Raw genomic sequence first — 57,671 nt, 5'->3', positions numbered from 1 at the left:
CCGCTGGTCATGCTGTGGGACGAAACCACCTGGAAGAAGGATTCTCCTTGGATTGGCGATGTCAATTACGACGAGGTTGATGGCGACATCATCGAGGCCGCCAAACAGCTTGGCGTGCAGGTGCTCTCACCGACGCACAGCATTCCTTACGGCAAGACACCGTCGGATTCTGACTACCACCCGGTCGCCACGCCGGAGCTAATCTCCCGTGCACATGAGGCCGGCATGAAGGTGGTGCCGTGGACGGTGAACGAAAAGGAGACCATGCGCGAGCAGATTGCCGCTGGTGTCGATGGCATCATCACCGACTACCCGACGCGACTGCGCGAGGTCTTGGCCGAGCTGAAAATGCCGCTGCCGGAGTCCGCTCCGGTGGGTGATGCAGCGATGTCGACGAACTAGTAAACCCGGCCAGCACCAGCGGAAACTCGTCTGTATCCCTGTTTTGCCCATGTTTAGCTCTGCGGGCCGAGCATGTTTCGTGTCACACTTGACCTTATGACGCGTTTGAAAGTGCTTGCCGACGTTGACACGGGTATCGATGACAGTCTTGCTCTCGTCTACCTCGCGGGGTTGCATACCGCAGGCGAGATCGAGCTGGTGGGTGTGACCTGCGCAGGTGGTAACACCACTGCGGCATGGTCCGCTCGCAACACCAAGTACATGTTGAATTTCTGCGGTTGTCCGGAGGTTCCGGTTGTCAGCGGTTTCGAGGGGCCCGCTGACCGTGAACTGACCACCACGCCTGAGACTCATGGCCCGTACGGGCTGGGCTACAACCTGGCACCACCGGCCGTCATCTACGAACCGGGGCGCTCAGGAGCGGCGGATCCGCTGGCGCTGTGGCGACGAGTCATCGAGCAGGCACGGTCGACGGGGGAGAAGGTGCACCTGCTGGTCACTGGCCCTATGACCACCTACGTGGCCGCTTTGAAGAAATACCCAGAACTCATGCGGGAGCTCGACGGCGTGACCATTATGGGCGGTGCTGTGGACTACCACGGTAACGTCACCGAGTTTGCGGAATGGAACTTCTGGGTCGACCCCACCGCGGTCACCGAGGTGTTCGGCACCGCAGGTGCTGTGGCCGTCGAGCGCCCGGAGGATGCCGTGCGCAGCATCGCCACCGCCGCAGGCGCGCCGGTGCCGACGCTGGTTCCGCTCAATGTCACCGAGACCATCACCATTAGTGATACTGAGATTGAATCCTGGCGAGATGCCGGTATGAACTCGGAGCTGCTGCGTGTTCTGCGCCGCTCGCTGAAGTTCTACTTTGAGTTCCACCAGGGAGTTGGAGTCGGTTACAAGGCGCAGGTTCATGACCTCTTCGCTGCGATGGTGGCCGTCGGTGCGGTGACCGGGGAAGTGGAGAAGATGCGCCTCGTGGGCGTCGATAGGCGAACTTTTGCAGATGAGCCTGCGCGGCGCGGACAGGTGGTGGAAGATCCTGCCGGTTCGGTGGCGAATGTTGTCCTGGCCGCTGACCGTGAGGTGGCGCTGGCTGAGTTCCAGCGGGTGTTCCCGCGCTAGGTTCCCCGCCCGTGCCCGCCGCGGTGAATCCGCTCGCTGTCGTATGCTGGAGACAATCAATTTCACAGCTGCTGGTTGTGCAGCGTACGTGCCGTAGACGAAAGCGAGTTTATCTCGATGTTCACCCCTGAAGTCACCGGAACCCCGTACCAGCCGGAAGCAACGCGAGTTCTGCTGCTCGGCTCTGGCGAGCTCGGCAAGGAGGTGACCATTGCTTTCCAACGTCTTGGCGTTGAGGTGCACGCTGCCGATCGCTACGAGCATGCACCGGCACACCAGGTCGCTCACCACGCCTACGTCTTGAATATGTCGGATTCCAGTGCACTGCGGGATCTGATTCTCCAGGTCAAGCCCCACTTCATCGTCCCCGAGATCGAGGCCCTGGCAACCGAGGTGCTGGAAGAGGTTGAGGAAGACGAGACGCTGGACGTCACCGTTATTCCAACCGCACGGGCGACTCAGCTGACCATGAACCGAGAGGGTATTCGCCGTCTGGCTGCGGAAGAGGTTGGGCTGCCGACTTCCCGCTATCACTTCGCCTCCAGCTTTGATGAATTCACCGCAGCTGTCGATGAGATTGGCTTCCCGTGTGTGGTCAAGCCGGTCATGAGTTCCTCGGGCAAGGGGCAGTCCACGCTGCGTTCGCCGGAGGATGTCCAGGCCGCGTGGGATTATGCCATGAGTGGCGGCCGCGTCGAGTCCGGCCGCGTCATTGTGGAGGGCTTCGTCGATTTCGACTACGAGATCACGCTGCTGACCGTGCGCTCCGTTGATCCGGAGACCGGCGAGGGGGCAACGTGGTTCTGTGAGCCCATTGGGCACCGTCAGCAGGACGGCGACTACGTTGAGTCATGGCAGCCGGCTGCCATGAGTGAAAACGCCCTGGACAATGCGCGCTCTGTCGCCGCGCGCATCACCAACGCGCTGGGCGGTCGCGGTATCTTCGGCGTCGAGCTGTTTGTCCGCGGCGATGAGGTGTGGTTCTCCGAGGTCAGCCCGCGTCCGCACGACACCGGCATGGTCACCATGGGCACCCAGCGTTTCTCTGAGTTCGAGCTGCACGCGCGTGCAGTGTTGGGTCTGCCTATCGACGTCACGCTGGTGTCCCCGGGAGCCTCCGCTGTGGTCTACGGCGGTGCTGACATCGAGCAGCCGGGTTACACCGGGCTGACGGAGGCCATGGCTATTCCGGAGACTGATATTCGTATCTTTGGTAAGCCGGTCGCTGGCCCGCGTCGCCGCATGGGCGTTGCTGTTTCAACCGCGGATTCTGTCGATGCTGCTCGTGAGCGTGCATCGGAGGCGGCATCAAAGATTAAGGTCGTCGAACTGGGCTAGTTCGACGACCTAGTGTGCGCTGCGGTACGGCCATAACCGGCCCCGCAGCGCACTTTTTTGTTTGCCCGCTATGGTGCGTAAGCTACTTGATCTACTTGGACTTCTGTACCGGTGGCTCGGCCGACCAGGGGAAGACGATCCAGTCATCGGTGTGCTTCCAGACATAGTCCGGTGCAATCTCCGAGCGGGACTTGCCGTAGAGCACAGCGGAGCGTACTTCCGCACCGTGGGTCTTAAGCAGATCGAGCACCAGGTGCAGCGTGCGACCGGAGTCTGCGACATCGTCAACGACCAGCAGACGGCGGTCGGAAATCGACTCGATGTCCAGCAGCGGTTCCAACAAAACCGGATCCGGTAGGGTCTCCGCCACGTCGGTGTAGAACTCGACGTTAATGGCGTCAGAGAGCTTGACGCCCATGGTGTAGCTGAGTGCACCTGCAGGTAGAAGACCACCGCGGGCCACGGCGATAATGATCTCCGGCTCGTAGCCCGAATCGACAATCTGCTGTGCCAGTTCACGGGAGGCGACGCCGAAGCCTTCCCAGGTCAGAACTTCCTTGACGTCCAGGTTGGATGAGTCTGCATGATAAGCCATGTATTAACTCTAATCCGAAGACCGACTGACGTGCACAATCAACTGCCCGGTTAGACCCGACGCGCTAGCTGGCGACAGTCTCCACAACCGCTTCGTGTACAGCTTCGGCCACGTCATCGGCATCTGGCTGCTTTGCGACGACCGTGGAGGCCGCAACCATGTCGGCCCACTCGACCAGCTTCTTGCGCTCGCGGCCTTCGGCTTCGCCCGCTGCACGTTCGGCGGCGTCGAGTGCGTGCCAGCCCTCCCAGGTGGTGACCTGGAGGCCCTTGTTGGCCAGGAACTCGTCGACGTCGTTATGCGTGGGCTTTGCAGGTGCGACCAGGCGGCCTGCCTCCCAGTCGGCGATGAGGTTGCCGACAGTTTCGTTGGCGTCGCCCTTGGTGTTACCGATTAGCCCGACCGGGCCACGGCGAATCCAGCCGGTGGTGTACAGACCCTGGATGTGGTTGCCGTCGACGTCGTCAAGCACGCGTCCGCCGGCATCTGGGATGGTGTGGGTGCCGGTGTCGAACGGTACGCCGGTGACTGCGTCGGAGCGGTAGCCGACTGCACGGTAGACCGCACCGACCGGCCATTCGGTGAACGTGCCGGTGCCACGGACGCCACCCTCGCCGTCGAGTTCAGTGCGTTCGGTGCGGATAGCGCTGACATGCTGTACTCCATCCTCACCGGTCTCGCCGATGATTTCGACCGGGGACTCGAAGAAGTGGATGAAGAGCTTGTGCGGGGCGCCCTTTGGCTCGCGGATGGCGTAGTTTTCCAGAATCGTACAGACCTGATCGGTGATCTTGGACTCGCGACGGGACGTTTCGGAGGCGGCATCGTACTGGATGTCCTCCGGATTCACGACAACCTCAATGGTGTCAGAGTGGTCCAGTTCCTTCAGCTCCAGTGGAGTGAACTTTGCCTGAGCCGGACCGCGACGGCCAAAGACATGGACTTCGCGGGCGGCATTCTTTGCCAGGCCGTCGTAGACGTTGTCGGCGATTTCGGTGACGTGCAGCTCATCGGCAGTCTTGGCGAGAATACGGGCGACGTCGAGGCCCACGTTACCGACGCCGATCACAGCGACCGACTCAGCAGAGAGGTCCCATTCGCGAGCAAACTCCGGGTGGGAGTCGTAGAAACCTACGAACTCACCGGCGCCGTAGTGCTCCGGCAGGTCCGAGCCCGGGATGTTCAGATCACGGTCGCCGGTCGCGCCAGTGGCGAAGATGATGGCGTCGTAGAACTGGCGCAGTTCATCAACGCTGACCTGCTTGCCGACGTCCACGTTGCCCAGTAGTCGAACCTGCGGCTTGTCCAGCACTCGGTGGAGGGACTTAATGATGCCCTTGATTCGCGGGTGGTCTGGCGCAACACCGTAGCGGATGAGGCCGAACGGCACTGGAAGGCGCTCGTAGAGGTCGATGGCGACATCGCGGCCGGACTTCATCAGCGCGTCGGAGGCGTAGATACCGGCCGGACCCGAGCCAACCACGGCTACACGCAGCGGCGTGGTGGAGTTGGCGAGATCGGGCAGTGAGGAAGCGGCCGTGTTCTGGGCTGCAGTCTGGTCGTTGGTCATTGGGTGGAATCCTTTTTCTACGTTTTCTTTGTCGCGATTGCTTATCGTAGACCAATCGGTCTATGCTTGCTGAAACAGAATATAGACAAACTGGTCTACAAAAAGCAAACACAAAACACCGCAAGAATCACTGCTTTGGCTTGAGAGGGTTTTGCTGCGTATTGCTTCTGCTGAACGAGGTCTAAAAGAGCTTGTCGTGCGGACGTCGTGGCAACGGCAGGCTCTGGTTGGGTAAGCGGGGAAGGGCTTGTCATGGAAAAACTCATAGTCTTCGTGCTAATCGGCCTTGGCGCGCAATTAGTCGATGGCACTCTGGGGATGGCTTTCGGTGTCACCGCTACTTCGCTGTTTATTGTCGCTGGTAGTAGTGCTGCCACTGCGTCGGCGGTGGTTCACGTAGCAGAGGTGGGTACGACACTGGCCTCCGGTATTTCACACTGGCGATTCGGCAATGTCGACTGGCGACGCGCGCTGAGTCTTGGCGTGCCGGGTGCTATCGGTGCCTTTATTGGTGCGACCTTTTTGGCGAATCTCGACGGTGATGCTGCGACGCCTGTGACCTCGACAATCTTGCTTTTCCTCGGTCTGTGGGTGATTATCCGCTTCGCCTTTTTGGCCAGTGTTAAGCGCAAGAAGAAGGCCTGGGGGCCGAAGAAGCTCGCTCCGCTGGGGCTCTTTGGTGGCCTGCTTGATTCCACTGGAGGTGGTGGTTGGGGGCCTGTTACCACCTCAACTTTGCTCGGCGCTGAGGCTGACCAGCCGCGCAAGATTATCGGTACTGTCTCTGCGGCGGAATTTCTCGTTGCCTCGGCGGCTGTACTGGGCTTTTTGCCCAAGCTGCGGGAGGAATTCACCCAGCATGCTGCACCGGTAATTGGTTTGTTGTGTGGTGGTGTGATTGCGGCCCCCTTGGCTGCGTACCTGGTGGGGCGCATTAATCCGCGGCTGCTTGGAATTGCGATCGGCGGCGTGTTGGTGGGGCTGAATATTCGCACTCTGTTTTCGTCGCTGGTTTCTGGGGGCGTGCTGGCAACGGTGCTGCTTGTGTGGGCTTTTGTTGTCGTCGCGCTGGTGCTGTGGGCGCGTTCGCACGACACTCTTCCGGGTTTTCGTCAGCGGATCCAGCTTGAGCCGACTTCTCAGTCTTCCTCGGCTGATGTGCCTAGTTCTGGATCTCCATCACCCGCTTCGGTTGATGCCGGGGCCGAGGATGCTTCTGAAGGTGTCAAAGTGGGTGCGAAAAACGGTGTCCGCGTGGGCGAAGCGGGGGTCCGCTAGGTATCCGAGCGTGTCCCGGCTTGCACTAGCCAGACTGGTCGGTCTAATGTTGCCTGCAATGCAACGTAGACCAAACGGTCTATAAAGATTAGAAACTAATTCGGTCAACGAGAACAAAACGAAAGTGATTCGGTAGATTCCCCATGAGCTCTCCTACGAAAACCGCCGAGCGTCCAGCTTCCGCAGCGGCTACCCGACGTAAGAAGCGCGCACCGAAGCCACAGGGGCAGTGGCTTATCGACGGCCGCGAGCCACTTAACGACGACGAGCGCATTAAGAAAGAAGATGCTGGCATCGCCGTTAAGCAGCGTGTTATCGACATCTACTCCAAGCAGGGGTTTGACTCCATCCCCGCGGAGGACCTAGCGCCTCGCTTTAAGTGGATTGGCCTCTACACCCAGCGCAAGCAGGGGCTTAGCGGTGAGCACACCGGCGTGAAGACCAACGCCGAGCTGCAGGACAAGTACTTTATGCTCCGCGTCCGCCTCGACGGTGGCCAGACCACCACCGAGGGCATTCGCACCATCGGCGAGATTTCCCGCGACTTCGCCCGCGACACTGCGGACTTCTCCGACCGCCAGAACGTCCAGCTGCACTGGATTCGCGTCGAAGATATGCCGGAGATCTGGGACCGCCTTGAGCGAGTTGGTCTCGACACCAACTTTGGCTGCGGCGACGTTCCCCGCGTTATTCTAGGCAGCCCGGTTGCCGGTGTTGCGGCCGATGAAATTGTCGACGGCACCAACGCCATCCGCCGCATCAAGGAGGAGTACCTCTCCGGCGACGAGTTCTCCAACCTACCGCGTAAGTTTAAGTCGGCAGTTTCCGGTTCCCCGCGTCTCGATGTCACCCACGAGGTCCAGGACGTTGCCTTCGTCGGTGTCAATCATCCAGAGCACGGCCCCGGTTTCGACGTTTGGGTCGGTGGTGGTCTCTCCACCAACCCGATGCTCGCCCAGCGTCTCGGCGCCTGGATCCCAGAGGACGAGGTTCCCGAGGTATGGGCGGGTGTGTGCCGCATCTTCCGGGACTACGGCTACCGTCGCCTGCGCAATCGTGCGCGTCTGAAGTTCCTCGTTGCCGAATGGGGCGCGGAGAAGTTCCGCCAGGTACTCGAAGACGACTACCTCAACCGCAAGCTTATCGACGGCCCCGCACCCGAACCTTTCGAGGGCGACCGGGACCACATCGGCGTGCACAAGCAGGCCGACGGTCTCAACTACGTCGGTGTTAAGCCCGCTGTTGGCCGTGTTCCGGGCTCTGACCTGGTCAAGCTCGCCGACATCGCCGAGCGCCACGGTGTTTCCCGCGTCCGCACCACCGTGATGAAGGAGCTCATTCTCCTCGACGTCGCCGACGACCAGGTCGACTCCCTGCTCGCAGAACTCGACGAAATTGGCCTGTCTGCCAAGCCTTCTGCTTTCCGACGGGGCATCCTGGCCTGCACCGGCCTAGAGTTCTGCAAGCTCGCACTTGTCACCACGCGCCAGCGCGCAATTGATTTGGTGGGCGACTTGGAGGAACGCCTCGGTGACCTCGACGTCCCAATCACCATTGCGCTCAATGGCTGCCCGAATGCCTGCGCCCGCACGCAGATTGCCGACATCGGACTCAAGGGGCAGATTGTCACCGACGACGAGGGCAACCGTGTCGAGGGTTTCCAGGTTCACCTCGGTGGTTCGCTGGGGCTCGATGCCAACTTCGGCCGCAAGGTTCGCGGACACAAGGTCACCTCGGCAGAACTGGGTGACTACATCGAGCGCGTCGTCAATCACTTCAAGGAGCAGCGCCACGAGGGTGAACAGTTCCGCGAGTGGATTGTCCGCGCTGATGAGGAGGACCTGAAGTGAGTGAATCTCCCAATGGGGTTCGGTCGCAGGGGCCGTCGTCAAGCGAAAAAGACGAGACGCCAGCGCGACTGGGAATCGGTGGCCGAAGCGCACACCCCAATCCGAACCGGGGTGCGGTGATGCATTGCCCTTACTGCGGCGGTGATGATCTGTGGCCCGACCTGGAAACCGATTACGCCTGGCAATGCCGCGAATGCTGCCGGGTATTCACAGTGAAACTGCACGGACATATCGATAGAAAGGTGGCGTCATGAGCACGGGACTGAAAACCGCTGAGGTCATTAAGACTCAGGAGGCGCTCGCGCGTGAAGACGCGCTGGACAACCCGGAAACTGCTCGCCGTCTGATTGAGCTCGCACTGGAGTGGGGTTCCAAGCTGGAGACCGCCACTGCTGGGGAAGTACTGGAATGGGGTGCGGAGCACCTGCACACGCCACTGGCTGTGACCCTGTCGATGCAGGACACAGTGTTGGCGGAACTGGCTGCTCGGCACGCGCCGGAGGCAGATCTGATTTTCCTGGATACCGGTTACCACTTCCCGGAGACCCTCGACGTGGCAGAGCAGGTCGCACAGCGTTACGACAACCGACTGCTGTCGATTGAGCCGAAGCGCACCCGCGCCGAGCAGGACGCCGAAGAGGGCGTTGATCTGTACAAGACCGACCCGACGCGATGCTGCGCATTGCGGAAGGTCGAGCCGCTGTCTGCCGTGAAGCGCCCCTACGAGGGCTGGGTCACAGGTCTGAAGCGCGTCGACGCGCCGACCCGCGCACACACGCCGGTACTGGAGATCGACAAGACTGGTCGCATCAAGCTCAACCCGTTGGCCACCTGGACAGATGAGGATGTTGCCCAGTACATCGAGGACAACGACCTCATTGTGCATCCGCTGACGCAACAGGGGTTCCCGTCGATTGGCTGCGCGACATGCACCGCGCGAGTGGCAGAGGGTGCGGATCCGCGCTCGGGTCGCTGGGCGGGCTCCGAGAAGACTGAGTGCGGATTGCACCTCTAGTTCGAGCGGCTAGCAGACAGCTACTTGCCGCCAGCCACTAGCCGCCCGCCGATAACCGATATCAGCTAAAACAGCGCAGTTACAACAGCCAACACAGCCCAACAGAAAGAACCCCCATGACTAGCTCAACCACCGTTTCCGTACAAAACCGCCTCGACCCGCGGCTTGCCGAGCTCGAAGCCGAGGCCATCGACATTATTCGCCAGACCGCCGGTCAGTTCGACCGTCCGGCACTACTTTTCTCCGGCGGAAAGGATTCCGTCGTCGTGCTCGAGCTGGCCAAGCGCGCCTTCGCACCGGCGGGTATCCCGCTGGAGCTGCTCCACGTCGACACCGGCCACAACTTCCCCGAAGTTATTGAATTCCGCGACAAGATTGCCGCTCAGCCGGGCATCAAGCTGCACGTAGCCAAGGTCCAAGACTGGATCGACAGCGGCGTGCTCACCGAGCGTGCCGACGGCACCCGTAACCCCTTGCAGACAGTGCCGCTGGTGGAGACCATTGCCAACCGTGGTTACGATGCCGTTCTCGGTGGCGCCCGCCGCGATGAGGAGAAGGCCCGCGCCAAGGAGCGCGTGTTCTCCGTCCGAGACTCCTTCGGTGGTTGGGATCCACGCCGTCAGCGCCCTGAGTTGTGGGGTCTCTACAACGGTCGCCACGCCGCCGGAGAGAACGTTCGCGTTTTCCCAATCTCGAACTGGACCGAGGCCGACGTCTGGGCCTACATCGAAGCCCGTGACATCGAACTGCCGCCCATCTACTTTGCCCACGAGCGTGAGGTGTTCAACCGCGGCGGTATGTGGTTGGCGCCGGGCGAGTGGGGTGGCCCCCGCGACGGCGAGACCCTCGAGGTTCGCACTGTCCGCTACCGCACTGTCGGTGACATGAGCTGCACCGGCGCTGTCGAATCGACTGCCACCACTATTGCGGAGGTCATGGAGGAACTTCGCACATCCAAGCTCACCGAGCGCGGCGCTACCCGCGCAGATGACAAGTTGTCCGAATCCTCCATGGAAGACCGCAAGAAGGAAGGTTACTTCTGATGAGCCAGCCAAATTCCCCAGCTACCCTGATTACCGCTGACCGCGCCACTCGCGCTCGTCGCACTCTTCGCCTGTGCACCGCTGGCTCCGTGGACGACGGTAAGTCCACCTTCGTCGGTCGCCTGCTGCACGACACGAAGAACATCCTCGCTGACCAGTACGAGGCCGTCGTCGCCTCCTCACAGGCGCGCGGTCAGGAAAACCCTGACCTGTCGCTGCTGGTCGACGGTCTGCGGGCCGAGCGCGAGCAGGGCATCACCATCGACGTCGCCTACCGCTACTTCGCCACCGACGTCCGCTCGTTCATCCTCGCTGACTGCCCTGGTCACGAGCAGTACACCCGAAACACCATCACTGGTATGTCCACCGCCGAGGCCGTCGTTTTGCTTATCGACGCGCGCAACGGCGTCGTGACGCAGACCAAGCGTCACGCAACGGTGGCCGGTCTGCTGGGTGTTCGCCACGTAATCTTTGCTGTCAACAAGATTGACTTGCTGGACTACAGCGAAGAGGCCTTCCGCAAGATTGAGTCGGATGTGGCAGCACTAGCAGAGCGCCTGGGTCTGCAGAACACCTTCGTTGTTCCAGTGTCGGCTCTGGTCGGCGACAACATTGTCGATTCTTCTGAGCACACTCCGTGGTACGAGGGTCCGACCGTGCTGGAGCTGCTGGAAAACCTCAACATCGGTGCCGACCTGGAAACCGATGCCGAGGCTGACCTGCGCCTGCCCATCGACTATGTCATTCGCGATCACGCCACTGAATACCGTGGTTACGCCGGCCGTATCGCCGCAGGTAGCGTGCGTGTGGGCGATGTTGTCTCCGTAGACGCCAACCGTCAGGCTACGGTCACGAAGATCACCGTGGCAGCTGAGGATGTCACTGAGGCCGTGGCCGGCCAGTCGGTGGCCATCAGCCTGGATGCCGAGTTCGACCTAGCCCGTGGCGACCTCATCAGTGGCACGCGCCCGGAAGACGTGCGCCGTTTCTCCGCCGTGGCCGTCCACCTTGCAGACAAGCCGTTGGCAGTCGGTCGCGTCGTAGAGGTGCGCTACGGTGCCGCGCTGGTGCGTGGTCGTATCGCTTCCGTCGATGCGCTCATCGACATCGAAACCGGTGAGCCCACCGGTGTGGCTGATCAGCTTGCAGTCAACGACGTCGCTGAGATCACCGTCGAGGTCGCACAGCCGCTGCCGGTCGATGTCTACCGCGTCGGTGGTCGTGTCGGTGCGTTCCTGCTCATCGAGCCGGGCACCGGTGACACCCTCACCGCAGGCCTCGTGCGTGGCGCTGCCCAGTAGAGCTGCCAGGTAGAGAAACCAGAAAGCACAGCTAGCGAGCCTGAGGAGACCATCGATGACCGCACTGATTCTGCTTGCGCACGGTTCTCGGCACTCAGAGACCAAACCGGTGCTCGAAGACGTGGTCGCGCTCGTGCGCGAGAAGATGCCGCTCACCCGTCTGGATGCGCCCTCTCAGATTCGCCTCGCCTGGCTGGACCTCGACGAGCCCTCACTGGATACCGTCTGTGCCGAGCTCGCCGCTGCCGGCGAGACTCAGGCACTGGCCGTACCGCTGCTGTTCACCGATGCGTTCCACTCGCGAGTCGACGTTCCCGAGCAGGTTCGACTCTGCGATCGGCATGGTGTTGACATCACAGTGGCTGAAGGACTCGGGCTTGGCGACGGCACGAAGCGCGCCGTCGTAAAGCGAATCATCGAAGCGGCGGAGAATGCATCTTTTTCCTGGCCGGTCGATGCGCTGGTGATGGGGGTCGGCTCCTCTGATGAGGATGCCAATGCGGCGGTGCACCAGTTTGCGGCAAACCTTGGCGGGATGCTGCCGGGACATGTGAGCGCGGCATTCGTGGTCGGTCCTGAGAAAATCAAGGGAGCCGATGCTGTGGCCGCGGCGCAGGAGCGCGCGGCCAAGCGCGGACGCGGACTCGTAGTGGTGCCGCTGTTTACCGCGCCGGGCCTATTGTGGGATCGAGTCATCGATGCAGGCGCTGCCGACGGTGCTGGTCAGGTGGCTTTTGGTGAGCCATTGGCCGAGCTGTTGGCGCCGATTGTGTGCTGCCGCTGGGACTCGCGCGCCGCGTACACGGACGTGAAGGTAGTGGCGTAGCCGACGCTTTTTATCCGTCCTAGTTACTCGCCGTTACTCGCCCTTGGAGTGGGTGACCATCTCATCCCACTCGACGTACTTCTTGCGTTCGCGACCCTCGGCCTCGCCGGCGGTGCGTTCGGCAGCATCGAGCTTGTGCCAACCTTCCCAGTCCAGGTAGTCGATACCCTTGGACTCCAGCAGCTCGTTGACAGCGGACAACTCCGGCTTCGACGGGTTGAATTTCTTGCCCTCGGCGGCATCGGCCAGCAGATTGGCTACGGCCTCGTTGGCATCGCCCTTGGTATTACCAATCAGGCCGACCGGTCCGCGGCGAACCCAACCGGTGGTGTAGAGGCCAGTGATGGCCTCGGCTGCTTCATCCTCGGTGTTATCGGATTCGATGACTCGACCACCGACGTTGGAAATGACATTCTTCACGTTGTCGAACGGGATACCCGGCAGCGCATCAGAGCGGTAGCCCACGGCGGAGTAGACAGCGCCGACCTTCCAGTCGGTGGTCTCGCCGGTCGGCCGCAGCCCGCCAGCACCGTCGTATTCCATGCGCTGAGTGCGCAAGCCTGTCACATGCTGCTGGCCGTCGGTACCCTCCTCGCTGAGGATTTCCACTGGCGACTCGAAGAAGTGAATGTAGAGCTTGTGCGGTGCGTTCTTTGGCTCACGGATGGCGTAGTTCTCCAGGATGGTGCAGACCTGGTCAGTGATCTTGGAGTTGCGACGCATAATCTCGGATGCGGAGTCGTAATCAATATCGCGCGGATCGACAACGACCTCGACGTTCGGTGAGTAGTCGAGCTCCTTGAGCTCCAGCGGAGTGAACTTTGCCTGTGCCGGGCCGCGGCGGCCGAAGACGTGGACTTCCTTGGCCTTATTTGTCTTCAGAACCTCGTAGACATTGTCCGGAATCTCTGTGACGTGCAGTTCCTCACCGGTCTTCGCCAGGATTCGAGAGACATCCAGCGCGACGTTGCCGACACCGACGACGGCCACGGACTCCGCCGAAAGGTCCCAGGTGCGCTCAAAGAGTGGATTGCCGTCGTAGAAGCCCACGAATTCGCCTGCGCCGAAGTGCTCCGGCAGGTCCGCTCCCGGCGTTGGCAGTGCGCGGTCGCCGACGGCACCGGTGGCGAAGATGACGGCGTCGTAATGCTCCTTTAATTCGTCGAGTGTGATGTCCTTGCCGAACTCAACGTTGGAAAATAGGCGCAGCTCCGGCTTTTCCATCACGCGGTGCAAGGCCATGATGATGCCCTTGATGCGTGGGTGGTCGGGGGCGACGCCGTAGCGGATTAGACCGAATGGAGCCGGCATCTTTTCAAACAGATCGACTTCCACGTCAGTACTGGATTTCATCAGTGCATCGGAAGCATAAACACCGGCCGGGCCAGAGCCAATTACGGCAACGCGGAGCGGGCGATTCATGAAGTGTGTCCTTCTTTCTCTAATGCTTTACGACGGCCACGAGGCCGCGGCGTAAGTAGCTGCCAGCGGTGACCTCGTGGGGGAAAGGAGTTATTGGTGAGCTATCGGTTTATTCGACATTCCCAATGGTAGCGCCCCCAATCGTAGCGATAACTTACGAAAAATCGAGAGGCGAGCATCACATCATCGGTGAGATGCTTTTGAAGGCATACAAAACTAAATGTGACCTTAGTCACGTCTAATGTGGGAATTTGGGCTAGTTCACTAGAAAAACCGCATAAAACCCGCGATTATGCGGGAAAATTGTTGGAATCTGCGGGGAAAAGTGTGGCTACCAGGGGTAACCAAAGAGGTTTGAGTCCGCCGTGAGATGTAAGGTGACTCACAATAAGATGAAAATAATGATTTGGGACTCAGCGGGATTAGATTCAGCAGGATTAGAAGCTCAGCATGATCTTGAGCCTCCGGCAGTCCAACGGCTCGAGCCAAGTCAACGTTTAAATAAGTCAACGATTAAGCGCAGTGCGAGAAAGGAACGTCGGTGAGCGATAAGAACGCCCAAGCGTCCACCAACAACTCCGCAGTCCTGATTACTTCAGTGGACCGCGCAGACAATCTGCAAGATGTCATTACGGCATTGTCTGAGGCACTGGGTGGGGCACGTTGCCTCCACACTGTCGGTGGGGCGCACGGCGCCACCGTGGATCAGGTTGTTGTGGATCCGGAATTCGCGCTTGACACCATCGTCAGTGCTGTTGAGGCTGACCGCGCTGCTAACGAGGGGGCGGCTGTTCTGACCGGCTCCGGCAACCTCGGTTTTGACTTCCGCATTGCCACCGTCGCCGGCGCCGGTGTCATCGTTGTCGCTGGCGGCGAGGGCTGCCACACAGAGGCCGCAAAGGCTCGCGTTCGTTTGGCTCTCAGCAGTGCAGCTCAGCGTCACAGCGAGGTACTCGCAGTTGTCCTTACAGGGGAGGAGGCAGCTGAGGCTGCTAAGACTCTCGAGCTCGACGTTCCCGTTGTTGCCGTTGACGATGCTGAGGGGCTGCGCAAGGTCGTAAGCCGCGAGGTCACCGCAGTGATGACTCCACAGCGTTTCCAGTGGTGGCTATTGCAGCGCGCCAAGGCTGATAAACGCCACATTGTGCTGCCAGAGGGGGACGATGACCGCATTCTTGAAGCCGCTGATTACCTCCTGCGCGAGGACATCTGTGAGCTCACTATCCTCGGCGACCCGGATGCGATGAAGGCACGCGCCGCCGAACTGGGTTTTGACATCGACGCCGCCCATCTCTGGAACCCGCAGACCTCCGAATATGTTGAGCAGTTCGCGGAACAGTTCGCAGAGATGCGCAAGGCCAAGGGGGTCACGCTGGAGCAGGCCCGTGAGACGATGCGGGACATCTCCTACTTCGCGACGATGATGATTCACAATGGGCTTGTCGACGGCATGGTGTCCGGTGCAGCCCACACAACTGCGCACACCATTCGTCCGTCCTTGCAAATCATTAAGACCAAGCCGTCGGCTTCCACGGTGTCGTCACTGTTCCTCATGGTTATGGACAACTCGCTGTGGGGTTTTGCGGACTGTGCGGTGCTGCCGAAGCCTGCTCCGGAACAGCTGGGTGAAATCGCGGTGGTATCCGCCGAGACTGCAGCTTCCTTCGGCATCGATGCCCGCGTCGCCATGCTGAGCTACTCCACTGGAGTATCCGGCACAGGTGAGGATGTGGACCGTGTGAAGGCGGGTCTGGCCAAGGCCAAGGAGCTGGCTCCGGAGCTCGCTGTCGATGGTCCGCTGCAGTTCGATGCTGCTATTGACCCGTCTGTGGCTGCGAAGAAGATGCCGGATTCCTCCGTTGCGGGTAAGGCAACTGTTTTCGTGTTCCCGGATCTGGACGCCGGTAACATCGGTTACAAGATTGCCCAGCGCTGTGGTGGTGCATTGGCAATCGGCCCGATTCTGCAGGGCTTGAACAAGCCGGTCAACGACCTTTCCCGTGGCGCCACGGTGCCGGACATCATCAACACGGTTGCAATTACCGCTATTCAGGCTGGAGGAAACTAATTATTATGTCCCGTCACGTACTTGTTTTGAACTCCGGTTCCTCCTCTATCAAGTTTCAGCTGGTAGATCCGGAGAAGGACTCAACGCAGCCGCCGTATGTCTCCGGTCTGGTGGAGCGCATTGGTGAAGAAGACGGCATTATTAATCTGAAGTTCTCCGGACAGAAGATTGAAATCACTGAGCCGATCGCTGACCACGCCAGTGGTCTTGACCGCGCGTTCGAGCTGATGGATGAGCACGGTGTTGGTCCGGAGTCGGTGGATATTGCGGCCGTCGGTCACCGCGTCGTTCACGGTGGTCGCCTGTTCTCTGGACCGGAGCTGATTACCGACGAAATCGTCGGCATGATCCGCGACCTTATTCCGCTGGCGCCGCTGCACAACCCGGCCAATATCGTAGGCATCGAGGAGTCTCGCAAGCTGCTTTCGGACGTGCCTCACGTCGCCGTCTTCGACACTGGTTTCTTCCACACCATGCCGCCAGCTGCTGCTCTGTACCCGCTCAACGCAGAGGTCGCATCGAAGTTTGATATCCGTCGTTACGGCTTCCACGGCACCTCGCATGAGTTTGTTTCCAAGCAGGTGCCGGACCTTCTGAATAAGCCGGCAGAGGAAATCAACCAGATTACGCTGCACCTGGGTAATGGTGCGTCGTGTGCGGCTATCCGAGGTGGCCAGGCGGTGGATACCTCGATGGGGCTGACCCCGCTGGCTGGTCTGATGATGGGCACTCGTACCGGTGACATTGACCCGGGCGTCATCTTCCACCTCTACCGCAACGGCATGAGCATCGACGAGATCGACAATCTGTGCAACCGCCAGTCCGGTCTGAAGGGTGTCTCTGGTGTCAATGACTTCCGGGTTCTGCAGGAGCGCATGGATGACCACGACCCGGATGCTTGGGCTGCATACCAGATGTATGTCCACCAGCTGCGCCGCTACATTGGTTCTTACATGCTGATTCTCGGCCGCCTCGATGCCATCACCTTCACCGCAGGTGTCGGTGAGAACCATGTCGGTATTCGCCGTGATTCGATGGCTGAGCTTGAGAACTTCGGTATCAAGATTGATGACGAGCTCAACTCCCAGCCGAATGACGGCCCGCGTCTGATTTCGGCGGAGGACTCGAAGGTCAAGGTCTTCGTGGTACCGACCAATGAGGAACTGGCCATTGCTCGCTACGCAATGAGCTTCGTGGAGTAGGTTTTGAGGCAGGGGCACTGACGAGTAGGCAGGGGCTCCTGTAACCCTCCGTAATCGACGGCTGCTAGATGCCCCATCTGTTGAATCGGCAGCTGTAACTCAACAAAAATGAGCTCGCTCCCACTGCCTTCCAAACTGGAAGAACCTAGTGGGGCGAGCTCATTTTTCACCGCCGGGGCGACTGCGCCTATGCCTCAACAGGCTCAGTCACCCGGTCATCGTTTCAACGCATCAGCGCAGCTAACTACCAGATGTAGACGCCGTCGCCGACCTGCAGGGTATCGAAGTACTTCACAGCATCATCGTGGTTCAGGTGGATGCAGCCGTGGGACATCTGATTAACAGAGCCCTCGTGGAAAGCTTCGCCGTCGTTGGTGAAGTACACCGAGAACGGCATCGGACCGTTGTAAGGACGGGACCACTCATCGCGGACCTTGCGGGTAACGCTCAGGTGGCCGCGGGTGGTTTCGTAACCCGGCATACCGGAGGACATTGGCACCGGACCGTAGGTGATGTTGCCATTTTCCTGCAGCCAGGTCTTCTGGTTAGCCAGGTCAACGCATGCGCGGGCGCTCGGCGGGCACGGGTTGTTTGGCTCTGGGCGTGGTTCAGGGCGTGGCTTCTGCTCTGGCTGTGGAGCAGGGGCAGGCGCCGGCTCAGGCTGCGACGGCTCGTCCTGGCCCCCCAGCAAACCGAAAATCTCGTTGACGACGCGGGTGGCTTCGGCCTTCTGTGCAGCTGGCAACGGCAGGCTGTCGATGGCGTTCAGCAGCTGAGTTTTGACCTTGTCCGCCACCTGCTTGTTGTTTTCAGCGAACTTGAAGTTTTCATTAATCAGAGCGACGACCGAATCCGGCAGCTTCACCGAAGAGGAATCCAGTACCTCAGAGAGCTCAGGGGCAAGGTCGCCCGAATTCAGAGTCGAGATCTCCGGCAGCTTGAGGTCCCGAACACTCTGGCTAAGCGACTGCAGGTCTGGAGAAACCGGCAGGGCAACGGCAGTGCCGGCCCCAATACCAAAGGCGGTGGTGAGGGCTGCAGCGCTGATAATTACGCGCTTAGCGCTGCGGAGAGAGGATTTCGAAGAGGCAAACATAGAGGATATCTTAAACCACGAAAGGCAATTCTCTCTTTATTCACCAATTCTGGGGTGGCGCTCAGGCCCACAACAGCATGTTTGACCAGGTTCGGTAAGGAGCTGTTAGAGAGCTAACGCCAAGTCCGTGGCCGAATGAGATTTGCGATATCCACCAAGTTGTAGCGGTGTCGCGGAAACTGCGAAGAGCGTGCCAGCATCCGTAAGTCTTTTTCCAATCCTTCACGCAGGCCGGCCACGGTAAAGGGCGCATCGAAAAGACCATTGGAGCTAGCTGCATGGTCGAGGTTCGAGCTGCGCAACCAGTTCAGCGCGGACGCCATCACGGCGATGCGCAGCTGTGGCATGCGCGGTTCATTCGTCGGCAGCTCCACCAGACGACGCGCAGCACGGCGAATTCTCGATTCAGTTAACTCGGAGGGCATCCCTGAGGTGAGCATCAGAATCGTCGTCAAACGTGCCATGCGATGGTGACGGGAGTTACCGGGTACGCGGTCAAGCTGGGAGATAGCCATTTCGTGTTGGCGCTCAGAGGCCAGCTGACGAGCTAGCCCGAAGGCGGAGGATACCGTCGTCGGGTTGGCCGCCCACACGACGGCGTAGAGACGCAGGGTGTTGAAACGAATCGTCTGAGGCGACAGGGACTCGCTGGCCCAGGCGGGGGAGAAGATCTCGGGCGTATCGGCAGCGACATTATCCAGCGCGCTGCTCAAGTTCGCGGCGGCGCGGGCGACAGCGGGCTCGAGGAGAGATGCGTTGGCGATGCCCAAGCGCTGTTGAATCAACTCGAGAGTCGCTGCCAGCGCCAACTTCGGGGCGGGCTCGCCGGGCAGCATCGTCAGCACGTGGTGGAACGAGGCGAGGGCATCGTTGAATTGGTCGAGAAGCAAATAAGTCACGCCCTCGTACCAGTGGTAACGCCAATCGCGCTGCAAACGTTCAGAGACATCGCGGAGGCTGTCGCGGGCCTCATCAATTAATCCGAGGTCCAGTTTCGCACGCACGATGCCCAGTGGAATTTCCACGGAAGAGCCATACTCGGGTTCGGACAGCGCATTGGTCAGTGTTTCGATAAGTTCGTTGGGCTCTGTAAACGACGAGGCACTCAAGATGCGCGCACCCGGATCTGTCGGGTTAATCAGTGGTACAGGCAGCGCGAAGGTCACTTCTTGCGGAGTGATTTCCACGCCGCGGGTGATGCCGTCGACAAGCTGATCGGTGCGGAACACCAGGTGCTTGGTGCCGTACGTGGAACGCTGCGGCGAGAAATTCGACACCGCCTGCGGGAATTGCACGCCGTCGCGCACCGCCAGAATCTCGCGCAATACGCCGATGAGCTGCACACTCATCTCTTCGGCAGAACCGAAGCGAGCCTCCGGGTTCTCGTGGCAAGCGCGTAGTAGGAAGCGGTAGAGCGAGTAAAAACGGCGGAATAGAGGCTCTTCGACAGGTGAGGGTAGCCCCGGGTCGTAGACGCCGTTGGTCGCCGGCAACTTCAGAATCAGGGAGGCCAGCGTGCGGCCGACTGTGTAGATATCGCTGGCAATCGTCGGTCCCGTCGTGGCAATCTCCGGCGCCTGGAAACCGGGCGTGCCGTAGATATGGCCGTAGGCGCCGATGCCGGTGACCGCGCCAACGTCGATAAGCGTGACGTGGTCTTCGCTGAGCAGCACGTTGTCCGGCTTCAAATCGTTGTAGACAACGCCGCGCGAGTGCAGGTAATCCAGCGCGGGGAGCAGCTCCAGGATGTAGCCAATCGCTAGGTCACAGGGCATGACGCCGTCTGGGTAGCTCCGTCGCTGCTTGCGTAACGACGGGCCGCCGACGTACTCCATCACAATGAAGCCGGTGGCGCTGTTGGCGTCCGTCTCATCGATGAAGTTGATGATCTTCACAATTCCCGGATGCGAGATTTCCGCGAGGAACTCGCGTTCCGCCTGGACTACGGCGAAATCCTTCTCGTTTTTCGCTGCCATCATGCCCTTGAGCACGACCCAACGATCCGAGACATTGTGGTCAATCGCCAGATAGATCCAGCCGAGACCACCGTGGGCAATCGGTCCCACAATCTCGTACTGATCCGCCACGATATCGCCGGCTTTCAGGCTCGGCGCTGGCTTATTCGTCGCTCGAATCTTCTCATCACTCATTACTGCATCGCGCGGATCCTGCGTTGTGATGTACGGCAGGTGTACCATGCCGTCGGCGACAGTGCGTCCGCGGTGTGCATTCGATCGCCTCCGGCGGAAGTCCTCCAACGCTTTCCGGTGCGAGGCCATCGACGGATCTGGCGTCTGGGTGCCGGGTTGGGTCGTCGCGCTTGACGACGAGCCCCCGCGCCCCAACAATTCGGCGATATCGAACTCTTCGTCATCGTCATCATCGTCCGCAAAAGGGTCGAAGGCGACAGCGGCAGTGCCGGGCTCTTGTTCGTCGTCTTCATCGGCGAATGGGTCGAAGGCGACGGCCTGAGTGGCAGCTGCCTCTGCCTCTGCGTGAGCATCCTCCTGGGGCTCCGGCGTGTACTGGGGATGCTGGGCTTGCTCGGAGTACTGGTTTTCGTCGCTCATCGGTTTTCCACCTCGCCTTCTGGAGCAGCTTCCGGTGTGGGGGAGATTCCAAGTATGTCTTCGTCGTCGCCGTACTGCGGCGATGGCTGTGTACCGCTTGGCAGGAAGGGGCCGAACCAAGTGTCGTAGAGGGACTGCCAGGTGCCGTCGCTCGCCATACGCTCCAGGGTCGCGTTGATTTGGCGAACTAGGCCTGGGTTCCCCTTGGATACACCGGCCGCGTAGCTTTCCTCGTTCAAGCCCCGCTGGACAATGGCGGTGGCCGGATCTTGGTCGTTGATACCAGCGAGAATGGTGTCATCGGCAACGACAATCTCTGCCTGGCTGTTTTGAAGTGAAATGAGGCAATCCGACCAGTTACCGACCAACAGCAGCGTATTGTTCGGCGAGAGCCGTCGAATCAAATCCTCGGTAGTGGATCCCCGGGAAACGCAGATGCGACCGTCCTCGACGTCCTCGGGGGAAGCATCGCCACCCGGCGAAGAGACTAGAACTCCAGCTCGTGCTGTCAAATACGGTGCGGAGAACAGCACCCTTTCGCGCCGGGCATCGGTGACCGTCATAGTGCGCAAAACGACATCGACAGTGCCGTCTTCGAGTGCGGCAGTGCGTTCGTTGCTGTCGACGAACCGAAACTCGACAGCATCGGGATTGTCAAAGATGTCCCGGGCAATCTCTTGTGCCAGGGATACTTCAAACCCCGAGAGCTCTCCAGTGCTGAAGTCGCGGAAGCTGAGCAGGTTCAATGATTGGTCAACACCAACGATGATGCGGCCGCGCTGGTAAATCTCCGGGATTCGCTCTTCCGGTGTTTGGTCATCGGGGGCGAGTGTGGACAGATCTGGGGCGTTGGCTTCTGCCGCAGGCTTCCTCGAGGAGGCTTTGTCGTAGAACGCGCCCGGTGGCAGGGGGAAGTCACCGGTGGCCTCCAGGATTGTGCGCGAGTAGGGATCGTCGGCAAGCGAATCGGTCGCGCAGGCACTGACGGTGAGCCCGGCGATGGCGAGTGCACCAAGGACGGCCCTGCGCCGCCAACCGGCGAGACTGTGGAGCGACGGGGAGAACGAAACGATCATAGGTACTCCAGAAGCCGGTGTCGGAAGCCGAAAACAACCAGAACTGCCGCGATGACGGTCAGCGTAACCGTGGCGAGGGACAGTGCCGCGATAGCGCGACGGGATTGGTCGAGGTTCTCACGGGCGGTCAGGCGGGACTCGGCGATGGAATTCTGTAGCGACTCATCGACCTGGTTGAACGCAGTCGCCGACGAGCTGGCATTATCCACATCGGTCGCGATGCGAACCGCACCGGCGTAGTCTCCTGAACTCAAGTGCCCCATCATCAGGTTGTGGCCGGACTCCCAGCTGTAGATACCGTGGATGGCGGCTCTGACATCGTCGTCCGGCGCGTTGGCGTCCACTCTTTCCAGCTCGCCGACCAGGGTGCGCACCGACTGCGAGAAGGACTCCGCATCCGCGGGCTGACGGCGCACTAAGCCGAGGGTTTCGCTGGCGCGTAGCTGCTGGGCATCAATGCGTACTTGGGTTAGGGCATGAACGTCCGGGCGCTGCTCTCCGAAGAGGGAGTTAGACTGCCACGGCTGAGTGGTGGCGATTCCCACACCGACAAGTGCGATGGCCATCAGCATGGTTGCACCAAACAGGCCGACGTTGAATAGTCGACCGGTGCGGCGAGTCAGCCACCACTGTGTGATTAGCAGCATCAAAATTGCCGCTGCCAGGCCTGACATCGGGAAAAGAGGTGGTTTCGATAGTTCGCGCTGCTCCTCATTAGTGGTGGTACTGGTGCGTTCGTAGAGCGATTTTGCAGCTGGCAGAATCTGGACCTGCATCAAGTTTGAGGCAGAGGCGAGGTACGCGACACTGACGGGGTTGCCCTGGCGCGCATTCGCGCGAGCTGTCTCGACCATGCCGGTGTAGACCGGCAACAGTCGCTGTACAGTCGCGACATCCTTCATCTCTGGATCATCGACGTTTTCAATGCCCGTAGCTGCGCGGGTAGCGGACATGGATGCTTGTGCGATGACATCGTCGAAGTTGCTGACCAAGTCCTGGCTGCTGTTGAGCGTGCCGCGGGAAAAAGCGGTGTTGGCCGACGCATCGGCAATCGTCAGCGAGGCATAGAGATTCTGCGAGGCATTGGCCATCGGCTCGCTCAGTTGTGAAATTCGGGTGAGCTGCTGCTGGCGTTGCGAGGTTGTTTGCCACATGGATAGGCCGGCTGCCAGGATAGCGACGATGAGGATGAGGGCGACTATGGTCAATCGGCCCGGTGACGTTATCAAAAATGACGCTGACCGGCGCACATACGTGGCCGACGGGCCGAGTTTGTCGTAGAGGCGCTCACCGAGAAAACGTGTCAATCTCCGGTTGCGCGGGCCAATCTCCAGGGCATCCACGCGCAAGTCTGTATCGCGCGGAGAGTCTGCCAGGGCTGTTGGGGTTGCGGCCGTTGCTGGGGCATTAGCCGAGGACTCTGTAGTGTCCAGAGCAGTTGATGGTGCCGCGCTCTCGGGAGCCGGGGTGGAGGCGGGAGTATCTTTCGATTCCTTTGCCGCCTGAGCCGCAGTGTGTGTGTCTAAGCTTTCGCCGCCGGGAGTGGTGCGACCGCTGAAACGAGTTCGGCGTGGAGCGCGATTCTTGCGGTGGAATGGGTTTCGGCTTTTGTCGTGGGCGCGGGAATGAGGCGCACTTGAAGTGGTTTCACCCATGTGCACGTGTCCTTCCGACGTGACCGAAGTCGCCTGCGACAATCTCTCCGCTCAGAGCAACGTTAGTTCCTTGCAAATCTTAGTCGCTCGGGCTTGTGACGGAAAACACAAGGGTATCTGGCGTAGGGTGGAGACATGCTTCAGGATGGAAATGGTTGGGCAGCCGGCCCCAACGGTACGCGCTGCTGGGGACGCTTCGGAGCTGCAGGGCTGCTGATTGTGAGCCCTCAGCGCACGGTGCTTATGCAGTATCGAGCTGACTGGACATCGTTCCCCCTAACGTGGGGTGTTCCTGGTGGGGCTTGTGATTCTCATGAGACTCCTGAGGCGACCGCGCTGCGTGAAACGGCTGAGGAAACTGGGCTGCTGGAGCATCAGCTTCGCATCCTCGACACGCAGGTCACCACCGGCCCCTTCCCGGCCGATCCGGACCGCCCCGAGCTCGCCGGCGGCTGGAAGTACCACACGGTTTACGCACTAGCTGCCGAAGAGCTGGAGACGCATCCGAACGAAGAGTCTCTAGAGCTGCGCTGGATTCCGCTTGACGACGTCGACAGCCTCGATCTGCTGCCGCCTTTCGTGGAATCGTGGCCCCGGGTGCGCGCGCACCTCGAGAAATTGCTGGAGGCCCTTGACTAGGTGGCTAAGGTCTGAGGTTAACACCGACCATTGAGGCTGCACGCTGAGATTGGCACACCAAAGCCGCTCCCCGGTGTGACTTTTAAGTCGGGAGAGCGGCTTGTCTACTTGTTGCTTACTTGGAGTCGGCAACTGCTGCTGCGCCAGCAGCCAGCGCGGTGACGGTCAGGACGGACGGCCATGCGCCAATCTTCTTGGCCAGCGGGTGTGAGAGGCCGAAAGCGCCGAGGTAGGCGGCCACCAGACCAGTGGCTCCCAGGGCGCCGGTCTTTGCGTTCCAGGTGCGTGCTGCATATGCGCCGGCGGCGCCCAAGATGACGCCACCGAGCGGGCGAATGCCTGTTTCGCGAGCGGTGAGCCAGCCGCCGATGAGGCCGGTGGCCACCAATGGAGCGGTCTTTACGTTTTTTGCCTTCTTCAAAGTAATAGCCATGAGCATCATCGTACCTAGTAAGAAGGGTTTAGCGGCGCGCTTTTAGAACGGCTCCTGGCGGCGCTGGTGCTCCTCAACATAGCTTTCCGAGTGCTCCGCCAGCTTCAGCAGCGAAGGCAGTGCCTTAATTAGCGCACGCACGTCCTTTTGCGACATCGTCCGCACAATTTCGTACACCAGCGCACCCCAGTGGTCGATAAGTTGCTCCAGCAGGGTCTCGCCATCGCTGGAGACATAGAGGTTCTGCGCACGGCGATCCTTTGCATTGTTCTCGCGTTCAATCAGCCCGTTGTCGAGTAGACGGCGGACTGTTGCCGAAACGTTGGACGGGCGCAGGAAACGCAGGCGTGCAATGTCGGATACGCCGCAGCCCGGGTGGGTCGAAATAAAGTGCAGTACTTCCATTTCCGACTGGGAAATGTCCATCCTGGCATTCGGGCGCTCACCGAGGCGGCGAGTCGACGCAAGGAAGTCATACAGGCCGATGGAAATCTTCTGCACGCTTTCGCGCAGGGATTCATCGGACTCAGTTGAGTCATCCGCGGTGGGGAAGCCGCTCGCTGGCTCCGGGGTGGTGGTGCGCTGAGGGGAGCGTGCAGAAGTCATGATCTTCCTTCCCGACGTAATGAATTGATGTTCTGAATAAACACCTTATATCGTCGAAATAACTTTCTGTGGTGAAAATTTGTAGATTGAACAAAAAGTTAGACTCATAAGTGTTGTGCGGGTGCTTTATCGCACATTTCTGCCCCTGATTTTAGGGGCTGGCAGCAAGGACTCCGCTTTACGACGGCCCCAGCGACACCCCCTAGTAGGAACTAGGCCTACGCGCTTTTCCGCCGCGTTTATCTACACTTCGTAATCCACAATCACCGGAGCATGGTCGGATGCGCCTTTGCCCTGACGCTCTTCGATGTCGATGAATCCGGCGGACGCCTTTGCCGCGAGGGCGGGGGAGGCGAGCTGGAAGTCGATGCGCATGCCCTCATCCTTGAAAAAGCGGCCAGCCTTGTAATCCCAGTAGGTCCACTGGTTTGGAGTGAATTGGCGAGTTACTTCCTTCATACCCGCCTGCTCCAGCGCATAGAAAGCTGCGCGTTCAGGTGGTGTGACATGTGTTTTCCCCGCGAAGGCTGCCATTGACCAGACATCGCCGTCGGTCGGGGCGATGTTGAAGTCGCCGCCCATCATGAAGGTGGCCTCCGGGTCGTCGTCAAGCGTGGCGATGATGTGCTGACGGAGCCGCTCCAAAAATTCGAGCTTGTACTCGAAGTGCGGGTCGGTGATGTCGCGGCCGTTCGGGATGTAGAGGCTGTTGATGCGCACGCCACCGCAGGTAGCAGCGATATGGCGGGCCTCCAATGCGGGAGTTGCGTCGGGGTCCTTGTTGAAACCGGGCTGACCGGGGAACCCTGCCTGGATGTCCTCAAGGCCGACGCGGGAGATGATGGCAACGCCATTCCACTGATTCAGGCCGTGGTGGGCGACTTGGTATCCCAGCTCTTCAAAAGCAGCGGTGGGAAATTGGTCGTCCCTGCACTTGGTTTCCTGGACGGCCAGGACATCAATGTCATTCCGGCGCAGCATTTCCACCATTCGGTCGAGGCGGGTTCGAGCCGAATTGACGTTCCAGACACAGATTCGCATATCAACGATTGTAAAAGGGGAACGAAACGGCGGCCTCATGCGTTGAATAAAGCAGTGACAAAATAGGCGGACAAAAGCGGACTAGATGGGCGGAAGCCCGGTAGGAAAGGGAGTTTCGAGGTTGGCTAACTGGGACGATCGCCGTTACGGCGGCGAGTACAGTCCGGCGGATTACCTGAGTAGTAGCGGCAGGAATGCTTATCGGGAGCACGACACATATGCGGCGTACGGTGCGGCAATGCCGTATCAGGAAGTGCCATATCCGGTAGCAAACATTCCGGTCGGCTATGAAAGCGGGTACCCCGCTAGCTACGGGGTGTCTTCCTTCGGTGAGCTCAGCACTAACCCCAAAGTTGCACCGCTGACCGCTCAAATGGCAGTACACCTGGGCTTCGACCCCAATCTGGCCAATGCCCCTGTGGTGCGTCGTGGTGGTGCGCTGCTGGTGGATTCTGTCATCTACACTGCGTTGATTGCCTCTATTGCAGTTCTCGCTAGCATCGCGGGGACATCCGACAGCGGCGTAATGGTGATGCTGATCAGCCTCTTCCTCGGTCCCGGTGGTTTTTACCTCTACCGCGTGGCGGGAGACTCCATCTTCGACGGTTCTCCGGGTAAGCACGCCATGGGCATGAAAATTGAAGGTGCACACGGGATGCCAGTTTCAGCCCGCGATGGTTTTGTGCGCAATGCCTGGATTCTGCCGTCGATGATTCCGGTCGCCGGTTGGTTTGTCTCTGCGGGCCTGGCTGGCTGGATTGCGATGGCTGCCTCACGCGATCCGCTGGGGAGAGGTCGTCATGAACTCTCGGTTCGCACTCGAGTGGTGGAAAAGCCGGAGACGCGCGAGCTGCAGCGCGGACAGCGCCGCATGGACAATCGCATGGGCAGCAAAGAGCAGCAGGGCAACCAGCTGAAGCGGACTAAACGGGTTAAGCGCGGGAAGTAGCGCGATCATCAGGGTGAGCGGGGAAGGGGCGAAACGTGAGCCCCCGGCCCCTAAGCCCCTGTCAGCTCCGCGTAGCGGTGCCGGTGGTGCTCGGTAAAACCGAGCGTCCGGTACAGCGCAATGCCAGCCTCATTCGAGCCCAATACCTGCAGATATGCAGAATCTGCCCCGTGCTGCGCACCCCAGTGCATCATCTGAATTCCCAGTAGGGTGCCAAGTCCTCGGCGGCGCATATCGGCTGCGACTTCCACGGCAGAGAATCCGAGCCACACGCGGCCGTCCTCCGATTCGGTCAGCGTGCCGCGTGTAATAGCTACTGTGCGCATACCCTCAGACGCACTGTCATCAGGGACTTGGAGCCGGCCGAAACACATGCGGCCATCAATTTCATTGCGCAGGAACTGCAGCGCATGCTCGGGCAGCGTAGTGCCGCGGAAGTGGTAGAGCTCCAGCCAATCGTCGTCAGGCTGATCAGCGATGTCCACCTGCACGTCTGCCAGCTCGGCGCTGTTCGTTTCAGTTGCCAATTCAACGGGCGGCAAGTCCCCATCGAGGGAGCGCGTCATAACCACAATGTCCGGCCCGACCGTCCACTCTGACCCAGCGACCAGTGCCTGTGCAGGCTTGGCGATCCGATCCGGAACCGCAATCCGCACCGGCAAATCGTGGGAATCGTAAAACGACTTAATCTTCTCCAGCGGCACCGGCTGAGTGCTGGCTCCGGGCTCGAGCGGCAGCGCGGAGTTGGAACGCTCTGTAATACCATCGCCCGCACGCAGCAGCCAGCCCGACTCCACCACGTGCGCGATACCCGGGAAGGCCTTCGCTGTCGCAGTTTCCACGGCGCGAATGTCCGAATTGCGCACCGGATGATCCGGCAGGGCCTTCACAATCAAAATGTGCTTATCGCTAAAGTCCACCGCTGCCACGGACTCGTCGGCACGCACGCCAGCACGAACCTGTGGACGCACGACGAACGGATCCATGCTGAGCACATGCCCAATGACGTCCGTAGTCTTCTTGCCGCTGGCCAGCGCCTCTTCATCGGTTAGCGCGCGCCGCACAATGACACGACGTCCCACCGCTACCTCACCGACACCCCAACGGGAAATCGGTAGCTTCTGGGCTGCATTTTCGCTTGCCGACGACTCCAATTGCCTATCCGTCACGATTTAATCCTCGTGGCCGAACGGATCCGGATCCACGCCCGGCATCCAGGTCAGGCCGCCCTCGGTCCAACCGGCGCGCTTGATTTCCTTCTTGGCCATGCGCTTCCAACGGCCCGTGAGGCAGTCGGTGTAGAGGAACCCATCCAGGTGGCCGACTTCGTGCTGCATGCAGCGGGCGAAGAAACCGGTGGCCTCGATGCGGACCTCTTCGCCGTTTTCATCCAGGCCGGTGACAACAGCCTTCTCCGCACGGTTGGTGGGGAAGGACAGGCCGGGCACAGAGAGGCAACCTTCGTCATCGGAGCCGTCGTCGTTAGGCATAGTCTTCGGGATTTCACTGGTGGTCAGCACCGGATTGATGACGCAGCCGCGGTGCCAGACATCGTCGTCATCGGGGCAGTTGTAGACGAACAGACGCTTGCCGACACCCACCTGGTTGGCAGCCAGCCCCACACCGTGGGCGCGGTCCATGGTTTCGTACATGTCCTCGATGAGCTCACGCAGCTCGGAGATGTCCTCGGTCACCGGCTGGGTAGGAGTGTGGAGAACGGGGTCTCCGGCAATCACAATGGGACGGATAGTCATGTCGCTGATTCTACTCGGCGTCCATCTTTTCTAAATCGCCTGGTGATGTCTGAGTTGTGTCAGGGAGTTGTAGGTGGGGCGTAGGTGAGGTGGGGGCTGGGCCTTACTATGTATCTTCACTAAGTATCTGCATAGGCAGTGTCGTGCAGAATAGAGGATCAGCGCGAGTGAGAAGGAAAGCGGGGTGCGGAAAGTGGTGAGCAAGAAGCCCATAGGTGGCAGCCACGAACCTGAGGCCGAGCGGCGGCTTGACTCATCCGAACATCTCGGACTCGTGGGTGATACCAGCGGCATTGAACCCGTTTTGGCTCAGAAAATGCTGGATTTTGAGAAGGAATGGCTGAAAGTTGCCCGCCGTGGGCCGCGTATGGCCGGTGCGCGGCAGGAGGCAATTCGGCGTCGCTTTGCCGAGGACTTCGGCAACAACACAATCCGTTACCACCAGGTACTTTCGCGACTTCTCGATTCTCCGGCAGCCGAAGCGGCCGAACCCGTGTTGGTTCATCGGCTGCGCGCCGTGCGGGACAACCACGACGCATAAGGTTCAAGTTTCACTTCACGGTTCGGCGGCAGAACATATAGGATGTGGGATGTGTCTGACCAACTAAACCCTCAGAATTCGCCGCGTCCGGGCCGTCATCGACTCGATGACGACTTCGACGACTTCGATGAGTACAGCGATTACGCGGAGGCTCCCGCCGCTGGCGGCGCCCATGCGTACTCCGAGCCGTCGGATGCTCAACACACAGCGCCAAGATCTGCGGCTCCCGCCGCTGGTGCAGCTGCTGCTGGTGCCACCGCCGCCTCTACCGGTGCCAGCGCTGGGACTGCTAGCAATTCCGCAGCTGCTGATGGTGTTGATGACGGCGACATCGGCGACGGTGCCGGTGATGGCCGCTACATGCGCGTTCTCGCTATCGTGCTGCTCGCTATCGGCGTGTGCCTGGTCGCCTACGGTGCCTATGCACTCAGCACACGTGGCGACGATGCCGAGAACACCGGCCAGAATGACACCTCGGCATCCGCTCCGGTTGACTCTGGTGCGCCTGCTGACTCGGCCAACGGCAGTGATCCGGCAAAGGATGGTGCTGCTGGAGATGGTGACGGCGAGGTTCCGCCGCCGCCACCGGCAAATGAGCCAGGCAAACCGGTTCCTCCCGCTGAGAATCCGCCGGCACAGGATGAGGCCAACGAAGCGCCCCAGATTGACCGCAAGACTGTCAAGGTCAGTGTCCTGAATAACTCTGAGGTCGTGGGCCTCGCCGATGACCTGTCCAAGCAGATGGGCGAGCAGGGCTGGGGCGCCGGCGAGACCGGCAATGCTCCTGAAGAGAAGATGGGTGTGTGGGAGAAGACCACCGTCTACTTCGACCCGAGGAACGAAGAGGAAAAGGCCGCCGCTGAGCAGATCGCGCATGACAACGGTTGGGAAGCCGCACCTCGCGATGACCGCCTCCGGGACGCTCCGGCGGGAATCGTCGTGGTCGCCACTGACCCGGCTCACTAGACTCCCGGCCCACCAGGCTTTGGTCTCTCACTAAGGTTTGCGGCCTAAGCGTCAAAACCTGCCGCCGTGGTGCGAAGCCCCATAGCTTTCCAAGTCCCGCGTAAGCCACACATTTCATGGCTTAGGCGGGGCTTTTGCATATTTTGCAGTCTCAAACAGATCACGGCTGAAAAAGGGGTACTAGTATTCTGCTAGTAGCCAGTGAGGTCTGTGAGGTTTTTATGTTCGCCGTAAAGCGTCGTCGTGTTGCTGTCGCCACCGCGTTGGGTTGTGCTGCAACACTGTTGGTGTCCTGCTCGGGGGTTGAATCCAGCAGCGACAAGGACGGGAACGCAGGCGCGTCGACAAGCACTGCGCCAGTGAGCGTAGATCCGGCTGCACCGAAGCTGACCGAGCGAGTCAGCGCCTATAACTTCATCCGAACAAACGACGACGGATCAATGAAAATGCTGGCAACTGTACAGGTCATGAGCGCCAAGGGATGGATGGGCCTTTCCGACGAAAAAGGTCAGTTCACTACCTTGGATAAGGGCAAGTACACAGTGCAGGCGCGTGGTGCATCTGGCTGCAGTGGCATCGGCAGCCCCGCAACCGAAGGGTTGGGTGTCATCGGCGAAGTGCACGTCGATGACAAACGGAATGCAGATGTCTGGAACGTTCCGTCCAAGGTGGATGAAGACAGTTTCACCACAGTTGCGCTTGTCGATTCCAACGGTGACCTTGCCTCGTGCGCAAAAACCGTCACCTGGACGGAGCCAACTGAGGAAAACGACTCCTAGTGTGAAAAAATAGCGGTATGACTGAGCAATTTTCCGGATCGGCGCAGCCATCTCTGGGAGTGGAATGGGAAGTGGCGTTCGTTGACCGACGAACGCGCGACACCGCCCCCGCTGCCGCCGAGGTGCTCGACATCATCGATGCGGAGCATCCCGGACATGGGCTCCAGCGAGAGTTCCTCGCCAACACCGTGGAGCTCGTCACCGGTGTGCACATGAACGTGCCCGATGCCGTAGCGGAGCTCCAAAGCCAGCTGGACATGGTTCTCGATGCCGCTGACCGCGTTGGGGTGGATGTGTGGTCATCGGGCTCGCATCCGTTCGCCCGCGGTACTGCTCAGCAGGTCAGTGCCAAGGGGCACTACTCCGAAATTATCAACCGCACTCAGTGGTGGGGGAACCAGATGATTATCTGGGGAGTCCACGTCCACGTAGGCATTAAAGACTCCGAACGCGTTTGGCCGATTATTCAGGCTCTGGCAACGAAGCTGCCGCACATGTTGGCGCTGTCTGCCTCCTCACCGGCCTGGAACGGCGAGGACATGGGTTACGCTTCCAACCGAAGCCTGCTCTACCAGCAGCTTCCCACCGCGGGTCAGCCGCCGGCGATTTACACGTGGCCCGAGTGGGAGTCCTACATGCACGACCAGTCCCGCTCCGGCGTCATCAATCACACCGGCTCGATGCACTTGGACATTCGCCCGGCATCAAAGTACGGCACCATTGAGATTCGTGTCGCTGACGCTACCTCTAACCTGCAGGAACTCGCCGCTATCGTGGCATTGACGCACTGTCTGACGGTTTACTACGACCGCATGTGGGAGGCTGGCGAGGAGCTACCGTCGCTGCAGTCCTGGCACATCGCCGAAAACAAGTGGCGCGCCGCCCGCTACGGCATGGACGCGCTGGTCATCGTCAATCGCGATACCGACGAGCGGTGGGTTCGCGACGAACTCCGTGAACTTGTGGTTCAACTCGCCCCGCTTGCCGACGAACTGGGTTGCCGAGCCGAACTGGAATTCGTCAACAACATCGTGGAAATGGGCGCGGCATACGAGCGGCAGCGCACTGTGGCGGATGCGGCCGGGGCGCTGCCGTCCATGGCTACCGAGGACGACGTACGGGCGAACGAAGAGCGCATTGGCCACACCCCGTGGCGTGCCGCCGTGGATCTTGCGGTGCAGGAACTGCGCGCCGGGCATCCGATAGCGCCTGCAGATTTCCACGAGCAAGTAGACGACTAGCCGTCGTTAAGCGGTGTGTTCCTAGACAAAAATAGTGACTAGGCTTATAGCACTTTTGAGGTGCATAAACCTAGTCACTTTGTCATAAACCCAGTCAGTAACTTAAGGCCATTGTCCTCTCGTTATTCTCGGCTGTCATCGCGGGCCAGGCTGTCCTCGTCGACGAGCCTCTCCTTGAACGCCTCGTGGCCAACGCGGTTACTAACAATCGGCGATGTTCCCAGAGCAAACAGGATAATCAGGGTCAATAGAGCCAAGTCACTGCTAGTAGTTGTGTGAGCTGACGCGTGCGTGGCGACGTGTACAAGCGAGCCCGACAGCGTCAAAATTAGCCCCAGTGTTTGTGGCTTGGAGGATGCGTGCATCCGACTGATGGTGTCGCGGAAGCGTATCAATCCCACGGACGCTGCAACGCACAGTAGCATTCCGGTGAGAATGAGTGTGATGGCGATAATGTCTGCCACGAGAATCATTTGGACTCTCCCTTCGCTGTTTTCGGAGCCGTTGTCGGTGTTGCCTTAGGCGCCGCTTTCTGTGCGGTTTTCTTTGTGGCGACCTTTCCGGCCGCTTTCGTCGCACCCTTCCGGGAGCTCTTTGCGGGCTGCTTTCCGTCATCCGGAACACGGAACTTGGCGACCGCCAGCGAAGACAGGAAACCGAGCAGCGCAATGATGAGCATCGGGTAGACCACCGAGGTGTCCAAGCTCCAGGCCATGAACGCAGCGAGCATGCCCTGCAGCATTGCAGTCGTCGACTCCAGCGCCACCAGGCGGTCCAGCGAGTTTGGGCCTGCGATCATGTGTCCGAGGGTAATCATCACCGCAATGAAATAGCCTGCGGCAGCCACTCCGAGCAGAGTGTTAAAAACTTCCGGGTTCATCGGCTACTCCTTTCGCTGCTCTTCTCGCTGCTCTTGTCGCTGCTCACCTGGTTGTCACTTGGCACCGACTTGGTCGGTTGCTCGTTGACATCGCGGTTTTCAAACGCCCGAATAACCCGACGCTCGATTCGAGTCAGCTGGTTGATTTGCTCGGCTACCTTGCTCGTCGACGACGCGTCGAGAATGTGCATGGTCAGCGTCTTTTCCCGCTTGTCGATGTCCACGATGATTCCGCCCGGCTGCAAGTTAATCAGTGCCATTGCAGTCGTGAGCGAAATATCGTCATTGGTGCGCATAGGGACCTTGATAATGGCAGTCGGTGGCGGATCATCTCGTCGGATGGCCAGCCAGGCGACACTGATAGAGGCCTTCACAAAGTCGATTGTCCAAGAACCGAACAGTCGCACCATGCCACCGAAGTTGATATCCAGCGCGCTGTTTGGCGGGATAGGCATGGCGAGGTTCAGCAACGTGGCTACCAGGATTCCCGAGAGCACATTGGCAAATGTCACCTCGCCCCACAGCATGACCCAAATAATCACTGTGAATAAAAAGAGCAGGATTGAAATACGTGGTGGTCGCTTTGCAGCCACCTTGGCGCGCGTTTTACTCATCAGCTTTCACCTGCTCCTTCCAGCGTGCTGGTGGCACGTTCGGTCGCCGAATCCGACTTCCATGGGCTCTTGGTGCGGCCTGGGTTTTCCAGCTGCTCCAGGCCCTTGTCATCGGCCGAGTCGATACCGAGGACCGCTGCGCGGTACTCATCAACATTCGCGACGTTGCTTGCCGCTTCGGTAGCCACATTGGACAGTGGCCCGGCCAGAACGGTAACCCCCACAGAAGCAATCACCAGCAGAGCCGTCGGCATCACCATGCCGAGTGGCATCTTGCCGACGTCGTCACGCTCTGCGATAGCAACCATCTGAGTCCTTTCCCGGAGCGCGGCTGGCTGCGCAAGCACAGTGTCGCCCTCGGGGGCGTCGGAACGGTCGCGCCAGAAGGCCTTCGACCAGACGAGAATCATGGTGTAGAGGGTCAGCAGGCTGGTGATGATAGATCCCGCAACCAGAATCCATGCGGTGGCGGATCCGTTCTGTGCGCCGGCCTCGATGAGCATGACCTTGCCCAGGAAGCCTGAGAACGGTGGGATACCACCGAGGTTGAGCGCGGGCACGAGGTATAGCAACGCCAGCAGCGGCGACGTCTTGGCCAGGCTACCGAGGCTGCGCAGGGAGGACGAGCCCGCCTGGCGCTCGATAAGCCCGACCACCAGGAACAATGCCGTCTGCACCAGAATGTGGTGGACGATGTAGAAAATCGCGCCGCCGAGTCCCAGCGTATTGCCGACGGCAATACCGAAGATCATGTATCCGATGTGGGATACCAGCGTAAAAGACAAGAGACGTTTAATGTCATTTTGGGCCATGGCACCGAGAATGCCCATGAGCATTGTCGCTAGGCCAGCCCACATCAGGACGTCGTCAAGCCTGCCGTCTGGGAAAACGACACTGCGCGTGCGGATGATCGCGTAGACACCCACCTTCGTCAGCAGCCCCGCGAAGACCGCGGTAACCATCGACGGTGCGGTGGGGTAGGAGTCTGGCAACCACGCCGACAGCGGGAACACCGCCGCCTTCACTGCGAAGGCGACGAGCAGCACTGCGAAGATCGCGGTGCGGGTGCCATCGGGGATGTCCTCCATGCGCAGGGAAATGTGTGCGAAGTTCACCGTGCCGACCGCTTGATAAACCAGGCCAATCGCCAGCAGGAACACCATCGAGGACAACATGTTGACCATCACATACGACACGCCTGCGCGAATGCGTGACGACGATGCCCCCAGCGTGAGCAACACGTAGGAGGCTACGAGCAGAACCTCGAAGCCGACGTACATGTTGAACAGATCGCCGGCCAGGAAGGCCATGGAGACGCCCATGTTGAGCAGCATGTACGTCGGAACGAAGACGGAGATCGGCTCATCTTCGTCACCATCGCTAATACCCTGGCCGATGCCGAACCACATCACGGCAAAGAGGACCAGCTGAGAGACGGTGATCATCAACACTGCGAGGTTGTCGGCTACGAGCGTGATGCCGATTGGTGCGTCCCAGCCGCCCACCTGGACCGTGTGGACGCCGTGCGCGTAGATGAGATACACCAAGGCGCTGGCGACTCCCAGCAGGCTGCCGAGCGAGATTAGCGCGATCGCCTGCTGTGCTTTGGGAAAACGTGCCAGCAGCAGAGCAATTGCGGCGGTGGCGGCGGGGACGATGATAGGCAGCGGAATTAGTGCCAGAATTATTTGCTCAGTCGTCATCGTCGTCACCTCCTGGGGAGTTTGATGGCGGGGTCACGGGCTTTTCGAAACTGGCCGGACCGAAGCTATCGCCGGCCTCTGTGGGACGACCGGTGGTGGGATCGTCGGACTTGTCGTGGTCCGGAGCAGCTGATGGGTCGCTGGCCCGACGCATTGCCAGGCTGCGGTCCTCGTGGTCATCTTGCACGTGATCGCCGATGCGGTAGCGGTGCTGGCGATAGAGCAGAGCCAACAGGAATGCGGTCATGCCCATGGAAATAACAATTGCGGTGAGGATAAAGGCCTGGGGCAGTGAGTCTGCCTGAGCATCGCTGACCAGCGATTCCCTATCCCAAATTGGTGGCCGTCCCGGCGAACCAGAGCCAAGCAGGATGAGCAGGTTGATACCGTTGCCCATCAGCAACAGTCCCATGAGCATCCTGGTCAACGAACGATCGAGGAACAGGTACACCCCTGTAGCAATCAGCGTGCCGACAGTTGCTAGCAGAACAAAATTGAGAATCACGGGTGTGTGTCCTTTCCTTCGGTCCTAGCTGGGGCTGTCGGTTCTGAAGCCTCTGAGGTGGCTGTGTTGGCAGAGTCTGCGGGTTTAGTGCCGGCAGGTTTAACGCTTGCGGGATTAGCGCCTGCGGACTTAACACCTGCGGGCTTAGCCGCCGCCAACTTGCTGCGCAGCTGGCGGGACTGGCCGAGTGCGGCTCGATTCACACGACGTGAACGATCACGCTCAGCGCGAAGGTTTATCTGAGCGTCGATGCCACCGCCCAAACTGCGCAGGATGTAGACAATCGTGCTAACCACGATCATGTATACGCCCAGGTCAAAGAGCATCGGGGAGACAACAGTGACATCTCCGAGCAGCGGAATTTCCCGCGAGCCATACGTAGAAGTTAGCGGTGCCCACCCCACAAACAGTGGCCACAACGCGCTGAGTGCCGACACCAGCAAACCGCCGCCGAGAAGTACCTCGGTAGGAATTGGCAGAGTTGCTGCCAGTTCACGATGCCCACCGATGAGATAACGCATGGTCAGTGCCAGCGCAGCCACGAGGCCACCTGCGAAGCCACCACCGACATCGTTGTGGCCGGCGAAGAAGAGGTAGATGGAAACCACCATCATGGCGGGGAAGAGCGCGCGCGATGCCACCAGAACCATGATTGGGTAGCGCAACCGCTCGGCTTCACCGGACTCATCGATGGTGTTCAACCAGCGGGTGTTGCGGCGAGCACGATTCCGCTGTGGCTTAATCTTTGAGCGCATGTGCATCGTGTGCGTGCGGAATACCAGCGAGGTAATCCCCAGCGCCACCATCACCAGCACGGTGATTTCACCGAAGGTATCCCAGGCGCGGATATCGACAAGAAGTACGTTGACCGCATTCTGGCCGTGCCCAATGTCGTGAGCCAGCGGCGGAATGTCGCCGGAGATTGGCTCAGTACGACGGGAGCCCATAGCGTAGGCGGCCAACACTGGGACAGTGACACCGACTGCGATGGCCAGCCATGCACGGTGTCGTATCCACCTCGGATTTGATGCCGGTGCCCGCGGCGAGAGCGTGCGCAGCACCAACACGAAAACAATCATTGAGACCGTCTCAACCAGCAGCTGCGTCAGAGCCAAATCAGGTGCACCGTACATGGCGAAGATAATGGCCAAGCCGTAGCCGGTCACACCTACCAGGATGACACCGGAGAGCCTGTTTTTCTGTTGGGTGGCGGCCAAAGCCGCGATGATCATAATCAACGCGACCGCGCCCTGCGGTGCAGAGTCCCACAGTTCCATCCGGAGCTCATCACGCTCACCGAGCAACAAGGCACCGATGGACAGCACGATGAGGGTCAGCAAAATGACCGCCTCATTCAACGGAAGGGAACCACGCTGGGTCGCAGCAGTGGCACGGAGAGAAAGACGGCGGGCCAAGTCCAGGATGCCGTCGTAAAGCGCATCGGCACTACCGAGAGCCGGCTGTTCAAACTGTAGCTGACGCACCAGTTTGCGCTGCCAGTGCATGATGCCACCTGTGATCAGAATTGTGGCTGTCAGCGCCAGAGGAAGGGTGAAACCGTGCCAGAGAGCCAGGTGCGATTCTGCTTCCGCATTCGGGTAGGCATTGGTGAGGTAGGGCGAGATAGTCGAGTCGAGGACGCGGGGAACCAGGCCGAAAACCAAACCTGCCAGCGCCAACAGCCAAGCCGGGCCAATCTGATCCCACGTCGGGGAATCCATCTCTGCCACGGCAGGGGAAGTGCCACCGCCGCTGGCGTGGGTGCTGGACTTGGTCGCAAACGCGGCGCGCAGCAGGTACAGCGAGTACGCTACGGTCAGAATCGAACCCACGACGAGGCCAATGGTGGTAAACACCGACGGCATCCCATGCAGCGGATCAGCATTGAGCGTGGCCTCCAGCGCAGCTTCCTTGGCGACGAAGCCGAAGAATGGCGGCACACCCATCATCGATGCAGCGGCGAGAATCGAAATCACCAGCAACTGCGGCGACTTTCTACCGAGCCCAGAGAGCTCACGGATATCGCGCGTACCAGTCAGCCTGTCAATTGTGCCCGCGACCATAAACAGCGCGGCCTTGAACATGGCATGGCCGAGCGTCAGTGCCAGGGCTGCCAGCATCGTCGCACGCGTGCCTATCGACGCGACTGTGATGATGAATCCCAACTGGCTGACAGTGCCATACGCCATAATCAGCTTGAGATCCTTCTGGCGCAGGGCCATCCAGCCGGCCATGATCATGGTCAAGAGGCCGAGCGGGATGATGATTGGCTGCCACGCGTTGGTGTCATTGAAGGTCGGCGCGAGCCGGGCAACCAGGAACACACCGGCTTTGACCATCGCTGCCGAATGCAGGAAGGAAGAAACCGGGGTAGGGGCGGCCATTGCACCGGGTAGCCAGAAGTGGAAGGGCGCGATAGCGGACTTCGACAGCGCACCAACGACCAGCAGGATTGCGGCCGTGGATACTGCCGTGGAGTCCAGCTGTGCCGCTGTCAGAGCGCCAGGCGCGGTGAGTTCGGAGAAGTTCCAGAAACCGGTGGTCACTCCCATCAGAACGATACCGACCAGCATGATGAGGCCACCCAGCGTCGTGACCAGGAGCGCCTGGCCTGCTGCGCGACGGGAGGAGGCGCGCTCGGCGTAGTAGCCCACCAGGAGGAAGGACAGAACCGAGGTAATTTCCCAGAAGACGAACATCAGCATGATGCTGTCGCTGATGACCAGGCCGTACATCGCCGCAGCGAAGGCGATCATTTGGGCTGCGAAGGAACCTACGCGGCGACGTTTGCCGAGTGGCGGGTTGATGAAGTAACCGGAGCAGTACACCAGTACGAGAAAGCCGATGGTCAAAACCAGCGTGCCGAAGAGCGATTCAATAGGACCTAATCGCAGGTTTACATCCAAGTGGATAATGGGCATCCACGAAAAATGCGTGACGGCGGGTTGCGTGAGTGCGGAAGTTTCCCCGTTGCCATTGTCTAGAGCTAAGCGAACGAGATGGGTGCCGGTGTAGATGGCACCGCCTGCCAGCGGGAGGCTGAGTACGAGGAACCCGCGGGTTCCGAGCCACTTAATCGTCCATGGTGCAAGCGCTGCCGTAACGAACAGGATGCACAGGAGAGAAGTCACTATTCCATAATGATTGGAACACGCCAGTTCATGCAACCCCGTTTTAGGGACTTAAGCATTTGAAGCGGTGTTAACCGAGTGTGTGAAAACGGTCAATTGTTTCTGGGAAAGTGAAAATTTGGGGGTGAGTTGTGGGGGGGGCGGAAGTTGGGCATTTTTTGGGGCTTGAGCGGCTGACTGCTCAAGCCCCAAATCAGTGCCATTACTGCCCCCAACACCACCCCACCCCAAAGGTCAATACATTGAACTTGGTGATTCATTGAACTGACCACTATTCTTGGCTGCCATGAGTATTAGCGTCCAGAACTTGAGCGTGAGCTACGGCGCGAACACCGCGATTCGGAACATCAGCTTCACCCTCGACTCCCCCGGCATGCACGGCATCATCGGCCCCAACGGCTCAGGCAAATCCACCCTCATGAAGGCGATGCTCCAGATCCTGGACAAACACAACGTCCACGGCACAGGCCCCACCGGCGCCCCTGCCGGCTACCCCGTCACCCTCGACGGCAAGGCCCCCGCCGAGCAGCGCCGCGCAATCGCTTATATCGAGCAGCGCTCTGACCTCGACCGCAACTTCCCCACCAGCGTCTTCGACACCGTCCTGATGGGCACTTACCCGCGCCTGGGTCTTTTCCACCGCCCCGGCAAGGCCGAACGCGAAGCAGCCACCCAGGCTCTCAAGGACGTCGACATGTGGGACTTTCGCCACCGCCACATCAGCGAACTCTCGGGCGGACAGTTCCAGCGCGTCCTCTTTGCCCGCGCCATCGTCCAGGACGCGGAGTACATCTTCCTGGACGAGCCCTTCGTCGGCATCGACGTCCCCAGCGAGAAGACGATCGTGACCCTGCTGCGGCAGATGGCGGACGCGGGCAAGCACGTCGTCGTCGTGCACCACGACATGAACACGGTGCGCGGCTACTACAACGACCTCATCGTCCTCAACGGCGAGCTCGTCGCGGCGGGTCCCACCGAGGAGGTCTTCGTCCCCGACGTGCTGCAGAAGGCCTTCGGCGCGCTCGTCATCCGCGAGCCGTCAGCACCAGCCCACCCCACGCCACGGCAGGCAGCCCTCCAGGAGGAGACAGCATGATCGCGGAGTTCCTCGACTCACTACTCAGCCACGGCTACCTGCAAAAAGCGCTGATCACCTCGGTGATCGTGGGCGTGGCCTGCGGCATCGTCGGCAGCTTCATCGTGCTGCGCGGCATGGCCCTGATCGGCGACGCCATCTCGCACGCCGTACTACCGGGGGTCGCGGCCTCCTACCTGCTCGGCACGAACCTCTTCCTCGGGGCGGTGGTCGCGGGTCTACTCGCCACACTGGCGATCGGGCTGATCAGCGAACGCTCCACTGTGAAGAACGATTCGGCGATCGGCATCGTCTTTTCCACCTTCTTCGCGATCGGCGTGCTGCTCATGGCGAAAGCGCAGACGGCGACGGATCTGACGGAGATCCTCTTCGGCAACGTCCTGACCGTTCAGGACGCCGACCGCAACCTCTCGATCGGTATTGCCGCTGCCGTGCTGATTCTCACGCTGGTCTTTTACAAGGAGCTCAAGCTCAGCACCTTCGACCCCGTCATGGCGCAGTCGGCTGGCGTGCCCGTGCGGGCAATCCACTACGGGCTGATGGTGGTGCTCACGCTGGTGACGGTCATTTCCCTGCAGACGGTGGGCGTGATCCTGGTGGTCTCCCTGCTGATCACTCCGGCGTCGGCGGCGTACCTGCTGACGAACCGGCTGGGAGTGATGATCGGGTTTTCAGTGGCGATCTCGGCGCTCAGCTCCGTAGTGGGGCTGTTCCTGAGCTATAGCTACAACGTGTCCTCCGGCGTGACGATCGTGCTGACCGCCAGCGCGCTGTTCCTGCTGGCTTTCCTCTTCGCGCCAGGCAAGGGACTGATTGCTCGCTCGCTGGGCAATAAGCCACTGGCCGCGCTGTTGGCCCTCCTGGTGGGCGGTGCCCTCGTGTTCGGGGCCGTGACCTTCTCGACGGAGGAGAAGGCAGACGGTGAGCAGCTGAACGTCGTCACCACCTTCACGCTGCTGGCGGACCTGGTGGAGGAGATCGGCGGCGAGGCGGTGGACGTCCATAACCTCGTGCCGACCGGCACGGACCCGCACGACTACGACCCCCTGCCCGCGGACCTGGATGCGACGAGCGACGCCGACCTGCTGTTCTACAACGGGCTGAACCTCGAGGGCGGTGAGCACGGCTGGCTCGCGAAACTGAAAAACACCGCGGGCCTGGACGATTCCCAGATGGTCGAGGCCACCAAGGGCGTGGAACCGAAGTACCTCAAGGACGAAAAGGGCAATCAGGAGATCAACCCGCACGCCTTCCTGGACCCGACCGTCGGCATCGCGATGGCCGAGAACGTGACCGCGGCGCTGGCCGAGGCCCTGCCCGAGCGTGCCGAGCACATCGAGGAGAAGGGGGCGGAGTACAAGGCCATGCTGGAGAGCATCGACGCCGACTACCGCGAGCAGATCGGTGCGCTGCCGAAGGAGGATCGTGTGCTCGTGGCCAGTGAACATGCCTTCCAATACATGGTCGACACCTACGGCATGGAGCAGCTGTATATCTGGCAGATCGACACGGATGAAAACGGCTCCCCCGCGCAGATCGGACACCTCGTGCGCCAGCTGAAGGACAAGCGCCCGAAGCACCTGTTCGTGGAGTCGAACGTGGATACGCGCCCCATGAAGACCGTCTCGAAGGAGGCCGGGATTCCGATCTTCGACGAGCCACTGCACTCCGATGAGCTCGGCAAGCCGGGCACGGTCGCGGGAACCTACGAGGATTTCCTGCGCAGCAACTTGAAGACCATGATCGCGGGGCTGAAGCGCTAAAACGCGAATGCTCGAGGCCCACATGCGTTGGGCTTCCCCGGTCGCATTCCCGTTACCTTGTGAGTGTCCCCGATAATGGGGATAGTCGCTGGTCCCGGTATGGCTTACCTGCCCTGTAGTTTCCATAATCCGGGGGGGGTGTTGCCGCCGGGTGCCAGGACTTTCGATGACAGCTGATAGGGACACGGCCAGTTTTAAACTAGGTCTCTTTGTAACGTGGGTGCTTGCAACGAAGGTCATGACACCAGCGACTGGAACAACGCCATACCCATCTCGTTTTCTAGGAGCTCATCATGTCTCCGGAGCATTCCATCGACATATTCCTTGGGTTAGACGTCGGCAAATCTGAACACCACGCCTGCGCCTTAGACCGTGATGGCAACAAGGTCTTCGACAAACCGTTGCCTCAACTCGAATCCGAACTAGCAGGCGTTTTTCACCAGCTTCAGAAGCTTGGCACCGTGCTCGTGATCGTCGACCAACCCAACACCATCGGCGCACTACCGATTGCTGTAGCCCGGGACTGCGGTTGCGAAGTCGGATACCTGCCAGGTCTTGCGATGCGCAAAGCTGCAGATCTCTATCCGGGACGTGCAAAAACAGACAAACGCGACGCATTCATCATCGCCGACACCGCCCGCACAATGCCCCACACGCTACGTGCCGTCGACCGCAATGATGAGGTACTCTCCGCCCTAAAGATGCTGTCCGGCTTCGATGATGACATCGCCCGCGATTGCACTCGCACTGTCAATCGGCTTCGCAGTGTCCTCACCCAGATCTACCCCAGCCTGGAACGAGTTTTTGCTGGTAGCACCCTGACTCGCACGCCGATCCTGGAATTATTGATCCATTACAAGGGACCGCAGGGGCTAAAAAGAGCCGGATACCAACGAGTGTTGAACTGGATGATCAAGCGCACACGTAAAGACCCCACCCCGCTGGTAGACGACATTTTTACAGCGCTGAAAGCTCAAACAGTCACCGTGCCTGGAAGCGATGCCGCCGAGTTAGTAATTCCTCAACTGGCTGCAAACATCCAGGCCCTCAAAGAGCAACGAAACACCATTGCTGAGCAGGTTGAAGAGATGCTCGCTGATTTCCCTCTTTGTGAGGTCTTGATGAGTATGCCCGGAGTCGGCATCAAGACCGCAGCGCAGATCCTTCTTGCGATCGGTGATGGCTCCGACTTCGCTAGTGCTGGCCACTTAGCTGCTTATGCTGGAATAGCACCCGTGACTAGACGATCCGGTTCGTCGATCAGAGGTGAATTCCCGGCACGGTCAGGCAATAAACGACTGAAAAACGCCTTGTTCTACTCCGCATTCGCAGTTATCCGCAGCCACGAACCGTCACGGCGGTATTACGAACGCAAACGCGCTGAAGGAAAACGCCACAACGCAGCAGTCATCTGCCTGGCACGACGCCGATGCAATGTCATCTACGCGATGCTGAAAAACAAGGAGTTCTTCCGCGAAATCCCGCCACGCCCCGTCGCCGCATAAAGCCCCAAAGACGAAGCCGACCAGCACACGCTGGCCGGCTCCTAGGCACGCCTAAGAAACTACTCCCAAGACTGTGCTCGTCAACATCGGTCTGGCACTTGACAAAAACATAGGGACACCCCCCCCGTTTACTAAACGAGCAGCATCCGCGTCCTACCCATGCAGGCGGTTAGCAGCGCAGACCAAAGCGGAGAGCACGGAAGCCTCCGGAGTCTGGCCGAAGCCCATGGTCCACACATGGTCATTGTTGTGACCTGCATAGACAAAGGTAGCGGTAGCTTCGAAGATTTCGAACTGGTGGAATTCCACGATTTCCACGCGGTAACCTGCATCAGCCAGCAGATTAGTGCAAGCCGACACCGGCCCCATAGCGGTAATCTCCTGGGTGAAGGTGTGGGTGTGGTCGTCCTTGTCGGTCAGTGTTAAGTCAGCGTTGAAATTCCAGCGCCCCAGGGTGCCGCGGGTTGCCTCGAAATTCTTGATCTGAACCGGGCCGCTCGTGGGGGAGTAGGTGTCCTTGAACTTCTGCCAGTTCATGCCACGAGCTTCTTGCCTTAAGCCTCGAGGCAGGCGATGTCCGAATCGAGCCCTAAATGGATCGTCGGAATAAGTTCGCACATTGCCGTCGTCCTGGTGCTCCAACGAAGGGCGCTTGCCCGTGAACGTCGTCGAAGTGGACATGTTCTTCTGGGTGCGAGTGGGAAACATTCTTTTCTGGTCCTTTGCTTAGTTGCTTTTGCTGTGAGTGGCGGACCAACCAAGTGCTTTGAGAAGTTGCGGCCAGAGACCCCGTGTGGAGGGGTCAGTCCTGTCGGCCTCCACCGGGGTTCGTAGCCTTCGCTACTCGAATAAGAATGTTCTGCTGCATGGGTGGAACCTTACTACAGGTAAAAGATGTGACACAAGTCATTCAATCAATATCTTTGGTGGATTCTTTGCTGTCCCCGTTAAATTCCGTTGACAGAGGCCAGGAAAACCGCCTCGCCAATAGCGATGTCGCGAATCTCGTTCGGGTCGACCGATTCATCAGCCGAGTGAATGCGGGCCTGTGGCTCTTCCACACCGTAGAGTGCGATGTCAGCACCTGGTACGGCCTCCAGCAAAGTGGCGCACAGCGGAATCGAGGCTCCCTCGCCCATGCTTGCCGTCTCCTTGCCGTAGGCGGCCGACAGGCTGTCGGCAACCAGCTGCACAACCTTGCCCTCAACATTGGCCCGGAATGGGTTCGCTAGCTCGTCGCGCTCGACCGTCACCTTCACGCCCCACGGAGCATGCGCGCGCAGGTGATTCTCCAGTGCCTCCTGTGCTTCGGCCGGGTCGACGCCGCTTGGGATGCGGAAGTTGATGTGCGCCATAGCAGTCGATGAAATTGCGTTGACAGCATTGGTCGCTGGTGGGCAGTCGATTCCGGTCACAATCACAGACGGGCGAGCCCAGGTCAGGTCAGAGACGGAAGCGTCCTCGTTGCTAATTAGGTCCACGCCGTCGAGTACACCTGCGTCGGCGCGGAAAGTCTCTGGCGCGTAGTCCAGCCCCTCCCAGCGCTGCGAGCAGTCCAGGCCGTCAATAGAGGTAAAGCCATTTTCATCGCGCAGGCTGTCGAGCATACGAATCAACGCCGCCAGTGCATCCGGAGCTGCGCCGCCGAACATGCCCGAGTGCACCGGCTGCTCCAGCGCATCGACGCGAACTTCCACATCGGCGGTGCCGCGCAGGGTGGTCACGAGTGTCGGCTGGCCAACCTCGGCATTGCCGACATCCGCAATGAGGATGACGTCGGCGTCGAAAAGCTCCGGCTGCGTGGCGATGAGGTTGTTCAGGCCCGCCGATCCGCGCTCCTCGGAGCCTTCCACGATGAGCTTGATGTTTGGCATGTCGACGCGGCCCGCAAGCGCGTCGTCACGCAGCGCGCGCAGCGCAGCTAGGTGCATGACCACGTTGCCCTTGCAGTCGGCAGTACCGCGTCCGTACCAGCGACCGTCGCGCTCATCGAGCGTCCACGGATCCGCGGTCCAAGCGGATTCGTCGCCCGCCGGCTGGACGTCGTAATGGGAGTAGAGCAGTACGGTCTTCGCGCTTTCCGACGACCCGGGGACGAAACCCGACAGTGCAATCGAGCCGTCGACGGTGTGGTGCGCCTCCAGTTCGATGCCCAGCTCTGCGTACATGTCGGTAACCGCCTTAACTGCGTCAATGCAGGCCTGCTTGGTTTCTTCGGTGCCGTGTACGGAGGGGAAGGCCACCAGCTCGGTCAGCTGGGTGCGGATGGTCTCGCGTTGGCTGGAGATGTGGTCTCGCAGGGTCTCCGTGAGTTCCTTATTAATAATGCTCATGTGCGACAGTGTAGGCGCACAACCATGATGGCGTTGGAAGTGGCATAAGGAGTGACGCCAGGAGTGACAATGCTTAACCTTGCACTCGATGGGGTTGAGTGCTAGAAAAGTGAATTAGCACTTGCTCTAATTGAGTGCTAATAAAAACAACTTCACACCTTGTGTATGCGTGTGCTGAAACAAGTGTTGAAAAGTCGTTAAAAAGTACAGTGTTGACTCCGGTGATGGAGAGGGCGGCGCTTCCCTCGAATCACATGCCGTCGCGGGCGCCTGGGTCAACTTCCAATGTAAGTGCCACATAAATAGACGGAGGATTCTTCAAACCTCATGGCTAAGATGATTGCATTTGACGAGGAGGCCCGCCGCGGTCTCGAAACGGGTCTGAATACCCTGGCAGACGCTGTCAAGGTTACGCTGGGCCCGAAGGGTCGCAACGTAGTCCTCGAGCGCAAGTGGGGCGCACCGCTAATCACCAATGACGGTGTCTCCATTGCACGTGAAATCGAACTTGAGGATCCTTACGAGAAGATCGGCGCTGAGCTGGTCAAGGAAGTTGCCAAGAAGACCGACGACGTCGCTGGTGACGGTACTACTACCGCTACCGTTCTGGCTCAGGCTCTGGTTTCCGAGGGTCTGCGCAACGTTGCTGCTGGCTCCAACCCGATGGGCATCAAGCGCGGCATCGAGAAGGCTGTCGCGGCTGTTACCGAGAAGCTGCTGGAGTCCGCTAAGGACATCGAGACCAAGGAGCAGATTGCTGCTACCGCTGGTATCTCCGCTGCTGACCCGGCTATCGGTGAGCTGATTGCCACCGCTATGGACAAGGTCGGCAAGGAAGGCGTCATTACCGTGGAAGAGGCCAACACCTTTGGTCTCGACCTGGAGCTGACCGAGGGTATGCGCTTCGACAAGGGCTACATCTCCGGTTACTTCGCCACCGACATGGAGCGCCAGGAGGCCGTTCTGGAGGATCCGTACATCCTCCTGGTTTCCGGCAAGATCTCCAACATCAAGGACCTGCTGCCGCTGCTGGAGAAGGTCATGCAGTCCGGCAAGCCGCTGCTGATTATTGCTGAGGACGTCGAGGGTGAGGCTCTGTCCACCCTGGTCGTCAACAAGATCCGCGGCACCTTCAAGTCTGTCGCTGTGAAGGCTCCGGGCTTCGGCGACCGCCGTAAGGCAATGCTGCAGGACATGGCTATCCTGACCGATGGCCAGGTCATCTCTGAGGAGGTCGGACTGTCGCTCGAGACCGCTGACCTGCCGCTGCTGGGTCGCGCTCGCAAGGTCGTCGTCACCAAGGACGAGACCACCATCGTCGAGGGCGCTGGCGAGCAGTCCGCTATCGAGGGCCGTGTCAACCAGATCCGCGCTGAGATCGAGAACTCCGACTCCGACTACGACAAGGAGAAGCTGCAGGAGCGTCTGGCTAAGCTCGCCGGCGGTGTTGCAGTTATCAAGGCTGGCGCCGCAACTGAGGTCGAGCTCAAGGAGCGCAAGCACCGCATCGAGGATGCCGTCCGCAACGCAAAGGCTGCTGTGGAGGAGGGCATCGTCGCTGGTGGCGGTTCCGCACTGCTGCAGGTTTCGCACGTGCTTGACGACGAGCTGGGTCTGACCGGCGACGAGGCAACCGGTGTCCGCATCGTGCGTGCGGCTCTCGCAGCTCCGCTGCGCCAGATTGCTCTGAACGCTGGCCTTGAGGCCGGCGTCGTCACCGAGAAGGTTGCTTCCCTGCCGCAGGGCGAGGGCCTGAACGCTGCTACCGGCGAGTACATCGACCTGATGGAAGCTGGCATCAACGATCCGGTGAAGGTTACCCGCTCCGCACTGCAGAACGCTGCTTCCATTGCGGCTCTGTTCCTGACCACCGAGGCTGTTGTCGCTGACAAGCCGGAACCGGCTATGCCGGCAATGCCGGGTGGCGACGAGATGGGCGGCATGGGCTTCTAAAAGAGGTCCCAACTGCTTGAGTTAGCCTTAAAAATCGCCGCTGAGGGGTGTCCCTCAGCGGCGATTTTGCTCTGTAACTTGAGAAAGTTTAAGTCCCCGAACCCACCCTCGTCGCATCAGATGCCTCAGCGCTTGGTAGTGAAAAATAACCGATGATCTGTACCCATGTACGCAATGCCGAGGACTGTCTGTTATTAATCCTGCTGCCTCAGTACAGAGGTGAGATCCTTGGAGTCCCTTTAAGGCCAGGGACAGGCCGTCGCGCTCGCCGACAATCTGGATGCAACTACCGACTTATCAAAGTGTGAAATTCTTCTGGTCTCGCTACCGAACCCTGCCACTTTGCTATTCGGCCGGCTTATTCGCGGCCTCGATAAGCTCGGTTGACCAGTTCGCCTGCTGAATACGGGTATCCAAGTCCCGGTATTCCTTCGCCGCCTTGTCGGCTTTCTGGCGCAGCGACCGGATATCCACAGTGGCGACATAGCGAATCTCCGAAGCTGAGTATCGATCCCGCCGACCCGAGCCCTGATCGGCTGCGGAGGTGTAGAACCGCCGCCGTGTTAGCAGGTGGTCGCGCTTCGCAAGTGCGTCGCTAAGCGTTCCGTCCTCGAAGGCAGTAGCGGAATTCGTTGCGTTAATCGAGCGCACCAGCCATTCGAAGCGCGCCATCAGACGCTCGGCTTCGGCAATAAGCGCTTGCGGATCTTCATCAGGCGTATCGCCTTCCTGCACCTGCGCCACCAGCGCGAGACGGCGATTAATCTCAGCCAGCCGGTCGGAAACTTCGGATCGTGCGGCAAGAGCCTCGGATAACAACATGGCATTTATTGTACGCGCAGTGCTTATCGACGGTCGCTGCGTGCAGTCCCACCCCTCAATTTCGGGGAGATTCTTAAACAGTGAGCACAAGCGAATTTCATGGCGAACGCAAAAGCGGCCATTCAGGAAGCAAGAACTGGCCGACTTCGTCGCAGTAGAAAGCGTGCGCGCTTCTTAACTACACGGAGATAACACTGAGATTCAGGCAAGTTTGAGTTACAACACACAAATCTTCAGATTCGCACATCACGATAATGGTTTCGCAGATTCACCTGGTTAATGGTGGAGGGTAAGTGCACGATGATAAGAGCAAGTATTTTCTATTGGAGAGTATCGGAATCTGAGAACTACTGTTAATTCTATTGTGTTTACTTTCGCTATTGTAATTATTACATATGTTGTCTACTTGACTAAGCCTCGGTTAAAAAATTCAAAGACAGCTGACCCCACCATTGAGAATGAACTTCAGAAAAAAGATAATGGTTGGCAATGGCCAGAGGAATAAAACTGTAAAATAGCAGATCGGATGGGGGAAGGCACGAAGGGTCCCCTGAAATGTATTTAGCCGCCGAACCCAAACATCATTACAGAAGTGGGCTCAGTCTTGGGTAGAGAAAAATAACGAACAATTTGTTCCCATGTGCACTGCCTTTAGAACGTTCTGAAAGAATTATTGTTGTCTTAGTGCAGGCGATTTTTAGGATATCTCACGATGCCCCGGAACGGGCTGCTATGATTGCTGACGAACTGCCTGTAGCTGCCGAGATATTTAACACTACTTGGGTTGTTGCAGTTTGAAATTTGTTGACCGCAGTAAGCAATTTAGCCTGTATGACAATTTTCTGCTCGATTCAATCAGTGAATCAATTGACTTGCTGGATACGCGTCTAGAATGCGGTATTCCTTCGCCAATTAGTTGGTCATATTGCCGTAGCGATAAGAGAAGTTCACAGTTGAGACCAGCTGAATTCTAAGGTTGGGTAACGGGTGCACCGGTGTGAATCGTAGTTGGCTAGGCGGTATGCAACCGGTGCATCCAATGATGGATGTACTTCCCAAGTGGGTGGCTAAGAGTAGTACCGTCGAAGACAATAGCGGAACAGGGGACATTTATGGTTCATACTAGCTATTCACAGAGGGACTTCAGGCGCACGGAATCTGAGATGAGAGCCTGCGAATCTCATGAGAAGCGTCGTTCTCCAGAATCGGGCTTTGAAGTTCCGGCTCGATTAGTACCCTTTCCTAGCCGTTCGGAAACCATTAACTTCACTGCGAGAGCTGTGGACAACAAACGGGGTGAAATTTAATGACAATGGAAGAGAATCATAGAAGAATGGTTGGCAATTGGAGACTACAGAACACACAGAGGGTTCTGAATTATTACGATAATTCGATTGCTCTAGTTCGAGTCATAGGCAAAGTACTCCCATTCCCAGTGGCCACTCGACTCATCGGTCGAGATTTTTTGCGTTCTTTTCCAAATATAGCCCTGAGAATTCAAATATTGATGCCAGGGAACGGGATCGTTGGTTTGAGTACGGGTTGCATATGAGACGCCAAATGCTTTCGAACCATCATCCGACTCACTGACATAGACATTTTCTGAATCCATGCCTACGAAATAGAAGGAGGGAACTGCATCGCGATCTTCAGAGCTTAAGCTGTAAACCTCTTCTCCGGTAGTCACATCATAAATATGATTTCCATTTATCCCCGTTTCAATCAACACGTAGTTACCAGATGTGTGCATTTCGGGTTGAAGGGCCGCAGAGTATTCATAGCTAGCTTCAGGTACCTTAGTAATTTCGTTAAAAGTACCCGTACTCGAATCGAAAAGGACGAGAGTAATATCTGATAGTCTATAAGCTACAAGTCCAGCGGGAGTTTCTTTGACATCTGCGGCGCTTTCTTTAAACGTTCTAGTGTAACCGTCCTCCATGGGGTAGTTAAAGTTACTCACAGAAGTATACGATTCAATTTCGTGATAGGTTCCATCAACCAAGTTCACTATTCCATTATGGTAAATATCTTCTTCGCCGTCTTCAATAGGATTGACCCTTGTGTATGGAATTGAGTGGTCGTAAAGAGGTAAAGAGTGTTTGTGGGATGCCTTAGGGGTGAAGGGGAACTTAGGAGTGATGAATTCACCCGTTTCTGCATCTAGAATTGCAATTCCAGTCGGAGAATCAAATGTGAAACTAATTCGATTGTCAGAAATGGTCATTGGTCTGATGATTTTATCGCCCGATATATCTCCGTGTGATGGAAGGCTAAAGCTCTTTTCATCAATGATTGTTTCGGAAATCGCATCGATATAGTCGACATAAAGTGTTGTCGCCGTGCCATTGAGGGCTTGCTCTTCCGTTTTCGAACTGCTAAGCCGAATGAGAGTTGGCTTATTCTCGATAGGCGCATATGCAATGCCAAAGAATTCTCCGCTATGTGAGGGTGTGGGCAAGGAGACATTAAGTGGTGCAATTCCAGGTTCGGTTGCAATCGTAACCTCACTTTGGAGTCCATCCCCGGTTGAAAACTCGCCGTTGGGCATTAGATTAGCGACTCGCAGGCCGTTTTTAGCGATGTCGGAAGCGGCATATTCAATATCCGAGCCTACTAATCTTTCTTTGTCCCACTTGGCACCTGCAAAGATTGAAGCGCTCGTTGAGTCGGTTTGTGACTTCGCAACATTTATTAAGGTAATTGATGTGGCAAGTATTAATGCTAAAAGTATTGTAAGAGCCACTGTTTGGCGTGGGTTATTTTTGAGAGTTGTAGTTGTTCGGTGCCAAAATGCTCCAAATTTACTTGTTGGAAAAGAAGAAGTTGTGGTCTTTTGCGGTGATGGGTAATTATAGTTATAGTGATTTATCTGAGAAGCGTAATTCTTTGTAGGGGGTAGAGTTGATTGTGTGGCAGACAGTCCGGCAGTATTGTTCATTTGCAAATCGCGGTTTGCCAGCCAGCGGAGCGATTCCAGTGTTATGTCGCCCGATTGGTGGTCAGTTAGTCGCTGATCGTAAATGCGTTTTTTTGAGGGGTTAGTTAGTATCTTTTCAGCAATGGCTAGAAGTTCTGAATTTGCCTCGTCTTCAGTATTTATTTCCCATCTCTTTCGATTTAGGTCTACTCTAATCTCGTCAATCGACTTATTATCGTTGATGGAAAGCTGTTCATAAAGGTTTAAATGGCCCATTGCTAATAGTCTCCTTAATGTGATTGCAATATTATTACGTTTTTCAACTCTATTATTGAGCTGTTGGTGGATGTGATTTGAGGATAATCTTAGCATTGCTTGTATCCGGGGGGGGAGAGGTGCCATTTTTCAGCTCACCCGTCTGGGGTGCTTTTAATAATTGGCTTGCCTGGGGGGCGGTACTTTTGGGGGCTAAGCATGAGTTTTCGGGTTATCATGTAGATATGGCTGACAAGAATGAAGAGGAATTCCACATCGTCGATTTGGCGAAGACCGAAGGTTACGTCGTCGATGACTCTGATGAGGACGATCCAGTACTGGTCACTCCAGACGGCGAGCGGGTTGATACCTGGCGCGATGGCTACCCGTACGAGGAGCGCATGACTCGTAAGGAATATGAGTCCATTAAGAGGAAGCTGCAGATTGAGCTTCTGAAGTGGCAGAACTGGACCAAGGAAACTGGTCAGAAGCACATCATCCTCTTCGAAGGCCGTGACGCCGCTGGTAAGGGCGGCACCATTAAGCGCTTCAATGAGCACCTGAATCCGCGTGGTGCTCGTACTGTGGCTCTGGAAAAGCCGTCGCCGCGTGAGTCCACCTCGTGGTACTTCCAGCGCTACATTCAGCACTTTCCGTGCGCTGGCGAGATCGTCTTCTTCGACCGTTCTTGGTACAACCGTTCGGGCGTTGAGCGCGTGATGGGTTTCTGTACTGAGTCTCAGCACGCAGAGTTCCTGCGTGAGGTTCCGATGCTGGAGAACATGATTTTGGGCTCCGGTATTTCGCTGACCAAGCTGTGGTTCTCTGTGACTCAGAAGGAGCAGCGCACTCGCTTCGCGATTCGCCAGGTTGACCCGGTACGTCAGTGGAAGCTCTCTCCGATGGACCTCGCTTCGCTGGATCGTTGGGGTGACTACACCCGTGCGAAGGAAGAGCAATTCCGCTACACGGATACCGATGAGTCCCCATGGATTACCATTAAGTCCAACGACAAGAAGCGTGCCCGCATCAACGCAATGCGTTATGTGCTGAGTAAGTTCGAGTACACGGAGAAGGACCACGAGCTGGTTGGTACTCCGGACCCGAAGATTGTTAAGCGTGGTCGTGACCAGATTGGTGACTAATTCGGTGGTCCGTGACTGACAAAGTTCTTGTCTAGAAGTAACGCCCGCAGGAGCGCTAGGCACTCCTGCGGGCGTTTTCTTATGGCTGGCGGGCGGTGGCGCTGACAGGCGATGACGTGGTCACGGCTTGCGGCTACGAGCAGGCAGCCGGCGTCGGCGTAGGTGCCGTCGATGAAGATTTGGTCGTAGATTCGGTTGGGGGCTGGGGTATTGGGGACATCGATGAGCCACAACGAGGTGAACCGGCGGTCGAGCGTGCGCCGGGAGACGTGCAAGGTGTCGGCGACCTCGGTTAAAGAAGCAGTGCCGGTGACGTAGGCGTGAAACGCTTTGAAATCCCGGGTCTGGGTCTGATCGAGGCGGCGGTGTGTGGTGGAGGTTCCACAGTCAGGGTTCTTACACCGCCACCTGGTTGTCCCTTTGGTTGTGGTGCCGTTTTTCTTCATTTGCCCAGTGCATACGGGGCATCGGGGTCTGTCACTTAACCCTGGGTTGGAGTGGGGCTTGGGTTGAAGCAGGGGCAGGTTGTTGGCTTGTCCGGCACTTATGGCCAGTTTTCGGGGACTTATCGATGTATTCCCCTGACTTATCGATGGTTTTTCGGCACTTATGCGCAAGCTGCGGGCCAGGCCCTCTCACTTGTCGATGCGCTATTCACTTGTGGCCACGCTGCAGCGCATCGATAGGTGAATAGCGTGGCCACAAGTCGTCGGATGCGTCGGCCAGCTAGCATTGCAGCCGCTACCCCTCAATCAACTCCTGTCCCCAGTAAGAATCAGGGGTAGTGCCAGGGGCGATCCAATACACAGCGGAGCCGATGTGACGGTTCCACTCATTGAGCAAATCGCCGCGATCCAAACGGGCCTGGATTGCACTGAATTGGTTGTCCGGGTTCTTCTGGAATGCAACCCAGACCAGGCCAACGTTCGGTCCTTCGAACGGGAAGGCCGGCTCACCGGGCTGGTCTTCGTAGGCATAGGCGCGGCGACGCAGGGCGTCGTCAGGCTGACCATCCTGCTCACGGGAAAGCGCCAAGTGAGACTGGCGGTGGATGAGATACTCGCCCTGGTCATCGACGGCGTCCATGTCCTCTTCATCGAACTCGTCATTGCCGCCGGAAAGAGGAGCGCCGGTGTGGAAGTCACGACCGATAACGATGGAGCGTTCGTCGGTGCTGAGCTCATCCCAATTGTTCAAGTCGAGCGCAATACGGCGAACAACCATCACGCAGGAGTTGTTAATCGCCTTGTCCTTGGAGTCAATCCACACCTGTTCGGACCATTCCTCCGGAGTGGACGGGTTGACGGTGCCGTCGAGCTGACCCAGCGGGTTGCGTGGGGTAGCGCCGTGAGGCTGCGAACCCCAGGCGTAGGAAAAGCCCTTCTGGAACCACTTCACGCGAGCCCACGGAGCCGCCTTCTTTTCCAGTAGACGGGACGCGGCCGAAACGGTGACGAGATCATCACCGCACAACTGCAGAGCGAAGTCAGACTGACCCCACTCAGGGCGGAGCATGTCATGCTGGAATGACGGGATATCGTGCAGACCAGCCGGCTTGCGCTCTGGTTTGCCGAGGACATCGAAGATGCGCTCACCGAAACCTGCGGTAATGGTCAGGTTTGCAGTGGCTGCAACCATTTCCGGTTCCAGATACCCCTCGATGTCCTGGCCTTGGGTGAGGCGGCGGGCAACGTCGGTAAGCGAGGAGAACAGTGCCTTCAGATCTGCTGCGTCGACGCCGTCCTTCAAATCGAATGCGACGAGGCGGAGATGTGCTTGGCCGGGCTGTTCAACGCCTGACTGGACCGGGCCATCGAACGGAATCTTGGCGCCCCTCAGGGAAGTTTCGGAAGCCTGTGTCAATCGAGGTCACTCCTTGAAAGCGGTGGAATGAATAGCTTTTATGACTACGAGCTTAATCGCATTGGCCCCAGCAGGAGAGCACTAAAGCGAAGGCTCGGGGAGGGGCTAAGTGAATGACATATTTGTATATTGCGATATACTTCACATCCACAGCCGCCTCGAAGGTGTTCATAAAGGAAAGTGCTGCATATCGCACGTTTTCCGCGCAAGGTGTGTTTTGAGCCTAGCGCGCATGAGGCCCTCGAGTTATGCAGGGGAATCCCGGTGCAAGTCCGGAACTGTCCCGCAACGGTAAGCATCACTGCCAGAGCTTTGGTTTATCCGACGAGTTGATAACCAATCTTGCAGTGATGACAAGTCCGAATGCCTGCCGGTTGTGCAATTTCATATCCGATGCTGATCACGACTGACGAGGAAATCACGAGATCATGGCAATTCACGCAACCCTCGCGGGCATTCCGCGGATAGGGCGTAATCGTGAGCTCAAAAAAGCTCTGGAAAACTACTGGCGCGACCCGGCGACCGGCGGCCTGTTGGCCGCGACGGCGCGCAACACTGTCAATAGCTACATTGGCGCAGCGTTGAAGGTAGGAATCGACTCGGTTCCGACAATTGGGCGCTCGTTCTACGACTCCATGCTGGATACATCGGCGCTGCTCGGAGTGCTTCCAGCTCGCTTTCAGGATGTCCCGAAAACGGACGGTTCCAACCTGCCGGAATGGATCAACCACTACTTCGCCACCGCTCGCGGTACGAAGACGCAACCGGCATCCGCAATGACCAAGTGGTTCGACACTAATTACCACTACATCGTTCCGGAGCTGTCAGCCGATACTGAATTTACCTCTGACCTCACTGACTGGTTGGATGATTCCTGCAGCTTGAACAATGGCGCCACAACGATGCTGCGCCCTCATTTGATTGGTCCTGTGACCTACTTGAGCCTGTCGCGTACCGACGATGATTCGAACCCACTTGGCCTATTGGAAAAGTTGACCGATGCGTACGCGGAAATCATCGCTCAACTGGGGGATAAGGGCTTTGAGTGGATTCAGCTCGATGAGCCAGTATTGGTCACTGACCTCGATGAAGTGACTCTTGCTAGGACTCGCCAGGCCTACGAGAAGTTGGCCGGCGTGGCGGAGTCTGCGAATACCAAGTTGTGGGTGCAGACCTACTTTGGTGATGGTGATCAGGCGCTGGAAACCCTTTCTGGCACAGGCGTGCAGGCCATTGGTTGCGACCTGGTAGCAGGTAGCTTTGAGTTGCCGCATTGGACCGGCAAGGAACTGCTGGTTGCGGGCATTGTTGATGGGCGTAATGTGTGGCGCACCGACTTGGATGCAGCCCTGGCGACGCTGGAGAAGCTGGCAGTCCGAGGCCCCATCGCGGTGTCGACTAGCTGTTCGCTGCTACACGTCCCGTACTCCCTGGCCTCGGAAAACCCGAGCGAAGAAGATGCCGAGGTGCTGCAGTGGCTGGCCTTCGGGGATGAGAAAATCGGCGAGGTGACCCTCTTGGCGAGAGCGCTTGATGCCAGGTTGAATGACCGCCAACTCGATGCCGCGGATTTGAAGGCGTTGAGGGAGTCCCGGGCAGCACTGGCATCAAGGGCAGAATCGAAGCGGATTGTTAAGCCTGAAGTTCGTGAAGCTTTGGCAGCAATCGAGGAGAGCGACCGGACTCGTTCCTCGTTTGCAGCTCGCCAGGCGGCTCAGGCTGAGGCCCTTAACCTGCCTCCGCTGCCGACCACCACAATCGGTTCCTTCCCGCAGACCAATAGCATTCGTCGTGCACGTGCGCAGTTGCGCGCGGGAGAGCTCACCCCAGTCGACTACGAATCAGCAATGCTCGCTGAAATTCGATGCTCCATTGAGCAGCAGGAAGAATTGGGACTCGATGTGCTCGTTCACGGCGAACCTGAGCGCAATGACATGGTGCAGTACTTCTCGGAGCAGCTGGACGGCTACCTCGCGACCGCCAATGGCTGGGTCCAAAGCTATGGTTCCCGCTGCGTGCGGCCGCCGATTCTCTACGGTGATATCACCAGGCCAGAGCCAATGACGGTGCAGTGGTACAAGGCAGCGGCAAACATGACTGACCTTCCCGTCAAGGGAATGCTCACCGGGCCGGTGACCATGTTGGCATGGTCGTTTGTCCGTGATGACCAGCCCATCGGTGACACTGCGGATAACGTTGCGCTGGTTTTGCGCGATGAGATTGCAGATCTCGTGGCCGCTGGAGCGCAAATCGTGCAGGTCGATGAGCCAGCCATTCGCGAGTTGCTGCCCCTGAATGAAGCGGACCAGCCCGCCTACCTGAAGTGGGCCGTAGGTTCCTTCCGTCTGGCTACCTCTGGTGTGGCTGACGACATTCAGATTCACACGCATATGTGCTACTCGGACTTCAATGAGCTTATCGACACCGTCGATGATCTCAACGCCGATGTCACGTCCATCGAAGCAGCTCGCAACGGTATGCAGGTGCTCGCAGCGCTGAAAGATGAGGGATACGTTCGCGGGATTGGTCCAGGTGTCTGGGACATCCACTCGCCTCGCGTGCCGACGGACGGAGAAGTCAACCAGCTCGTGGAAGATGCGCTTGAAAGCGTTGACCCCAACCTGCTGTGGATTAATCCGGACTGTGGTCTAAAGACCCGAGGTTGGGAAGAGGTTACGGCTTCACTGAAAGTATTGGTAGCCGCAGCTCAGCAGGCTCGGTTGCAGCTAGCAGAGTAAGTCGCGAACTGCATAGCCGCAAAATAAATAGTGGGTTAAGTAGCAAAAAGTGTGTCCGCTCGGC

The 57,671-nt window shown here is 58.7% G+C and carries 46 protein-coding genes, 1 pseudogene and 1 riboswitch (1 of these 48 running past the window's edge); of the genes and pseudogenes, 23 read left to right on the top strand and 24 right to left on the bottom strand.

Annotation, left to right across the window (positions count from 1 at the left end; translation table 11 throughout):
- The 3 genes from HMPREF2751_RS03460 to purT all read left to right on the top strand — a co-directional run.
- On the top strand, positions 1–402 hold the end of the coding sequence (locus HMPREF2751_RS03460) for a glycerophosphodiester phosphodiesterase family protein (RefSeq protein ID WP_070595457.1). The gene continues 855 nt to the left of window position 1, outside the view; only the last 402 of its 1,257 coding nucleotides appear in the window; its start codon lies beyond the left edge, outside the window; its stop codon occupies positions 400–402.
- Between the two features lie 96 nt (positions 403–498).
- Positions 499–1,530 carry a nucleoside hydrolase gene (locus tag HMPREF2751_RS03455; RefSeq protein ID WP_070595502.1) on the top strand — a complete coding sequence of 344 codons (1,032 nt, stop codon included), beginning with the start codon at positions 499–501 and terminating at the stop codon, positions 1,528–1,530.
- Between the two features lie 117 nt (positions 1,531–1,647).
- Positions 1,648–2,868 carry a formate-dependent phosphoribosylglycinamide formyltransferase gene (gene purT / locus HMPREF2751_RS03450; protein WP_049169873.1) on the top strand — a complete coding sequence of 407 codons (1,221 nt, stop codon included), beginning with the start codon at positions 1,648–1,650 and terminating at the stop codon, positions 2,866–2,868.
- Between the two features lie 91 nt (positions 2,869–2,959).
- Here purT and HMPREF2751_RS03445 read toward each other — a convergent pair whose 3' ends face one another.
- Both HMPREF2751_RS03445 and HMPREF2751_RS03440 read right to left on the bottom strand, forming a co-directional pair.
- Positions 2,960–3,463 (bottom strand): phosphoribosyltransferase, encoded by a 504-nt coding sequence (locus tag HMPREF2751_RS03445; protein WP_016421536.1) that lies wholly within the window; start codon positions 3,461–3,463, stop codon positions 2,960–2,962.
- A gap of 64 nt (positions 3,464–3,527) precedes the next feature.
- Positions 3,528–5,033 carry an FAD-dependent oxidoreductase gene (locus tag HMPREF2751_RS03440; RefSeq protein ID WP_049169875.1) on the bottom strand — a complete coding sequence of 502 codons (1,506 nt, stop codon included), beginning with the start codon at positions 5,031–5,033 and terminating at the stop codon, positions 3,528–3,530.
- 252 nt (positions 5,034–5,285) lie between these two features.
- On the opposite strand from HMPREF2751_RS03440, the gene HMPREF2751_RS03435 reads away from it, so the two are divergent.
- The 6 genes from HMPREF2751_RS03435 (at position 5,286) to HMPREF2751_RS03405 (ending at position 12,346) form a co-directional block, all read left to right on the top strand.
- Positions 5,286–6,311 (top strand): sulfite exporter TauE/SafE family protein, encoded by a 1,026-nt coding sequence (locus HMPREF2751_RS03435; protein ID WP_049169877.1) that lies wholly within the window; start codon positions 5,286–5,288, stop codon positions 6,309–6,311.
- 143 nt (positions 6,312–6,454) lie between these two features.
- Entirely contained in the window at positions 6,455–8,161 is a 1,707-nt protein-coding gene (locus tag HMPREF2751_RS03430; protein WP_016421533.1) for a nitrite/sulfite reductase, read from the top strand.
- 250 nt (positions 8,162–8,411) lie between these two features.
- Positions 8,412–9,176 carry a phosphoadenylyl-sulfate reductase gene (locus tag HMPREF2751_RS03420; RefSeq protein WP_048734528.1) on the top strand — a complete coding sequence of 255 codons (765 nt, stop codon included), beginning with the start codon at positions 8,412–8,414 and terminating at the stop codon, positions 9,174–9,176.
- Positions 9,177–9,292: 116 nt separating this feature from the next.
- The gene (gene cysD / locus HMPREF2751_RS03415) at positions 9,293–10,219 is read left to right on the top strand and encodes a sulfate adenylyltransferase subunit CysD (RefSeq protein WP_038626730.1); all 927 of its coding nucleotides are present in this window, start codon (positions 9,293–9,295) and stop codon (positions 10,217–10,219) included.
- Complete coding sequence (locus HMPREF2751_RS03410; protein WP_070595453.1) at positions 10,219–11,520, top strand: sulfate adenylyltransferase subunit 1; 1,302 nt, start codon at positions 10,219–10,221, stop codon at positions 11,518–11,520. The genes cysD and HMPREF2751_RS03410 overlap by 1 nt, the downstream gene beginning before the upstream one ends.
- 55 nt (positions 11,521–11,575) lie before the next feature.
- Complete coding sequence (locus HMPREF2751_RS03405; RefSeq protein WP_049169883.1) at positions 11,576–12,346, top strand: sirohydrochlorin chelatase; 771 nt, start codon at positions 11,576–11,578, stop codon at positions 12,344–12,346.
- 33 nt (positions 12,347–12,379) lie between these two features.
- On the opposite strand, the gene HMPREF2751_RS03400 is transcribed toward HMPREF2751_RS03405, so the two are convergent.
- Complete coding sequence (locus HMPREF2751_RS03400) at positions 12,380–13,768, bottom strand: FAD-dependent oxidoreductase (protein ID WP_049169886.1); 1,389 nt, start codon at positions 13,766–13,768, stop codon at positions 12,380–12,382.
- 541 nt (positions 13,769–14,309) lie between these two features.
- Here HMPREF2751_RS03400 and pta point away from each other — a divergent pair.
- Together pta and HMPREF2751_RS03390 are read left to right on the top strand one after the other, a co-directional pair.
- Entirely contained in the window at positions 14,310–15,836 is a 1,527-nt protein-coding gene (gene pta, locus HMPREF2751_RS03395) for a phosphate acetyltransferase (RefSeq protein WP_070595452.1), read from the top strand.
- Positions 15,837–15,841: 5 nt separating this feature from the next.
- Complete coding sequence (locus HMPREF2751_RS03390; RefSeq protein ID WP_016421525.1) at positions 15,842–17,038, top strand: acetate kinase; 1,197 nt, start codon at positions 15,842–15,844, stop codon at positions 17,036–17,038.
- A gap of 244 nt (positions 17,039–17,282) precedes the next feature.
- Here the strand turns inward: HMPREF2751_RS03390 and HMPREF2751_RS03385 are convergent, their stop codons facing one another.
- The 4 genes from HMPREF2751_RS03385 to HMPREF2751_RS03370 all read right to left on the bottom strand — a co-directional run bounded on the left by HMPREF2751_RS03385 (position 17,283) and on the right by HMPREF2751_RS03370 (position 23,435).
- A complete protein-coding gene (locus HMPREF2751_RS03385; protein WP_016421524.1) occupies positions 17,283–18,134 on the bottom strand; it encodes a L,D-transpeptidase in 852 nt (283 codons plus the stop codon).
- Positions 18,135–18,247: 113 nt separating this feature from the next.
- On the bottom strand, positions 18,248–20,704 hold the full coding sequence (locus HMPREF2751_RS03380; protein WP_016421523.1) for a serine/threonine protein kinase: 2,457 nt from the start codon (positions 20,702–20,704) through the stop codon (positions 18,248–18,250).
- Complete coding sequence (locus HMPREF2751_RS03375; RefSeq protein WP_070595450.1) at positions 20,701–21,780, bottom strand: glutamate ABC transporter substrate-binding protein; 1,080 nt, start codon at positions 21,778–21,780, stop codon at positions 20,701–20,703. Before HMPREF2751_RS03375 ends, HMPREF2751_RS03380 begins: the two co-directional genes overlap by 4 nt.
- Positions 21,777–23,435 carry a hypothetical protein gene (locus tag HMPREF2751_RS03370; protein ID WP_070595449.1) on the bottom strand — a complete coding sequence of 553 codons (1,659 nt, stop codon included), beginning with the start codon at positions 23,433–23,435 and terminating at the stop codon, positions 21,777–21,779. Before HMPREF2751_RS03370 ends, HMPREF2751_RS03375 begins: the two co-directional genes overlap by 4 nt.
- A gap of 135 nt (positions 23,436–23,570) precedes the next feature.
- Here HMPREF2751_RS03370 and HMPREF2751_RS03365 point away from each other — a divergent pair, with 135 nt between their 5' ends.
- Positions 23,571–24,074: an NUDIX domain-containing protein gene (locus HMPREF2751_RS03365; RefSeq protein ID WP_070595447.1), complete on the top strand. Its 504-nt coding sequence runs from the start codon at positions 23,571–23,573 to the stop codon at positions 24,072–24,074.
- Positions 24,075–24,189: 115 nt separating this feature from the next.
- Here HMPREF2751_RS03365 and HMPREF2751_RS03360 read toward each other — a convergent pair whose 3' ends face one another.
- From HMPREF2751_RS03360 to HMPREF2751_RS03350, 3 genes are all read right to left on the bottom strand, one after another.
- Complete coding sequence (locus HMPREF2751_RS03360; protein ID WP_180950649.1) at positions 24,190–24,507, bottom strand: hypothetical protein; 318 nt, start codon at positions 24,505–24,507, stop codon at positions 24,190–24,192.
- Between the two features lie 42 nt (positions 24,508–24,549).
- A complete protein-coding gene (locus HMPREF2751_RS03355; protein ID WP_016421518.1) occupies positions 24,550–25,113 on the bottom strand; it encodes a MarR family winged helix-turn-helix transcriptional regulator in 564 nt (187 codons plus the stop codon).
- A 243-nt stretch (positions 25,114–25,356) separates the two neighbouring features.
- Entirely contained in the window at positions 25,357–26,154 is a 798-nt protein-coding gene (locus HMPREF2751_RS03350) for an exodeoxyribonuclease III (RefSeq protein ID WP_049189484.1), read from the bottom strand.
- A gap of 121 nt (positions 26,155–26,275) precedes the next feature.
- Here HMPREF2751_RS03350 and HMPREF2751_RS03345 point away from each other — a divergent pair, with 121 nt between their 5' ends.
- Positions 26,276–27,103, top strand: a complete 828-nt coding sequence (locus HMPREF2751_RS03345; RefSeq protein ID WP_246819353.1) for an RDD family protein — start codon at positions 26,276–26,278, stop codon at positions 27,101–27,103.
- 50 nt (positions 27,104–27,153) lie between these two features.
- Here HMPREF2751_RS03345 and HMPREF2751_RS03340 read toward each other — a convergent pair whose 3' ends face one another.
- Positions 27,154–28,272: an N-acetylglutamate synthase, CG3035 family gene (locus HMPREF2751_RS03340; protein ID WP_016421515.1), complete on the bottom strand. Its 1,119-nt coding sequence runs from the start codon at positions 28,270–28,272 to the stop codon at positions 27,154–27,156.
- A gap of 3 nt (positions 28,273–28,275) precedes the next feature.
- Positions 28,276–28,857 (bottom strand): peptide deformylase, encoded by a 582-nt coding sequence (locus tag HMPREF2751_RS03335; RefSeq protein ID WP_016421514.1) that lies wholly within the window; start codon positions 28,855–28,857, stop codon positions 28,276–28,278.
- A gap of 196 nt (positions 28,858–29,053) precedes the next feature.
- Here HMPREF2751_RS03335 and HMPREF2751_RS03330 point away from each other — a divergent pair, with 196 nt between their 5' ends.
- From HMPREF2751_RS03330 to HMPREF2751_RS03315, 4 genes are all read left to right on the top strand, one after another.
- Positions 29,054–29,398 carry a DUF3263 domain-containing protein gene (locus tag HMPREF2751_RS03330; RefSeq protein ID WP_224786666.1) on the top strand — a complete coding sequence of 115 codons (345 nt, stop codon included), beginning with the start codon at positions 29,054–29,056 and terminating at the stop codon, positions 29,396–29,398.
- A gap of 51 nt (positions 29,399–29,449) precedes the next feature.
- Positions 29,450–30,364, top strand: a complete 915-nt coding sequence (locus HMPREF2751_RS03325; protein WP_070595500.1) for a LytR C-terminal domain-containing protein — start codon at positions 29,450–29,452, stop codon at positions 30,362–30,364.
- Positions 30,365–30,585: 221 nt separating this feature from the next.
- On the top strand, positions 30,586–31,143 hold the full coding sequence (locus HMPREF2751_RS03320) for a hypothetical protein (protein WP_049169906.1): 558 nt from the start codon (positions 30,586–30,588) through the stop codon (positions 31,141–31,143).
- A 17-nt stretch (positions 31,144–31,160) separates the two neighbouring features.
- Positions 31,161–32,384 (top strand): glutamate--cysteine ligase, encoded by a 1,224-nt coding sequence (locus HMPREF2751_RS03315; RefSeq protein ID WP_016421510.1) that lies wholly within the window; start codon positions 31,161–31,163, stop codon positions 32,382–32,384.
- Between the two features lie 122 nt (positions 32,385–32,506).
- Here HMPREF2751_RS03315 and HMPREF2751_RS03310 read toward each other — a convergent pair whose 3' ends face one another.
- Genes HMPREF2751_RS03310 through HMPREF2751_RS03285 form a run of 6 tightly spaced genes read right to left on the bottom strand, consistent with a single transcriptional unit; the run spans position 32,507 to position 39,220 of the window.
- Entirely contained in the window at positions 32,507–32,857 is a 351-nt protein-coding gene (locus HMPREF2751_RS03310; RefSeq protein ID WP_016421509.1) for a monovalent cation/H(+) antiporter subunit G, read from the bottom strand.
- The gene (locus tag HMPREF2751_RS03305) at positions 32,854–33,264 is read right to left on the bottom strand and encodes a monovalent cation/H+ antiporter complex subunit F (protein ID WP_049189490.1); all 411 of its coding nucleotides are present in this window, start codon (positions 33,262–33,264) and stop codon (positions 32,854–32,856) included. Before HMPREF2751_RS03305 ends, HMPREF2751_RS03310 begins: the two co-directional genes overlap by 4 nt.
- On the bottom strand, positions 33,261–33,878 hold the full coding sequence (locus tag HMPREF2751_RS03300; protein ID WP_070595441.1) for a Na+/H+ antiporter subunit E: 618 nt from the start codon (positions 33,876–33,878) through the stop codon (positions 33,261–33,263). Before HMPREF2751_RS03300 ends, HMPREF2751_RS03305 begins: the two co-directional genes overlap by 4 nt.
- Positions 33,878–35,581: a Na+/H+ antiporter subunit D gene (locus HMPREF2751_RS03295; protein WP_049193797.1), complete on the bottom strand. Its 1,704-nt coding sequence runs from the start codon at positions 35,579–35,581 to the stop codon at positions 33,878–33,880. Before HMPREF2751_RS03295 ends, HMPREF2751_RS03300 begins: the two co-directional genes overlap by 1 nt.
- Positions 35,571–36,086, bottom strand: coding sequence for a Na(+)/H(+) antiporter subunit C (locus tag HMPREF2751_RS03290; protein WP_048760372.1), 516 nt, complete (start codon positions 36,084–36,086; stop codon positions 35,571–35,573). The genes HMPREF2751_RS03295 and HMPREF2751_RS03290 overlap by 11 nt, the downstream gene beginning before the upstream one ends.
- Positions 36,083–39,220 carry a Na+/H+ antiporter subunit A gene (locus HMPREF2751_RS03285; protein ID WP_083304401.1) on the bottom strand — a complete coding sequence of 1,046 codons (3,138 nt, stop codon included), beginning with the start codon at positions 39,218–39,220 and terminating at the stop codon, positions 36,083–36,085. The genes HMPREF2751_RS03290 and HMPREF2751_RS03285 overlap by 4 nt, the downstream gene beginning before the upstream one ends.
- Before the next feature lie 283 nt (positions 39,221–39,503).
- On the opposite strand from HMPREF2751_RS03285, the gene HMPREF2751_RS03280 reads away from it, so the two are divergent.
- The 3 genes from HMPREF2751_RS03280 to HMPREF2751_RS03270 all read left to right on the top strand — a co-directional run bounded on the left by HMPREF2751_RS03280 (position 39,504) and on the right by HMPREF2751_RS03270 (position 43,581).
- Complete coding sequence (locus HMPREF2751_RS03280) at positions 39,504–40,313, top strand: metal ABC transporter ATP-binding protein (RefSeq protein WP_035006260.1); 810 nt, start codon at positions 39,504–39,506, stop codon at positions 40,311–40,313.
- The gene (locus tag HMPREF2751_RS03275) at positions 40,310–42,076 is read left to right on the top strand and encodes a metal ABC transporter solute-binding protein, Zn/Mn family (RefSeq protein ID WP_240593244.1); all 1,767 of its coding nucleotides are present in this window, start codon (positions 40,310–40,312) and stop codon (positions 42,074–42,076) included. The genes HMPREF2751_RS03280 and HMPREF2751_RS03275 overlap by 4 nt, the downstream gene beginning before the upstream one ends.
- A gap of 293 nt (positions 42,077–42,369) precedes the next feature.
- Positions 42,370–43,581, top strand: coding sequence for an IS110 family RNA-guided transposase (locus HMPREF2751_RS03270; protein ID WP_011273191.1), 1,212 nt, complete (start codon positions 42,370–42,372; stop codon positions 43,579–43,581).
- Between the two features lie 153 nt (positions 43,582–43,734).
- Here HMPREF2751_RS03270 and HMPREF2751_RS03265 read toward each other — a convergent pair whose 3' ends face one another.
- Both HMPREF2751_RS03265 and HMPREF2751_RS03260 read right to left on the bottom strand, forming a co-directional pair.
- Positions 43,735–44,289: a 2-isopropylmalate synthase gene (locus HMPREF2751_RS03265; RefSeq protein WP_048731724.1), complete on the bottom strand. Its 555-nt coding sequence runs from the start codon at positions 44,287–44,289 to the stop codon at positions 43,735–43,737.
- A gap of 239 nt (positions 44,290–44,528) precedes the next feature.
- A complete protein-coding gene (locus HMPREF2751_RS03260; protein WP_070429048.1) occupies positions 44,529–45,914 on the bottom strand; it encodes a dipeptidase in 1,386 nt (461 codons plus the stop codon).
- A gap of 327 nt (positions 45,915–46,241) precedes the next feature.
- Between HMPREF2751_RS03260 and groL the strand changes: the two genes are divergently transcribed.
- Positions 46,242–47,867 carry a chaperonin GroEL gene (gene groL / locus HMPREF2751_RS03255; protein ID WP_016421501.1) on the top strand — a complete coding sequence of 542 codons (1,626 nt, stop codon included), beginning with the start codon at positions 46,242–46,244 and terminating at the stop codon, positions 47,865–47,867.
- A 345-nt stretch (positions 47,868–48,212) separates the two neighbouring features.
- Here groL and HMPREF2751_RS03250 read toward each other — a convergent pair whose 3' ends face one another.
- Together HMPREF2751_RS03250 and HMPREF2751_RS10710 are read right to left on the bottom strand one after the other, a co-directional pair.
- The gene (locus HMPREF2751_RS03250; RefSeq protein ID WP_049190643.1) at positions 48,213–48,689 is read right to left on the bottom strand and encodes a DIP1984 family protein; all 477 of its coding nucleotides are present in this window, start codon (positions 48,687–48,689) and stop codon (positions 48,213–48,215) included.
- Between the two features lie 1,399 nt (positions 48,690–50,088).
- The gene (locus tag HMPREF2751_RS10710) at positions 50,089–51,882 is read right to left on the bottom strand and encodes a J domain-containing protein (RefSeq protein ID WP_141747435.1); all 1,794 of its coding nucleotides are present in this window, start codon (positions 51,880–51,882) and stop codon (positions 50,089–50,091) included.
- Between the two features lie 224 nt (positions 51,883–52,106).
- Here HMPREF2751_RS10710 and ppk2 point away from each other — a divergent pair, with 224 nt between their 5' ends.
- Positions 52,107–53,006: a polyphosphate kinase 2 gene (gene ppk2 / locus HMPREF2751_RS03240; RefSeq protein WP_069358937.1), complete on the top strand. Its 900-nt coding sequence runs from the start codon at positions 52,107–52,109 to the stop codon at positions 53,004–53,006.
- A gap of 107 nt (positions 53,007–53,113) precedes the next feature.
- Here the strand turns inward: ppk2 and HMPREF2751_RS10585 are convergent.
- Both HMPREF2751_RS10585 and HMPREF2751_RS03230 read right to left on the bottom strand, forming a co-directional pair.
- Positions 53,114–53,452, bottom strand: a pseudogene (locus tag HMPREF2751_RS10585) (IS256 family transposase); the annotation flags it as partial.
- 295 nt (positions 53,453–53,747) lie between these two features.
- A complete protein-coding gene (locus HMPREF2751_RS03230) occupies positions 53,748–54,869 on the bottom strand; it encodes a Dyp-type peroxidase (RefSeq protein WP_070595433.1) in 1,122 nt (373 codons plus the stop codon).
- Between the two features lie 207 nt (positions 54,870–55,076).
- Positions 55,077–55,259, top strand: a riboswitch (cobalamin riboswitch).
- 38 nt (positions 55,260–55,297) lie between these two features.
- On the opposite strand from HMPREF2751_RS03230, the gene metE reads away from it, so the two are divergent.
- Positions 55,298–57,607 (top strand): 5-methyltetrahydropteroyltriglutamate--homocysteine S-methyltransferase, encoded by a 2,310-nt coding sequence (gene metE, locus HMPREF2751_RS03225; protein ID WP_070595430.1) that lies wholly within the window; start codon positions 55,298–55,300, stop codon positions 57,605–57,607.
- The last annotated feature ends 64 nt before the right edge of the window (positions 57,608–57,671 follow it).

Origin of the sequence: Corynebacterium sp. HMSC063G05 (assembly GCF_001810555.1) — a bacterium.
Taxonomy (GTDB): domain Bacteria; phylum Actinomycetota; class Actinomycetes; order Mycobacteriales; family Mycobacteriaceae; genus Corynebacterium; species Corynebacterium jeikeium_D.
The sequence above is the reverse complement of the archived record's forward strand: the minus strand, read 5'-3'. Positions and strand labels throughout refer to the sequence as shown.

What these genes read in the sequence shown, in the direction of transcription:
- HMPREF2751_RS03385 (WP_016421524.1), bottom strand. Translation starts at nt 18,134, where the DNA reads ATGTTTGCCTCTTCGAAATCCTCTCTCCGCAGCGCTAAGCGCGTAATT.
- HMPREF2751_RS03355 (WP_016421518.1), bottom strand. Translation starts at nt 25,113, where the DNA reads ATGACTTCTGCACGCTCCCCTCAGCGCACCACCACCCCGGAGCCAGCG.
- HMPREF2751_RS03365 (WP_070595447.1), top strand. Translation starts at nt 23,571, where the DNA reads ATGCTTCAGGATGGAAATGGTTGGGCAGCCGGCCCCAACGGTACGCGC.
- purT (WP_049169873.1), top strand. Translation starts at nt 1,648, where the DNA reads ATGTTCACCCCTGAAGTCACCGGAACCCCGTACCAGCCGGAAGCAACG.
- ppk2 (WP_069358937.1), top strand. Translation starts at nt 52,107, where the DNA reads ATGGCTGACAAGAATGAAGAGGAATTCCACATCGTCGATTTGGCGAAG.
- HMPREF2751_RS03295 (WP_049193797.1), bottom strand. Translation starts at nt 35,581, where the DNA reads ATGACGACTGAGCAAATAATTCTGGCACTAATTCCGCTGCCTATCATC.
- HMPREF2751_RS03320 (WP_049169906.1), top strand. Translation starts at nt 30,586, where the DNA reads ATGTTCGCCGTAAAGCGTCGTCGTGTTGCTGTCGCCACCGCGTTGGGT.
- HMPREF2751_RS03440 (WP_049169875.1), bottom strand. Translation starts at nt 5,033, where the DNA reads ATGACCAACGACCAGACTGCAGCCCAGAACACGGCCGCTTCCTCACTG.
- HMPREF2751_RS03430 (WP_016421533.1), top strand. Translation starts at nt 6,455, where the DNA reads ATGAGCTCTCCTACGAAAACCGCCGAGCGTCCAGCTTCCGCAGCGGCT.
- HMPREF2751_RS03380 (WP_016421523.1), bottom strand. Translation starts at nt 20,704, where the DNA reads ATGAGCGACGAAAACCAGTACTCCGAGCAAGCCCAGCATCCCCAGTAC.
- HMPREF2751_RS03420 (WP_048734528.1), top strand. Translation starts at nt 8,412, where the DNA reads ATGAGCACGGGACTGAAAACCGCTGAGGTCATTAAGACTCAGGAGGCG.
- HMPREF2751_RS10710 (WP_141747435.1), bottom strand. Translation starts at nt 51,882, where the DNA reads ATGGGCCATTTAAACCTTTATGAACAGCTTTCCATCAACGATAATAAG.
- HMPREF2751_RS03435 (WP_049169877.1), top strand. Translation starts at nt 5,286, where the DNA reads ATGGAAAAACTCATAGTCTTCGTGCTAATCGGCCTTGGCGCGCAATTA.
- HMPREF2751_RS03315 (WP_016421510.1), top strand. Translation starts at nt 31,161, where the DNA reads ATGACTGAGCAATTTTCCGGATCGGCGCAGCCATCTCTGGGAGTGGAA.
- metE (WP_070595430.1), top strand. Translation starts at nt 55,298, where the DNA reads ATGGCAATTCACGCAACCCTCGCGGGCATTCCGCGGATAGGGCGTAAT.
- HMPREF2751_RS03405 (WP_049169883.1), top strand. Translation starts at nt 11,576, where the DNA reads ATGACCGCACTGATTCTGCTTGCGCACGGTTCTCGGCACTCAGAGACC.
- HMPREF2751_RS03310 (WP_016421509.1), bottom strand. Translation starts at nt 32,857, where the DNA reads ATGATTCTCGTGGCAGACATTATCGCCATCACACTCATTCTCACCGGA.
- HMPREF2751_RS03410 (WP_070595453.1), top strand. Translation starts at nt 10,219, where the DNA reads ATGAGCCAGCCAAATTCCCCAGCTACCCTGATTACCGCTGACCGCGCC.
- HMPREF2751_RS03265 (WP_048731724.1), bottom strand. Translation starts at nt 44,289, where the DNA reads ATGTTTCCCACTCGCACCCAGAAGAACATGTCCACTTCGACGACGTTC.
- HMPREF2751_RS03360 (WP_180950649.1), bottom strand. Translation starts at nt 24,507, where the DNA reads ATGGCTATTACTTTGAAGAAGGCAAAAAACGTAAAGACCGCTCCATTG.
- HMPREF2751_RS03335 (WP_016421514.1), bottom strand. Translation starts at nt 28,857, where the DNA reads ATGACTATCCGTCCCATTGTGATTGCCGGAGACCCCGTTCTCCACACT.
- HMPREF2751_RS03305 (WP_049189490.1), bottom strand. Translation starts at nt 33,264, where the DNA reads ATGAACCCGGAAGTTTTTAACACTCTGCTCGGAGTGGCTGCCGCAGGC.
- HMPREF2751_RS03400 (WP_049169886.1), bottom strand. Translation starts at nt 13,768, where the DNA reads ATGAATCGCCCGCTCCGCGTTGCCGTAATTGGCTCTGGCCCGGCCGGT.
- HMPREF2751_RS03280 (WP_035006260.1), top strand. Translation starts at nt 39,504, where the DNA reads ATGAGTATTAGCGTCCAGAACTTGAGCGTGAGCTACGGCGCGAACACC.
- HMPREF2751_RS03370 (WP_070595449.1), bottom strand. Translation starts at nt 23,435, where the DNA reads ATGGGTGAAACCACTTCAAGTGCGCCTCATTCCCGCGCCCACGACAAA.
- HMPREF2751_RS03455 (WP_070595502.1), top strand. Translation starts at nt 499, where the DNA reads ATGACGCGTTTGAAAGTGCTTGCCGACGTTGACACGGGTATCGATGAC.
- HMPREF2751_RS03445 (WP_016421536.1), bottom strand. Translation starts at nt 3,463, where the DNA reads ATGGCTTATCATGCAGACTCATCCAACCTGGACGTCAAGGAAGTTCTG.
- cysD (WP_038626730.1), top strand. Translation starts at nt 9,293, where the DNA reads ATGACTAGCTCAACCACCGTTTCCGTACAAAACCGCCTCGACCCGCGG.
- HMPREF2751_RS03375 (WP_070595450.1), bottom strand. Translation starts at nt 21,780, where the DNA reads ATGATCGTTTCGTTCTCCCCGTCGCTCCACAGTCTCGCCGGTTGGCGG.
- HMPREF2751_RS03275 (WP_240593244.1), top strand. Translation starts at nt 40,310, where the DNA reads ATGATCGCGGAGTTCCTCGACTCACTACTCAGCCACGGCTACCTGCAA.
- HMPREF2751_RS03260 (WP_070429048.1), bottom strand. Translation starts at nt 45,914, where the DNA reads ATGAGCATTATTAATAAGGAACTCACGGAGACCCTGCGAGACCACATC.
- HMPREF2751_RS03250 (WP_049190643.1), bottom strand. Translation starts at nt 48,689, where the DNA reads ATGTTGTTATCCGAGGCTCTTGCCGCACGATCCGAAGTTTCCGACCGG.
- HMPREF2751_RS03300 (WP_070595441.1), bottom strand. Translation starts at nt 33,878, where the DNA reads ATGAGTAAAACGCGCGCCAAGGTGGCTGCAAAGCGACCACCACGTATT.
- HMPREF2751_RS03350 (WP_049189484.1), bottom strand. Translation starts at nt 26,154, where the DNA reads ATGCGAATCTGTGTCTGGAACGTCAATTCGGCTCGAACCCGCCTCGAC.
- groL (WP_016421501.1), top strand. Translation starts at nt 46,242, where the DNA reads ATGGCTAAGATGATTGCATTTGACGAGGAGGCCCGCCGCGGTCTCGAA.
- HMPREF2751_RS03390 (WP_016421525.1), top strand. Translation starts at nt 15,842, where the DNA reads ATGTCCCGTCACGTACTTGTTTTGAACTCCGGTTCCTCCTCTATCAAG.
- HMPREF2751_RS03270 (WP_011273191.1), top strand. Translation starts at nt 42,370, where the DNA reads ATGTCTCCGGAGCATTCCATCGACATATTCCTTGGGTTAGACGTCGGC.